This window comes from Rhodococcus sp. 15-2388-1-1a, from assembly GCF_002259145.1.
In the GTDB taxonomy this organism is placed as follows: Bacteria; Actinomycetota; Actinomycetes; order Mycobacteriales; family Mycobacteriaceae; genus Rhodococcoides.
Window position 1 is genome coordinate 282447 of sequence record NZ_NPFP01000046.1, and the last position, 47578, is coordinate 330024.

The 47578-nt window shown below is 65.9% G+C and carries 50 protein-coding genes; 35 read left to right on the top strand and 15 right to left on the bottom strand.

The features are described from left to right. The first annotated feature begins 170 nt into the window (after nt 1-170). The 17 genes from CH302_RS26235 (at nt 171) to CH302_RS26310 (ending at nt 12705) form a co-directional block, all read left to right on the top strand. A complete protein-coding gene (locus tag CH302_RS26235; protein ID WP_037186951.1) occupies nt 171-452 on the top strand; it encodes a glutaredoxin family protein in 282 nt (93 codons plus the stop codon). 156 nt (nt 453-608) lie between these two features. Continuing rightward, nucleotides 609-1469, top strand: a complete 861-nt coding sequence (locus CH302_RS26240) for a redox-sensing transcriptional repressor Rex (RefSeq protein WP_037186954.1) — start codon at nt 609-611, stop codon at nt 1467-1469. Beyond that, nucleotides 1466-2878: a glutamyl-tRNA reductase gene (locus CH302_RS26245; RefSeq protein WP_037186957.1), complete on the top strand. Its 1413-nt coding sequence runs from the start codon at nt 1466-1468 to the stop codon at nt 2876-2878. Before CH302_RS26240 ends, CH302_RS26245 begins: the two co-directional genes overlap by 4 nt. Nucleotides 2879-2883: 5 nt before the next feature. Further along, nucleotides 2884-3852 (top strand): hydroxymethylbilane synthase, encoded by a 969-nt coding sequence (hemC, locus tag CH302_RS26250; RefSeq protein ID WP_094632778.1) that lies wholly within the window; start codon nt 2884-2886, stop codon nt 3850-3852. Continuing rightward, nucleotides 3845-4015 carry a hypothetical protein gene (locus tag CH302_RS30315; RefSeq protein ID WP_155289207.1) on the top strand — a complete coding sequence of 57 codons (171 nt, stop codon included), beginning with the start codon at nt 3845-3847 and terminating at the stop codon, nt 4013-4015. The genes hemC and CH302_RS30315 overlap by 8 nt, the downstream gene beginning before the upstream one ends. Beyond that, complete coding sequence (locus tag CH302_RS26255) at nt 4012-5574, top strand: uroporphyrinogen-III synthase (protein ID WP_037186964.1); 1563 nt, start codon at nt 4012-4014, stop codon at nt 5572-5574. The genes CH302_RS30315 and CH302_RS26255 overlap by 4 nt, the downstream gene beginning before the upstream one ends. Nucleotides 5575-5623: 49 nt before the next feature. Next, nucleotides 5624-6598 (top strand): porphobilinogen synthase, encoded by a 975-nt coding sequence (hemB, locus tag CH302_RS26260; RefSeq protein ID WP_037186967.1) that lies wholly within the window; start codon nt 5624-5626, stop codon nt 6596-6598. Continuing rightward, entirely contained in the window at nt 6595-7221 is a 627-nt protein-coding gene (locus CH302_RS26265) for a hypothetical protein (protein ID WP_052047279.1), read from the top strand. Before hemB ends, CH302_RS26265 begins: the two co-directional genes overlap by 4 nt. A gap of 80 nt (nt 7222-7301) precedes the next feature. Further along, nucleotides 7302-7475 (top strand): hypothetical protein, encoded by a 174-nt coding sequence (locus CH302_RS30320; RefSeq protein WP_155292870.1) that lies wholly within the window; start codon nt 7302-7304, stop codon nt 7473-7475. Between the two features lie 73 nt (nt 7476-7548). Continuing rightward, nucleotides 7549-7989 carry a hypothetical protein gene (locus tag CH302_RS26275; protein WP_082323454.1) on the top strand — a complete coding sequence of 147 codons (441 nt, stop codon included), beginning with the start codon at nt 7549-7551 and terminating at the stop codon, nt 7987-7989. Nucleotides 7990-8002: 13 nt separating this feature from the next. Continuing rightward, nucleotides 8003-8491: a hypothetical protein gene (locus CH302_RS26280; RefSeq protein ID WP_037188665.1), complete on the top strand. Its 489-nt coding sequence runs from the start codon at nt 8003-8005 to the stop codon at nt 8489-8491. After that, a complete protein-coding gene (locus tag CH302_RS26285) occupies nt 8488-8721 on the top strand; it encodes a hypothetical protein (protein ID WP_037186977.1) in 234 nt (77 codons plus the stop codon). Before CH302_RS26280 ends, CH302_RS26285 begins: the two co-directional genes overlap by 4 nt. A gap of 35 nt (nt 8722-8756) precedes the next feature. Beyond that, on the top strand, nt 8757-9038 hold the full coding sequence (locus tag CH302_RS26290) for a metal-sensitive transcriptional regulator (protein WP_037188667.1): 282 nt from the start codon (nt 8757-8759) through the stop codon (nt 9036-9038). 21 nt (nt 9039-9059) lie between these two features. Next, a complete protein-coding gene (locus CH302_RS26295) occupies nt 9060-9263 on the top strand; it encodes a heavy-metal-associated domain-containing protein (protein WP_037186980.1) in 204 nt (67 codons plus the stop codon). A gap of 88 nt (nt 9264-9351) precedes the next feature. After that, nucleotides 9352-10569 carry a PQQ-dependent sugar dehydrogenase gene (locus CH302_RS26300; protein WP_037186983.1) on the top strand — a complete coding sequence of 406 codons (1218 nt, stop codon included), beginning with the start codon at nt 9352-9354 and terminating at the stop codon, nt 10567-10569. Between the two features lie 163 nt (nt 10570-10732). Further along, nucleotides 10733-11908 (top strand): PQQ-dependent sugar dehydrogenase, encoded by a 1176-nt coding sequence (locus CH302_RS26305; protein ID WP_037186986.1) that lies wholly within the window; start codon nt 10733-10735, stop codon nt 11906-11908. After that, the gene (locus CH302_RS26310; protein ID WP_037186988.1) at nt 11908-12705 is read left to right on the top strand and encodes a cyclase family protein; all 798 of its coding nucleotides are present in this window, start codon (nt 11908-11910) and stop codon (nt 12703-12705) included. The genes CH302_RS26305 and CH302_RS26310 overlap by 1 nt, the downstream gene beginning before the upstream one ends. A 13-nt stretch (nt 12706-12718) precedes the next feature. Here CH302_RS26310 and CH302_RS26315 read toward each other — a convergent pair whose 3' ends face one another. From CH302_RS26315 to CH302_RS26325, 3 genes are read right to left on the bottom strand one after another with little or no spacing between them, the layout of a single operon-like run. Then, nucleotides 12719-14686: an acyl-CoA dehydrogenase family protein gene (locus tag CH302_RS26315; RefSeq protein ID WP_037186992.1), complete on the bottom strand. Its 1968-nt coding sequence runs from the start codon at nt 14684-14686 to the stop codon at nt 12719-12721. Between the two features lie 43 nt (nt 14687-14729). Next, nucleotides 14730-14936 (bottom strand): hypothetical protein, encoded by a 207-nt coding sequence (locus CH302_RS26320; protein WP_037186995.1) that lies wholly within the window; start codon nt 14934-14936, stop codon nt 14730-14732. A gap of 46 nt (nt 14937-14982) precedes the next feature. Continuing rightward, on the bottom strand, nt 14983-16326 hold the full coding sequence (locus tag CH302_RS26325) for a serine hydrolase (protein ID WP_052047281.1): 1344 nt from the start codon (nt 16324-16326) through the stop codon (nt 14983-14985). Nucleotides 16327-16410: 84 nt separating this feature from the next. Here CH302_RS26325 and CH302_RS26330 point away from each other — a divergent pair, with 84 nt between their 5' ends. From CH302_RS26330 to CH302_RS26345, 4 genes are read left to right on the top strand one after another with little or no spacing between them, the layout of a single operon-like run. Then, nucleotides 16411-17685, top strand: a complete 1275-nt coding sequence (locus CH302_RS26330; RefSeq protein WP_371828410.1) for an adenosylmethionine--8-amino-7-oxononanoate transaminase — start codon at nt 16411-16413, stop codon at nt 17683-17685. Nucleotides 17686-17709: 24 nt separating this feature from the next. Then, entirely contained in the window at nt 17710-18843 is a 1134-nt protein-coding gene (locus CH302_RS26335; RefSeq protein ID WP_037186997.1) for an 8-amino-7-oxononanoate synthase, read from the top strand. Beyond that, a complete protein-coding gene (bioD, locus tag CH302_RS26340) occupies nt 18840-19529 on the top strand; it encodes a dethiobiotin synthase (RefSeq protein ID WP_037187000.1) in 690 nt (229 codons plus the stop codon). The genes CH302_RS26335 and bioD overlap by 4 nt, the downstream gene beginning before the upstream one ends. A 54-nt stretch (nt 19530-19583) precedes the next feature. Continuing rightward, the gene (locus CH302_RS26345) at nt 19584-20171 is read left to right on the top strand and encodes a hypothetical protein (RefSeq protein WP_052047282.1); all 588 of its coding nucleotides are present in this window, start codon (nt 19584-19586) and stop codon (nt 20169-20171) included. Here CH302_RS26345 and CH302_RS26350 read toward each other — a convergent pair. Continuing rightward, entirely contained in the window at nt 20168-20674 is a 507-nt protein-coding gene (locus tag CH302_RS26350) for a pyridoxamine 5'-phosphate oxidase family protein (RefSeq protein ID WP_037187003.1), read from the bottom strand. The genes CH302_RS26345 and CH302_RS26350 overlap by 4 nt on opposite strands. A gap of 117 nt (nt 20675-20791) precedes the next feature. Between CH302_RS26350 and hemL the strand changes: the two genes are divergently transcribed. From hemL to CH302_RS30750, 7 genes are all read left to right on the top strand, one after another. Further along, nucleotides 20792-22111: a glutamate-1-semialdehyde 2,1-aminomutase gene (hemL, locus tag CH302_RS26355; RefSeq protein WP_037187006.1), complete on the top strand. Its 1320-nt coding sequence runs from the start codon at nt 20792-20794 to the stop codon at nt 22109-22111. Nucleotides 22112-22164: 53 nt separating this feature from the next. Further along, complete coding sequence (locus CH302_RS26360) at nt 22165-22827, top strand: histidine phosphatase family protein (protein WP_037187009.1); 663 nt, start codon at nt 22165-22167, stop codon at nt 22825-22827. Continuing rightward, nucleotides 22820-23416, top strand: a complete 597-nt coding sequence (locus CH302_RS26365) for a TlpA disulfide reductase family protein (protein WP_037187012.1) — start codon at nt 22820-22822, stop codon at nt 23414-23416. The genes CH302_RS26360 and CH302_RS26365 overlap by 8 nt, the downstream gene beginning before the upstream one ends. 8 nt (nt 23417-23424) lie before the next feature. After that, entirely contained in the window at nt 23425-24234 is an 810-nt protein-coding gene (locus tag CH302_RS26370; RefSeq protein WP_037188672.1) for a cytochrome c biogenesis CcdA family protein, read from the top strand. Then, nucleotides 24231-25850, top strand: coding sequence for a cytochrome c biogenesis protein ResB (gene resB / locus CH302_RS26375; protein WP_037187015.1), 1620 nt, complete (start codon nt 24231-24233; stop codon nt 25848-25850). The genes CH302_RS26370 and resB overlap by 4 nt, the downstream gene beginning before the upstream one ends. Before the next feature lie 3 nt (nt 25851-25853). Continuing rightward, nucleotides 25854-26819 (top strand): c-type cytochrome biogenesis protein CcsB, encoded by a 966-nt coding sequence (gene ccsB, locus CH302_RS26380; RefSeq protein ID WP_037187018.1) that lies wholly within the window; start codon nt 25854-25856, stop codon nt 26817-26819. Nucleotides 26820-27423: 604 nt separating this feature from the next. After that, complete coding sequence (locus CH302_RS30750) at nt 27424-28800, top strand: MinD/ParA family ATP-binding protein (RefSeq protein WP_441347080.1); 1377 nt, start codon at nt 27424-27426, stop codon at nt 28798-28800. 13 nt (nt 28801-28813) lie between these two features. Here CH302_RS30750 and CH302_RS26390 read toward each other — a convergent pair whose 3' ends face one another. Together CH302_RS26390 and CH302_RS26395 are read right to left on the bottom strand one after the other, a co-directional pair. Further along, nucleotides 28814-29011 carry a hypothetical protein gene (locus tag CH302_RS26390; protein WP_032393904.1) on the bottom strand — a complete coding sequence of 66 codons (198 nt, stop codon included), beginning with the start codon at nt 29009-29011 and terminating at the stop codon, nt 28814-28816. A 136-nt stretch (nt 29012-29147) separates the two neighbouring features. Next, nucleotides 29148-29363 (bottom strand): BldC family transcriptional regulator, encoded by a 216-nt coding sequence (locus tag CH302_RS26395; protein ID WP_037187021.1) that lies wholly within the window; start codon nt 29361-29363, stop codon nt 29148-29150. Nucleotides 29364-29561: 198 nt separating this feature from the next. Here CH302_RS26395 and CH302_RS26400 point away from each other — a divergent pair, with 198 nt between their 5' ends. After that, on the top strand, nt 29562-29915 hold the full coding sequence (locus tag CH302_RS26400) for a DUF4229 domain-containing protein (protein WP_082323524.1): 354 nt from the start codon (nt 29562-29564) through the stop codon (nt 29913-29915). Then, the gene (locus tag CH302_RS26405; RefSeq protein ID WP_037187023.1) at nt 29912-30994 is read left to right on the top strand and encodes a PLP-dependent cysteine synthase family protein; all 1083 of its coding nucleotides are present in this window, start codon (nt 29912-29914) and stop codon (nt 30992-30994) included. Before CH302_RS26400 ends, CH302_RS26405 begins: the two co-directional genes overlap by 4 nt. 6 nt (nt 30995-31000) lie before the next feature. Here the strand turns inward: CH302_RS26405 and CH302_RS26410 are convergent, their stop codons facing one another. From CH302_RS26410 to CH302_RS26425, 4 genes are all read right to left on the bottom strand, one after another. Next, the gene (locus CH302_RS26410) at nt 31001-31312 is read right to left on the bottom strand and encodes a hypothetical protein (protein ID WP_037188675.1); all 312 of its coding nucleotides are present in this window, start codon (nt 31310-31312) and stop codon (nt 31001-31003) included. 5 nt (nt 31313-31317) lie between these two features. Further along, a complete protein-coding gene (gene pepN, locus CH302_RS26415) occupies nt 31318-33777 on the bottom strand; it encodes an aminopeptidase N (RefSeq protein ID WP_037187025.1) in 2460 nt (819 codons plus the stop codon). A 25-nt stretch (nt 33778-33802) separates the two neighbouring features. Continuing rightward, a complete protein-coding gene (locus tag CH302_RS26420) occupies nt 33803-35179 on the bottom strand; it encodes an HNH endonuclease signature motif containing protein (RefSeq protein WP_037187027.1) in 1377 nt (458 codons plus the stop codon). A 92-nt stretch (nt 35180-35271) separates the two neighbouring features. Then, entirely contained in the window at nt 35272-36180 is a 909-nt protein-coding gene (locus CH302_RS26425) for an NAD(P)/FAD-dependent oxidoreductase (protein WP_037187029.1), read from the bottom strand. Between the two features lie 87 nt (nt 36181-36267). Here CH302_RS26425 and CH302_RS26430 point away from each other — a divergent pair, with 87 nt between their 5' ends. From CH302_RS26430 to CH302_RS26440, 3 genes are read left to right on the top strand one after another with little or no spacing between them, the layout of a single operon-like run. Further along, the gene (locus CH302_RS26430) at nt 36268-36768 is read left to right on the top strand and encodes a MarR family winged helix-turn-helix transcriptional regulator (RefSeq protein WP_052047401.1); all 501 of its coding nucleotides are present in this window, start codon (nt 36268-36270) and stop codon (nt 36766-36768) included. After that, nucleotides 36752-37177 carry a nitroreductase/quinone reductase family protein gene (locus CH302_RS26435; RefSeq protein WP_230596132.1) on the top strand — a complete coding sequence of 142 codons (426 nt, stop codon included), beginning with the start codon at nt 36752-36754 and terminating at the stop codon, nt 37175-37177. The genes CH302_RS26430 and CH302_RS26435 overlap by 17 nt, the downstream gene beginning before the upstream one ends. A 44-nt stretch (nt 37178-37221) precedes the next feature. Beyond that, nucleotides 37222-37602, top strand: coding sequence for a phage holin family protein (locus CH302_RS26440; RefSeq protein ID WP_037187032.1), 381 nt, complete (start codon nt 37222-37224; stop codon nt 37600-37602). On the opposite strand, the gene CH302_RS26445 is transcribed toward CH302_RS26440, so the two are convergent. Further along, nucleotides 37599-38468 (bottom strand): 1,4-dihydroxy-2-naphthoate polyprenyltransferase, encoded by an 870-nt coding sequence (locus tag CH302_RS26445; protein WP_037187034.1) that lies wholly within the window; start codon nt 38466-38468, stop codon nt 37599-37601. The two genes, CH302_RS26440 and CH302_RS26445, sit on opposite strands and share 4 nt — an antisense overlap. A gap of 47 nt (nt 38469-38515) precedes the next feature. Further along, the gene (locus CH302_RS26450; RefSeq protein ID WP_141216734.1) at nt 38516-39772 is read right to left on the bottom strand and encodes an Hsp70 family protein; all 1257 of its coding nucleotides are present in this window, start codon (nt 39770-39772) and stop codon (nt 38516-38518) included. 159 nt (nt 39773-39931) lie between these two features. Between CH302_RS26450 and CH302_RS26455 the strand changes: the two genes are divergently transcribed. Beyond that, a complete protein-coding gene (locus CH302_RS26455) occupies nt 39932-43177 on the top strand; it encodes a BTAD domain-containing putative transcriptional regulator (RefSeq protein WP_176460777.1) in 3246 nt (1081 codons plus the stop codon). Here CH302_RS26455 and CH302_RS26460 read toward each other — a convergent pair. The 3 genes from CH302_RS26460 to CH302_RS26470 form a co-directional block, all read right to left on the bottom strand. Next, on the bottom strand, nt 43174-44007 hold the full coding sequence (locus CH302_RS26460) for an ABC transporter permease (RefSeq protein ID WP_037187037.1): 834 nt from the start codon (nt 44005-44007) through the stop codon (nt 43174-43176). The two genes, CH302_RS26455 and CH302_RS26460, sit on opposite strands and share 4 nt — an antisense overlap. Further along, nucleotides 44004-44957, bottom strand: coding sequence for a daunorubicin resistance protein DrrA family ABC transporter ATP-binding protein (locus CH302_RS26465; RefSeq protein ID WP_037187039.1), 954 nt, complete (start codon nt 44955-44957; stop codon nt 44004-44006). Before CH302_RS26465 ends, CH302_RS26460 begins: the two co-directional genes overlap by 4 nt. Before the next feature lie 68 nt (nt 44958-45025). Then, nucleotides 45026-45805 carry a PIG-L family deacetylase gene (locus CH302_RS26470; protein ID WP_037187041.1) on the bottom strand — a complete coding sequence of 260 codons (780 nt, stop codon included), beginning with the start codon at nt 45803-45805 and terminating at the stop codon, nt 45026-45028. A gap of 62 nt (nt 45806-45867) precedes the next feature. Between CH302_RS26470 and CH302_RS26475 the strand changes: the two genes are divergently transcribed. Beyond that, nucleotides 45868-47544, top strand: a complete 1677-nt coding sequence (locus CH302_RS26475; RefSeq protein WP_176460778.1) for an alpha/beta hydrolase — start codon at nt 45868-45870, stop codon at nt 47542-47544. The last annotated feature ends 34 nt before the right edge of the window (nt 47545-47578 follow it).

Genomic DNA, 47578 nt, shown 5'->3' on the forward strand with positions numbered 1-47578 from the left:
TCGGCAGGTCTGTTCCCCCGTCGCTCACTTCCGTCCTCCTCCCAGTCGAGTCGCTCGCCGCAAGCCTAGTCGGGGTCGCCCGGACGCAGGCGAAGGGCAGCACTCGACGCCCTCGTCCGGACCGGGGACTGTGACCTTCGTCTCCGTTGCCGTCGTGTCACAGTGGACGGATGCAGACGACACCCACCGGCGTGGCTCTTCTCACCCGCGCAGGCTGCCATTCCTGCACTCACGCGTTCGAGGTGTTGAGCGAGGTGTGCCGTGAATTCGACGTGGCAGTCACCGTCGTCGACGTCGACGAGGCGGCAGCGGAATCGCCTGACCTGCGTGCGGAGTACGGGGATCGAGTGCCCGTGGTGCTGCTCGACGGCATCGAACACAGTTACTGGGAGGTAGACGTGCCGCGGTTGCGGGCCGATCTCGCCCGTGCAGGGCACCCTAAGAACGTGTGATTGCTCTCGCGTGTGCAGGTGAGGGCCGGTGTGCGCAACTTTGTTCATTCGTTCACAAGCAGTTACCGTGGTGTGAACAGCGTCCGTGAAATAGACACGAACGCAGGATCAGCGTGAAGACCGGCATCGACGCCGTTCGGACGAGGAGCCCCAGACGTGACCGAAGAGCGCCCGTCGCCCAGCGGCGTAGAGCGGGTCATTCCTCAGGCTACGGTCACCCGTCTGGCGACGTACCTGCGGGTCCTCTCGATCCTCGCAGACGAGGGCGTTCTCATCGTCTCCAGTGAAGAACTGGCCACCGCGGCAGGCGTCGGATCGGCGAAACTGCGCAAGGATCTTTCTTTTCTCGGCCCCAACGGCGTTCGCGGAGTCGGCTACGACGTGGCCCGCCTGCGCGCCAAGATCGACAGCGCACTCGGACTCGATCGCGGCCACCGCGTCGTGTTGGCCGGAGTCGGCAATCTCGGGCAGGCGCTGGCCGGCTACGGCGGATTCGCTCGACGCGGCTTCACGATGGTCGGGCTCTTCGACAGCGACTCCGCGCGGGTGGGCACCGACATCGACGGCCTCACCGTCCGGCACGTCGACGAACTCGCGGTCGCCTGCCGCGAACTCGAAGCCACCATCGGCGTCATCGCCACCCCCGACGAGGCCGTGCACAGCGTCGCCGAGAAGCTCGTCTCGGGCGGCGTCGAGTGCATTCTCAGCTTCTCGCCGATGGTTCTCGACGTCCCCGAACACGTCGAGGTGCGCCGCGTGGACCTGGCGGTGGAGATGCAGGTGCTCTCCTTCAACAGCTCTCGCAACGTCTCCGTGCCTGCCGATATCGCCGCTCCGGCCATCGTCAGCGCGCCCCGACCGCAGCCGGTCTCGCCGCCGCCTCTCTCGTCGTCACCGCTCGCATCGTCACCGCTCACGTCCACGGCACGCCTCGGTCGCAGTCACGGCCCGCGTATCGCCGGCAATCCAAGCCCAGTCAACAGTTCGACAAGAAACGGATCGGTGATTGCACCGTGAGTGTCCTTCTCGTCGGGATTTCGCACCGTAGCGCTCCCGTCGCAGTCCTCGAGCGTGTCGCCATCACGGACACCGACCGCCCGAAACTGACCGACAAGCTGATGGCCAGCGGAAGCATTTCCGAGGTCATGGTGGTGTCCACCTGCAACCGCGTGGAGATCTACGCCGTCGTCGACGCCTTCCACGGCGCGCTGACCGCCGTCGGCGAAGTTCTCAGTGAGCACTCCGGGCTCGAGATCGCAGACCTGACCAAGCACGCCTACGTCCGCTACAGCGAGGCTGCCGTCGAGCATCTCTTCGCCGTGGCCAGTGGCCTCGACTCGATGGTCATCGGCGAGCAGCAGATCCTCGGCCAGATCCGATCGGCCTACGCCGCCTCCGACGGGCAGCAGGCATCGGGCCGAGTGATGCACGAACTGGCTCAGCAGGCCCTGCGCGTGGGCAAGCGGGTACACAGCGAAACCGGAATCGACGCCGCCGGAGCCTCGGTGGTCTCGGTCGCCCTCGACCGCGCCGCCGATCTGTTCGACGGTTCCCTCGCCGGCCGCAAGGCCGTCGTCCTCGGAGCCGGAGCGATGGGCGGCCTCGCCGTCGCCCACCTCGGGCGCGCAGGCATCGGCGAGCTGACCGTCGTCAACCGCACTCGCGAGCGTGCCGACCACCTGGCCGAGAACGCCGTCTCCAACGGCATCGCGGCAACCTCGGTCGCCCTCGAGAGCCTGGCCGACGCAGTCGCCGAGGCCGACGTCCTCGTCACCTGTACCGGAGCGGTGGGGGCCGTGGTCTCCATCGCCGACGCTCACCTCGCGCTCGCCCGCCGCGGCTCGGATCGACCGTTGGTCATCTGCGACCTCGGTCTGCCGCGCGACGTCGACGCCGCGGTGTCGGGTCTGCCGGGCATCACCGTCTTCGACATGGAGTCCCTGCAGCGCGATCCCGCTGCCGGCGCCGCGGCGAACGACGCGTCGGCCGCCCGCGAGATCGTCTCCAGTGAACTCTCGGGTTACCTTGCCGGACAACGACTTGCCGAGGTCACCCCCACCGTCACGGCATTGCGCCAGCGCGCTGCCGAGGTGGTCGAGGGTGAGCTGCTGCGGCTCGAATCGCGGCTGCCCGGTCTCGACTCGCCGCAGCGCGACGAGGTGGCGCGCACCGTGCGCCGCGTCGTGGACAAGCTGCTGCATTCGCCCACCGTGCGGGTCAAGCAGCTCGCCAGCACGCCGGGCGGGGATTCCTACGCCGCTGCGCTGCGCGAGTTGTTCGAGCTGAGCCCCGGATCGGTCGACGCCGTTGCCACGCCGATGGAGATCGGCTCGCTGGAACTGGTGGACGATTTCACCGCAAGTCGCACCGACCTACGCTCGGACTCGTTCCCCGGCGGCACCACCGGTCAGGAGCGTGCCGAATGACCGGCATCGTCAAGATCGGTACTCGCGGAAGCCTTCTCGCGACCACCCAGGCCGACACCGTTCGAGTGGCCCTCGCGGCAGCCGGAGTCGAAGCGGAACTGGTGATCGTCAAGACTGCGGGCGACCTGTCTGCTGCTCCCGTGCAGACGATCGGCGTCGGTGTCTTCACCGCGGCGCTGCGTGAGGCCCTGGCCGACGGCACCGTCGACATCGCCGTGCACTCGTACAAGGATCTGCCGACTGCGGCCGACGACCGGTTCGTCATCGCCGCCATCCCGGCTCGCGAGGATCCTCGTGACGCCCTGGTCGCCCGTGACGGTCTGGTACTCGGTGAGTTGCCCGCCGACGCGAAGGTCGGCACGTCTGCTCCGCGCCGTATCGCTCAATTGCGCGCTCTCGGACAGGGATTGGACGTTCGGCCGTTGCGCGGCAACCTCGACACGCGGATCGGAAAGGTGGCGTCGGGTGAGCTCGACGCCGTCATCGTCGCCCGCGCCGGACTGTCCCGCATCGGCCGACTCGACGTCGTCACCGAAGCACTCGACCCGGTTCAGTTGCTCCCGGCTCCCGCCCAGGGAGCGCTGGCAGTCGAATGTCGCGTCGAGGACACCGATCTCGTGACCGCGATCGCCACCCTCGACGACGCACACTCACGCGCCGCGGTGGCAGCCGAACGCGGACTGCTCGCCGAACTCGAAGCCGGCTGCACCGCACCGGTGGGCGCGATCGCAGAGGTCGTCGAATCCATCGACGAGGACGGCCGCATCTTCGACGAACTGTCCCTGCGGGGCTGCGTCGCCGCCATCGACGGCAGCGACACCATCCGTGCATCGATCGTCGGATCACCCGATCGAGCCGAGGAGCTGGGCCGAGAATTGGCCCGCGAACTGCTCGATCTCGGTGCGCGCGAACTCGTTTCGGTCACCGAACCAGCGCAGGCCGGTTCTCGGGTGCAGGGTGGATCTCATGTCTAGGGCCATAACGGCACCCGTCCGCGGACGCGCCAAACGCACGGCGACCCGTCCCGTCGTACGACGTGAGTCGATCGCCACCGCTCGACTGATTCCGAAACGGGGCACCGCAACCCCGATAGAACTGCAGTACCCACACAAGACAGCACTGGAGAACAACCGATGAGCCCAGTCCGCAAGAACACCAACGGACGGATCCTGTTCGTGGGATCCGGGCCGGGTGACCCGGCTCTGCTCACGGTCCGGGCACGGGAAGTGCTCGGAGCGGCCGAGCTCGCATTCACCGATCCCGACGTCGACAAGGGCGTCACCGCCCTGGTCGGTGCCGACGTTCCGCGTGACCCGGAGACGGGCGAGAACGGTGTCGAGGTTCGTCCGGCACTCGGCGAACCGGCCGAGGTCGCCAAGACTCTTCTCGCCGAAGCCAAGAACGGCCACGACGTGGTTCGCCTGGTCTCCGGTGATCCGCTCACGACCGACTCGGTGATCGCCGAGGTCAGCGCCGTCGCTCGCACGCACGTGCCGTTCGAGGTGCTCCCCGGTCTGCCCGCAGGATCGGCCGTCCCCAGCTACGCCGGAATGGCACTCGGCTCGGGTCACACCGAGGCCGACGTCCGCGGCGAGGTCGACTGGGCAGCGCTCGCTGCTGCTCCGGGCCCGCTGGTGCTGCACGCGACATCGGGTCACCTGGCCGAAACCGCCAGTGCCCTCGTCGAACACGGTCTGGCACCGCAGACGCCCGCGGCCATCACCGTCCGCGGCACCACCCGCCAGCAGCGCACCGTCGAGGCCACCCTCGCCACCCTCAACGACGCCGGATCCGAGCTCGTCGGATCGCTCGTCGTCACCGTAGGCAAGGTCGTCTCGGGCCGAAACAAGATGTCCTGGTGGGAATCTCGCGCACTGTACGGCTGGACCGTGCTGGTGCCCCGCACCAAGGATCAGGCAGGGGAGATGAGCGATCGCCTCGTCACCCACGGAGCGATCCCCATCGAGGTCCCGACCATCGCCGTCGAGCCCCCGCGTAGTCCGGCCCAGATGGAACGCTCCGTCAAGGGCCTGGTCGACGGCCGCTACCAGTGGGTCGTCTTCACCTCCACCAACGCCGTGCGCGCCGTGTGGGAGAAGTTCGAGGAGTTCGGCCTGGACGCTCGTGCGTTCTCGGGCGTCAAGATCGCCTGTGTCGGCGAAGCGACCGCGGCGAAGGTGCGCTCGTTCGGCATCAACCCCGAACTAGTGCCCTCGGGTGAGCAGAGCTCGCTCGGACTGCTCGAGGACTTCCCGCCGTACGACGAGGTCTTCGACCCGGTCAACCGAGTGCTGCTCCCTCGCGCCGACATCGCCACCGAAACTCTCGCCGAGGGCCTGCGTGAGCGGGGCTGGGAGATCGACGACGTCACCGCCTACCGCACCGTCCGGGCGGCACCGCCCCCCGCCGAGACCCGCGAGATGATCAAGACCGGCGGCTTCGACGCAGTGTGCTTCACGTCGAGCTCCACCGTCCGGAACCTGGTCGGCATCGCCGGAAAGCCGCACGCTCGCACACTGGTGGCGTGCATCGGCCCCAAGACCGCCGAGACGGCCGTCGAATTCGGTCTGCGCGTGGACGTGCAGCCCGAGTCGGCACAGGTCGGACCGCTGGTCGAGGCTCTCGCCGAGCACGCGGCTCGCCTGCGGGCCGAGGGTGCACTGCCCCCGCCGCGAAAGAAGTCGCGCCGCCGGTAACTCGGCCGCGGATCTGACGATCGGCACACCCGGTCCGTAAGGAGTTCGCTTGTTCCCCACCGACCGTCCCCGACGCCTGCGCCGCACCCCGGCACTGCGTCGACTCGTGGCCGAGACCTCGCTCGAGGCACGGCATCTGGTGCTGCCGATGTTCGTGGCCGACGGCATCACCGAGCCTCGGGCAATCAGCTCGATGCCCGGGGTGTACCAGCACACGCTGGATTCGCTGAGCGCTGCGGCCGAGGAGGCCGTCGCGGCCGGCGTCGGCGGCGTGATGCTGTTCGGTGTACCGAGGGCCGAGGACAAGGACGAGACCGGCTCGGGCGCAACCGACCCGGACGGAATTCTCAATCGGGGTCTGGCGCGGCTGAAGGCCGACCTCGGGGATTCGACCGTCATCATGGCCGACACCTGCTTGGACGAGTTCACCTCCCACGGGCACTGCGGAGTCCTGGGGGAGAACGGTTCCATCGACAACGACGCCACCCTGCTGCTCTACGTCGACATGGCCGTCGCGCAGGCGGAGTCCGGTGCGCACCTGCTCGGACCCAGCGGAATGATGGACGGGCAGGTCGGTGCCATCCGCGCCGGACTCGACGCTGCCGGCCACGTCGAGGTCGGTCAGCTGGCGTACTCGGCGAAGTACGCCTCGGCGTTCTACGGACCGTTCCGCGAAGCAGTGGGGTCCTCGTTGCAGGGCGATCGCCGGACGTATCAACAGGATGCGGCCAACCGCCGCGAGGCCACCCACGAGGTGGAGCTCGATCTCGCCGAGGGCGCCGACATGGTGATGGTCAAGCCGGCGATGTCGTATCTCGATATTCTTCGCGACGTCGCCGAGATGTCACCGGTTCCGGTTGCGGCGTACCAGATCTCCGGGGAATATGCCATGATCACCGCCGCCGCGCAGAACGGGTGGATCGACCGCGACGCAGCGGTACTGGAATCGCTCGTCGGCATTCGGCGCGCCGGTGCCGACGTCGTACTGACCTATTGGGCTACCGAAGTGGCGGGCTGGTTGTGAACGAATATCCTCCGAACAACAACCCCGACAGCAACACACCGGGCAACCCGCCGCCGCAGCCGGATTGGCAGCGCTGGGAAATGGAACACGGGTTTCCGCAGACCGGACCGGAGCTCGAGCCGACCCCGCGTCCGGCCCCCGTCGACGTCGAGACCGCACGCCACCTGTGGTGGGGAGTGGCGCTGATCGGCGCGATCTCGGCGCTGTTCTCGGTGTGGACGCTGTTCGGGGCGCGCGAGGAATTCGCACAGTCGCTGCTCGACGATCTCGCAGCGCAGGACGCGGCCGCCGACATGACGGTGGAGTCCACGCAGTCGATGGTGACGGTGATGCTCGTCGTCACGGTGTTCGTCGTGCTCGGTTTCGGGGCGTTGTTCCTGTTCTGGGTCAAGCGAATGCGTGCGGGCAAGATGTGGGCGCGCATGCTGCTCACCATCATCGGATCGTTCACCGTGTTCACCACGATCCTCGAGCTGTTCTCCATTGCGTCGAGCTCGGGTGCGATGAACGTCGTGATGAGTGTGCTCGGCATCGGCCAGGGTGTGCTGGCAGCCGGGGCGATCTACCTGATGCATCGTCGGGAATCCAACGAATACTTCGTCGCCGCTTCGGGAAAACGATAATTTCGGGCGTGTTCTCGGTGTCGGTACCGACTGTGTGACTAGCATCACTGTCGATATCTTCTCGAGTGATCGGACCCGACATGGCAGAGAACACCCCTGCAGCAGCGAGCATCACGCAGCCGACCGCAGCACCGGCTGTCGATCGTGAGCCCTGTCCCGCCGAGAGCGGTCGCCCCGGCTGGGCACTGCTCGGACTGTTGCTCGCCGTATCGGCCGCCATCGCGATCATGGCTCTGGGAATCTCTGCAGGCTGAGCGCGTCGCGTCGGCGGGAAAGAATCTCTGCCGGCCGAACGTACCTCTCGCCCACGGTGGCAGGATGTCTGGCGTGAGCGCAGACACCGACGCACCGATCGCCCGTCCCCGAGTGGTTTCCGCCGCCTACTGGCTGTGGTTGGCCTCGGCGGTGCTGCTGATCGTCGTGTGCATGATCGCCCTGACGCTCCCCGCCGACCAGATCCGCGCGTCGTTCACCACCGGCGGTGCGACGGACGAACAGATCGATTCCTTCCTGACGGTGTTTCGTGGACTCGGCGTGATCTTCGGAGTGGTCGGCCTGGCCGTCGGTTTGATGTCGGGCCCGGTTCGCGGTGGAGATCGCAGGTTCCGACGCGCCCTCGTGGCCCTGTCCGGAGCCGTCGCGCTGCTGCTGACGTTCGCCGCGTTGGTGTTTCCGTTCGTGCTGCTGGTGATCACCGTCGCGCTGGTCGTCGCAGCCGTTCTGGTCTATCGGCCGTCGGCGCGGGAGTGGTTCGTCCGTGAGCAGTGAGATGAACCGTGACATGAACAGCGAGACTCCCATCGACGATCCCGTGCTCTTCCACGAGCCCGGTGGTCGGTGGCGCATGTTGGCGTGGGGGCCGGTGTTCTGCCTCGTGGTCCTCGCGGTCGAACTCGCATCCGGCCCGGTGATCCACTGGTTCGCCCTCGCACTGTTCTCGCTGATCCTCGTCGGTCTCACATACGTCCAGCTGCGTGCCGCGCGGATGCACGTGAGCGTCGAACTCACCACGCGTCGGCTCAGGCAGGGAACCGAGACCGTCGATCTGGACGAGATAGACGACATCCTGCCGCCTGCGGAGTACGCCGACGGTGACTACGAGCCGAAGAAGTGGGAGACCGCGCGGGTACTCGGGGAGCTGTCGGGTGTACCGCGCAAGCGTCACGGCATCGGGCTGCGTCTGGTGGGCGGCGGACTGGTGCAGGCGTGGGCGAAGGACGACGACGGGTTGCGTGCGGCCCTCGAAACGGCGAAGCGGGAGTACCTGTGAGGAAGTCCCTCGGGTGGGCGGAGCTGGTATGTGCTCTGCTCGCGGTGATCGGAGCTGTGGCGTGCTGGAACGCGGGCGTGCGCACCACCGAGTTTCCCGCGGTTCCCGATGTGTCCCCGGCGTATTCGGGGACGTTCTACTCGGGCTCCTGGATCGCGCTGGCCGCGCTGGCCGTCATCGTGGCCGGACTGCTGATGGTCGACGGCGTTCGTCGAGTCGCGTCGAAGTAGCGCACCCCCTACCGGGTAGGGGTATGCTGGGCGTTATGAGCAGCTACAGCGCCGAGCAGGACGACCTGCTGAAGCGATTGCGTCGTATCGAGGGCCAAGTGGCCGGGATTTCGAGAATGGTCGCAGACGACCGCTATTGCATCGACGTCCTGACCCAGGTGTCCGCGGCGACCAAGGCTCTGCAATCGGTCTCGTTGAAGCTCCTCGACGCCCACCTCGCCGGATGCGTCGTCGAGGCCGCGAGGCAGGGCGGACCCGAGGCGGACGCGAAAGTGAAAGAGGCGTCCGAGGCCATCGCGCGCCTGGTTCGTTCCTGACGGAAGAGGGGAAGATTTCGGATGCAGACGACATATTCGGTCGAGGGCATGACGTGCGGGCATTGCGCGGCGTCGGTGAAAGAAGAAGTATCGGAGATCTCGGGAGTCACCGGCGTCGACGTCGATGTGGATTCCGGTGCGGTTGTGGTGAGCAGTGATTCGAAGCTCGATACCGCGACGGTGGACGCTGCGGTCGTCGAAGCCGGGTATCGACTGGTGTCCTGAGCACGACTGCGCTCCGTCGGTGGTTCGGAAGTCGTGAAAACGGTGATACCGGAAGAATGGGACTTACCGAACATCGTCAGGAGCGCTCGTGAAGAAACCGGTCACCGGCGCAGCGGTCATCGCCATCAGCGTCGCCCTGGTAGCGGCCTGTTCGACGGACACCACCGGACAGGGAGGTAGTGCAGAGTCGACCGAGTCGATCGCGGCCTCGTCGTCGCCGGGCTCTTCTTCCGAAGCTGCTCCCTCCCCGGGCGCGCCCGACGGGCCGCTGCCGAACCTGTCGGTCACCACCGTGCTCGATGGCCTCGACAAACCCTGGGACGTGGTGGTTGCTCCCGATGGCACGGTGCTGACCGGAGAGCGCTCCGGCCGGTTCGTCATCCGCGACTCCGCAGGAGTCCAGCGTGAACTGAGCGCGGACCTCGGCGATCTCTACGCCGCCGGTGAGACCGGGCTCATGGGTATCGCACTGGCTACCGATTTCGAGTCCTCTCGAACCGTGTTCACCTGCCAGGGGCGCCAAGGCAGCGGCGAGAACAGCATTGCCGTCGTGTCGTGGACCGTCGATCCGGGGTGGACGGCCCTGACGAGAACCGGCACTCTCGTCGACGACATTCCCGTCGCCGACGGCGGGCGTCACGGTGGCTGCCGCATCCTGGCTCATCCCGACGGCACGCTGTACATCGGCACCGGGGACACTGCGAGCCCCGGTGTTCCTCAGGATCGGAACTCACTGGGCGGCAAGGTGTTACACGTCAACGCCGACGGCACCGCCGCAGCCGACGCACCGGATCGCATCTTCACTCTCGGTCATCGCAATGTGCAGGGACTGGCGATTCGTCCCGGAACCGATCAGATCTTCGAGGTCGAGCAGGGGACGAGCCGAGACGACGAGCTGAACCTGCTGGTGCCGGGTGGCAACTACGGTTATCGCCCCGATCGACGCCCGTCGGTCTACGACGAATCGGTACCCATGACCGACCCCGATCGGGTTCCCGGTGCCCTGCCTGCGGTGTGGAGTTCGGGTGATCCGACCATCGCCACCCCCGACGTCACGTTCACCGACGGTGAGCAGTGGGGCTCGTGGAACGGTGCCGCGGTGATCTCGAGCCAGCAGGGCGAGAAGCTCGTCTTCCTGGCATTGTCGGAGGACGGAACCGAGTACGTCGCCGAGGCGGAGGCACTGGACGGCACCTACGGCAGGCTGCGCTCGCTGACCCCCTTCGGAAGCGACGGCGGCTTCCTGCTCACCACCGACAACGGATCCGACGATCAGGTATTGCTCGTCACGCCCGAGGTCGGCTGACCCGAGGTTGCCGTCACTGTGGGTGAGCTGGGATCACGGTGGACTCGTTCTGCTGCCCGGCACCGAATTGCGTCGTGAGTCGGCAAGCATCCTCGCGAGTGTGTTTAAGATCATGTGATATCGGTCATATCGGACCGGTCGTCGATCGTCGTCAGGAGTGTGGATGAACAAGCTGGTGTCCAGTTCCGGAGTAATCGCCGCCAGCGTCTTCCTGACGCTCGCCGGTACCACTACCGCGACGGCGCAGGCCGATCCTCTCCCCGATCTGACGGTCACCACAGTGCTCGACGGACTCGCGAAGCCGTGGGATGCGGTGGTCGCGCCCGACGGAACGGTGCTGACGGGCGAGCGTTCCGGGCGGTTCGTGATCCGCGACGTCGACGGTGCCACCCGCGAGCTCGCCGCCGACCTCGATGACCTCTACGCGTCCGGTGAAACGGGCCTCATGGGCATCGCGCTGGCGACGGATTTCGCCGCGTCTCGAACCATCTACACATGCCAGGGCGTGCAGGGCTCCGGAGGCGGCACCGGTAGTGCGGGAACCGGCAGTGCCGGCGGTGGCAGCGACAACCACATCGCCGTCCTGTCGTGGACCGTCAACCCGGAGTGGACCGCTCTCACGCGCACCGGCACCCTCGTCGACGACATTCCTGTCGCCGACGGCGGGCGTCACGGTGGCTGCCGAATTCTCGCTCATCCCGACGGCACCCTGTACGTCGGGACCGGAGACACGGCGTCGCCGACGGTTCCGCAGGATCGGAACTCGTTGGGCGGCAAGGTTCTGCACATCGATGCCGACGGTTCGGCGGCTGCGGGATCACCGGATCGCATCTTCACCCTGGGACATCGAAACGTGCAGGGCTTGGCGATTCGTCCCGGCACCGATCAGATCTACGAGGTGGAGCAGGGGACGAGCCGAGACGACGAGCTGAACCTGCTGGTGCCCGGCGGCAACTACGGTTACCGCCCCGATCGACTCCCGGTGATCTACGACGAGTCGGTGCCGATGACCGATCCCACTCGTGTGCCCGGTGCGCTCGCAGCAGTATGGAGCTCGGGCAGTCCCGCCATCGCCACGCCCGGTCTGACCTTCGCGAACGGCGCGGGATGGGGCTCCTGGAACGGAGCCGCGGTGATATCGAGTCAGCAGGACGAGAAGCTCGTGTTTCTCAAGCTCTCCGAGGACGGGACGGAGTACGTCGACGAGGCCGACGCCCTGGTGGGTTCCTACGGTCGACTGCGCTCGCTCACCAGCTTCGGCGACGACGGGGCTTTCCTGCTGACCACCGACAACGGATCGAACGACAAGGTTCTGCTCGTCACCCCCGCTGCCGACTGATGTGCGGCCCCGAGGTCGTCGAGACCGTTCACCGCAGAATCGGCCGTAGGGCACTGTTCGGGTCGTTGGGGGCCGCCGCGTTGACCGTTGCGACGGCCGGAGCCGTGCGCGCCGAACCGGTTGTCGCGTCGGCCATTCCGGCGGGCCGACTGATCGACCTGACGCACACTCTGAGCCCGACGTTTCCGGTGTGGCCGGGCAGCGAACCGTTCTCGATGCGGCCGGTCGCCGCCTACGAGTTGGGAGGCTTCCTGGTGAACAAGCTCTCGTACTGGGAGCACACGGGCACGCACATCGATGCCCCGGCGCACCGTGTCCGTGGCGGCGCGACGGCCGATGTCCTGCCGCTGGAGGATCTGATCGCCCCGCTGGTCGTGGTGGACATCTCGGCCAGGGCCGCGTCGGATCCGGACGCCGTGGTGACAATCGAGGACATCGCGCAATGGGAGCGTGAGCACGGCCGAATTCCGGATCGCGCGTTGGTGGTGATGCACAGTCGCTGGCAGAACAGGCTCGCCGAGCCTGCTGCTCCAGGCTTCGGCGGCGAGGCGGCGCAGATGTTGGTGCAGGAGCGCAACATCGTCGGAATCGGGGTCGACACGCTCAGCCTCGACCGGATGAACGACCGCGAATACCCCGCTCACACAGCGGTTCTCGGGGCAGGCCGCTACGGAGTCGAAGCGCTCGCGAAACTGGAGGCGGTGCCCCCGGCAGGGGCGACGGTCGTCGTCGGCGCACCGAAGCACGCGGGCGCGACCGGCGGTCCCTGCCGGGTTTTCGCGGTAGTTCCCGGCTGAACCCAGCTACGCGTCAGTGCGCGTGGCTGGGGTTCGAGGCCGGCTCTTCCTCGCTACCCGCACCGGGCTCGCCGAGCATCGCGGCACCGACCAAAGCGTCGGGAATTCCGAAGCCGTCGACGAGCAGTTCGGCGTGCGGACGCAGGGTGCGGCACCGTTCGTTGATGGCGCGCGTGACGGCCTTGGATCGCTCGGTGGACAGGTAGCGGTGCTCGATGAACCAGGCCTTGTCCGCCTCGATCACCGACAGCGCGTACAGGTCGCAGACCTCGTCGAGCAGATCCTTGGTGGCGGGATCCTCACACGATTCGATACCGGCGATGAACGCCTCGAAGATGATGCGGTCGATATGCGCGCTCGCGGCATGGAGCACGTGATCCTGCACCGCGTTGAACGCCTCGAACGGGCTGGTCTCCTTGGACTTGGACTGCAGCCGGCGTGCGACGGTGGAGAGCAGGTACTCCTCGCGATCCTCGAACATCTTGACCTGGGTGCCGCGGTTGAACAGCGACCCCTCCTCCTCGTTGTCCTGACGTCGATCGAGGATGGTCTGCATGATCGCTTGGGCCGCAGTGCGTTTGACGACGCGGTCGCCCACCATGTCGGCGGCGAACTTGACCCATTCGACCGGGCTCATGGACTTGACGTCGTCCGCGTACGCGGTGAGCAGCTCCTTGGCGACCAGCTGCGTGAGCACGTGATTGTCGCCCTCGAACGTGGTGAACACATCGGTGTCGGCCTTGAGGGAGATCAATCGGTTCTCGGCGAGATAGCCTGCGCCGCCGCATGCTTCGCGGGCTTCCTGGATCGCGGCGGTCGCATGCCAGGTGTTCGCGGCCTTGAGGCCTGCCGCCCTGGACTCGAGTTCGCGCTGCTCCTCGGCGTCGGGGTTGTCCGCGGTCTGCAGCTCGTGCATCTTCGACACGAGCTCGTTCTGTGCGAACTGCAGGGCGTAGGACTTGGCGATGAGCGGGAACAATCGACGCTGATGCACCAGGTAGTCCATGATCAGGACCTCCTGATCGGAATCGGGTGCGGCGAACTGCCTGCGCTGCAACGCATATCGCGTCGCGATGTCGAGGGCGACGCGGGCGGCTGCGGCGGCACTGCCGCCGACCGTGACGCGGCCGCGGATCAACGTGCCGAGCATCGTGAAGAACCGTCGAGACTTGTTCTCGATGGGGGAGGAGTACGTACCGTCGTCGGACACGTCGGCGTATTTGTTGAGCAGGTTGTCGCGCGGGATGCGGACGTGATCGAACATGAGGCGGCCGTTGTCGACGCCGGGTAGACCACCCTTGTACTGGCAGTCCGAGGTGGTGACACCGGGCAGATCGTCACCGTTCTCGTCGCGGAGCGGAACGAAGAAGCAGTGCACGCCGTGACCCTCGGGCTCCTCGCCCGGGCCTGCGGTGATGAGCTGTGCGAACACGGCGGCGACGGTCGCGGTTTCGGCGGCACCGCCGATGTAGTCCTTGCGCGAGGACGGCGTCGGAGAATTGATGACGAACTCGTCCGTCTTCGGGTCGTACGTGGCCGTGGTCTCGAGCGACTGCACGTCGCTGCCGTGTCCGGTCTCGGTCATGGCGAAGCAGCCGAGCAGATCGAGGCTGATGATCTTGGGGACGTAGGCCTCGTGGTGGCGTTCGGTGCCGAGGTTCTCGATGGCACCGCCGAACAGACCCCATTGGACGCCGGCCTTGACCATCAGCGACAGGTCGCTCATCGCGAGCATCTCGATCATCGTCACCGCTGCGCCGACGTCGCCGGTGCCGCCGTGTTCCTTCTTGAAGCCGTTGTCGGCCGCACCGGCAGCGGCGAGCAACTTGAGCTGCTCCATTGCCTTCGTGCGGGCGATGACGGTGTTCGGCGTGTAGTGCGGACGGAACTCGTCGCGTGCAAGTTGCTGACGCGCCTGGTTCTTCACATCTCGCCAGCGGCCGTCCAGAGTGTTCCGAAGGTGATCCGTTGTGGTTGCCATACTCGACGGTAACCTTTAGCCGCCGCGCGTGAGGGCCGGAAAGTCAGACCGGCCAGACGAATTCTCTGAACACCGCTCTGCAGTTGCGCCAGAAGCCCGTTTTCGCGTACGGACCGTCGTGGAACAGCGACGCACAGTTGTCCTCCAGAGCCCTGTTCACCAGGGGGCTGAAGTCGGTGAATTCGCTGACCAGGAACTCCTTGAAGCCCGACGGCCAGGCGTGCTGGGCTGGTTCGTGTTGTGCCTCCACGACCGCGAGTGTAATGCAGCAGTAACATCGATGTTACAAATCACACCTATTTCAGGAGCGCGAACGCCTCCTGAGCAACGAGGAACGCGTAGCTGGACGGGATCAGATCGATCGCTCCGTCGGCCTGGAATTGTTCGGTGACGATCCAGTCCTGACCGGACGCATCGGTGGCCAGGAACGCGCCCGCCAGATCGCCGGGCGCGCTGCCACCCTTGAACCCCGAATACGGCCACAGCGCCGCGTCGAGCTGGATGCCCGGGGTGATCGCCAGGATGCGACGGTTCTCCTCGGCCGCATCACTCGTCGCCAGGTAACCCATCGCGGCACAGACGTCCTGCGCGTTGGCGAACCACTCGACCCCGTCGGCCGACGCCGGGTTGTCGAGGAAGTTCTCGAAGTCGATCTCGAGCGGCCTCGCGTCCGCCTGCTCGAGCAGTTCGGCCCGGGAGTCGGGGTCTGCGCCCGACCACTCGGCTCGCATGTTCGGATCGCCGAATCCGATGACGAAGAACTGCCGAGTGTCCATCATCGGTGTCATCACCGACGGATCGTGATGCCCCATGACCCCGAGCTGGCGTTCGACCCGCTCGCGGCCGAGGCGATCCATCAGCAGATCCGTCGCGGTGTTGTCGGACAACGAGATCATCTTCTCGGCCACGTCGCGGACCGACACCTTCGTGCCGTCGGGCAGATTCTGCAGTTCGCCGGACGGCGCGCTCTTGGTCTCGTCACGAATGGTGAGCTGTTCGTCCCACCGGACGGTGCCTGCCTCGATCTCGTCGGTGAGTGCGCCGAGGACGTACAGCTTGAACACCGACCCGAGTGGAAGCACCGAGTCCGCGTTGGTGGAGTAGATCGACTCGCAGTCACCGCCGTTGAGCCGTGACGCGCTGTAGGAGTAGTTCGGAGCCACCTTCGACAGTGCCGCGTCCAGATCGTCGAACGACGAGACCGTGGGAGTGTCCGGCCGGGCCAGGAAGCCGTCGAGCTTGCCGTCGGCATCGATCGACGTCGTGATCGTGGCCGGGATGCCCGCGGTGGTGAAGTGCAGAATGCCGGAGTTCGGACCGGCCTCGAAGCTCGTCGCCACGTTCGGCGCGCCGCCGCGCAACTGTTCGAGTGGGGTGGCGAGCCCGCCCAGCGGTGCGACGGCCTCGGCCAGCTCGGGGCCGGTGACTGCCTCGACCTCGGCAGGGTCGGGTGCGTTCTCGGCGTTGATCCACCGCAGGATGCGTTCGTTGAGTGCGCCCACGGGAGTGGAGGTGTCGACGGCGAAGTCAGGAGCGGTCGTGGTGGGTACGGGCGCTGCGGACGTGCCCCCGCAGGCGGTCAGCGTCAGAGTTGCGGCCACGACCACCCCTACGAGTCTCGTCACGGTGCGCGTCGTCATGCTGCGATGCTAGTGGATTCGGACATTTCGCCACCCGTCCAGTCTCGGTACGGCCGGTCGGGTGCTGTGGCAGTGTGCTCTGGCGTGCTGACTTCCGAAGACGTCCGTCGAATCGACTCCGATCATCTCTGGCACCCCTACAGTCGGTTTCCGGCGGGTGCGACGCCGCTGGTGGTCGACAGTGCGTCGGGAGTGCGGCTGACGTTGGCCGACGGCAGGCAACTCATCGACGGGATGAGCTCGTGGTGGGCGGCGGTGCACGGCTACCGGCATCCGGTGCTCGACGCCGCCGCGCACGATCAGCTGGGCCGGATGAGCCACGTCATGTTCGGCGGACTGACACACGCTCCGGCGGCCCGGTTGGCCGAGTTGTTGGTCGACATCACCCCCGCGGGGCTCGACAAGGTGTTCCTCGCCGATTCCGGATCGGTCTCGGTGGAGGTCGCGGTGAAGATGGCGTTGCAGTACTGGCGCGGACGCGGCGAGAACGGTCGCACTCGTCTGCTGACCTGGCGCGGCGGGTACCACGGAGACACGTTCGCTCCGATGAGCGTGTGCGATCCGGACGGCGGGATGCACACGCTGTGGACCGATGTGCTCGCGAAGCAGGTGTTCGCTGCGGCTCCGCCCACGGAGTTCGACGCCGGCTACGTCGCCGAATTCGAGCGGGTACTCCGCGAGCACGCGAGCGAACTGGCGGCGATCATCGTCGAGCCGATCGTCCAGGGGGCGGGCGGGATGCGGTTCCACGACGCGCGCTATCTCGCGGAACTGCGCCGCCTGGCCGACGAATACGGCGTGCTGCTGATCTTCGACGAGATCGCAACCGGGTTCGGTCGGACCGGAGAGTTGTTCGCCGCCGACCACGCCGGAGTCGCGCCCGACATCATGTGCATCGGCAAGGCGTTGACCGGCGGATATCTGACCTTGGCGGCGACGCTGTGCACCACCGAGGTGGCCGAGACGGTCTCGGGCGGTGAGGCCGGGGGCCTGATGCACGGACCGACGTTCATGGGTAATCCGCTGGCGTGCGCGATCGCGGTGGCGTCGGTGGAATTGCTGCTCTCGCGCGACTGGCGCGCCGAGGTCGCAGCTCTGGCATCGGGGCTGGCCGACGGCCTCGCACCGGCCCGGTCTCTGCCGGGAGTCGCCGACGTTCGCGTTCTCGGCGGCATCGGCGTGGTCGAGATGCGCAGTCCGGTGGACATGGCACGGGCCACGGCAGCCGCCGTCGACGCAGGGGTGTGGCTGCGGCCGTTCGGCCGTCTGGTGTACGCGATGCCGCCGTTCATCTGCACCGGCGCGGAGGTGGCTGCCATCGCAGAAGCGCTGGTGGCGGTGGCGCGCGACGATACTTGAACAGCGTTCAAGTATGGTGCTGCCATGACCGCTCTGGATTGGCTCGACGCCACCGCGCACGCCCGACGTGAAGCCGGCCTCGAGCGCATCGTGATCCCCCGCACGGCCGAGGACACGATCCTCGATCTGGCGTCGAACGATTACCTCGGCCTGTCCAGGCACCCGGCCGTGATCGACGGAGCCTGCGCTGCTGCGCGCCGATGGGGTGCCGGATCCACGGGATCGCGGCTGGTCACCGGTACCACGACGGCACACGAGCGCCTCGAGGACGATCTCGCCGAGTTCGTCGGAGCCGAGGCCGGACTGGTGTTCTCGTCCGGCTACACCGCCAACCTCGGGATCGTGACGGCACTGGCGGGCCGAGACGCGCTGGTGATCTCCGACGCTGCGTCGCACGCCTCGCTCATCGACGCCTGTCGCCTGTCTCGGGCGCGAGTGGCCGTCGCTCGGCACTGCGACACCGACCACGTGGACGAGCTGTTGCGCGAGCGTCCCGAACAGCGGGCCCTCGTGGTGACCGACTCGGTCTTCAGCGCCGACGGCGATCTCGCGCCACTGGCCGAGCTGTACGCGGTGTGTCGGAGACGGAACGCGGTGCTCGTCGTCGACGAGGCACACGGATTGGGCGTACGCGGGGACGGTGGACGGGGAGCCGTCCACGAAGCAGGCCTCGCCGGGGCACCCGACCTGGTGATCACCGCAACGTTGTCCAAGGCACTCGGGTCGCAGGGTGGAGTGGTTCTCGGGCCGGCCGCGGTTCGCACTCAGGTGCTGCACGGTGCGCGCACGTTCGTGTTCGACACCGGCCTCGCGCCTGCATCCGTCGGCGCGGCATCGGCCGCGCTGACAGTGCTGCGAGACGAACCCGATCGTGTGGCTGCAATCGGTGCTCGGGCAACACAACTGGCCACTGCAGCAGGAGTGGAACCGACCGCATCGGCAGTGGTTCCGGTGGTCCTGGGCGACGCGCAGCGTGCGGTGCGCGCGGCGGGGGACTGCCTCGAGCTCGGCGTCCGCGTCGGATGCTTCCGGCCACCGTCGGTTCCCCCGAACGCATCTCGGCTGCGATTGACAGCGCGCGCCGATCTCACCGACTCCGATGTCGACCGTGCCGCGTCGGTCCTCGCGGCGGTGTTGAATGCGGCGGTTCTGCGGTGACGGTTCTGCTCGTGACCGGAACGTCGACCGGCGTCGGCAAGACCGTGATCACCGCAGCACTCGCGGCGGCAGCACGGGCAGGCGGACGGACCGTCGCGGTGTGCAAGCCGGCGCAGACCGGCGTCGGAGGTGACTACTCCGATGAGGCCGATATCGATGTGGTGCAACGCCTTTCGGGCGTTCGAGGAGTGGAGCTGGCGCGGTACCCCGAGCCGCTGGCTCCGGATGTCGCTGCCCGCCGATCGGGTCGGCCGATGCTCGAACTCGACGCTGTGGTCGACACTGTGCGCGCGCTCGACGCGGCCCACGACCTCGTGCTGGTCGAAGGCGCGGGCGGAGTGGCGGTGCGCCTGGGTGTCGAAGGGTTCACCGTGCTCGACATCGCCGGTGCCGTCGGCGCATCGATGCTGGTCGTGGCAGGGGCGGAGCTGGGAACGCTCAATCACAGCGCGCTGACCGTCGCAGCTGTGCGTGCAGCGGGCGTGACGTGTGCCGGCCTGGTCATCGGGTCGTGGCCGACCGAACCGAGTTTGGCGGCGCGGGTCAACCTGGAGGAGTTGCCACTCGTGACGGGCGTCGAGTTGATCGCATCGGTGCCCGGCGGTGCAGGCGCGTTGGACGAGAAGGAATTCGGTGCGCTCGCCCGCACGATCTTCGGCGAGTTTACTGATTCGTTACTCGGGTAACCGACGAGGAACGTCTGCCGCTTCGGCATTCGAAACAGATCGGGAGTTCCAATTATGAGTACCGCAGTGTGGATCATCGTTGCAGTAGTCGCCGTAGTGTTGATTGTTGCCGTCGCCTTGATCGTGGCGCGCAAAGGCAAGGAACGAAAGAGGCTGGAAGCGAACGACATTCGCGAGAAGGCAGCCGATCAAGCGGCCATCGTAGAGGAGCGTGAGCTGCTGGCTCGCGAAAGTGAGGCCAAGGCGCGTCGTGCGCAGGCCGAGGCCGACGTCAAAGCCGCCGAGGCGGAGAAGCTTGCGCAGCAGGCACAGTCTCATCAGGGTGTTGCCGCGTCGTCCCGCGACGAGGTCGACTCGCAGTTCGAGCGCGCGAATCGGATCGACCCGGACGTCAAGAACGGCCGGAACATGTCGAACGACCGCAACGTGCGAGATGACCGGCACGTCGCAGATGACCGGGACATCGTCGGCGACCGCAATGTGACAGGCGATCGGAACGTCGTGGGCGACCGCAATGCAACAGATGGCCGGGACATCGCCGGCGACCGCAATGTGACGGACGACCGCCACGTCACAGGCCACCGGAACGTCGTGGGCGATCCGGACGTGCCCCCGACAGCACCCCGGCACGAGCGGAACTAGTCGGTCGAATTGTGCGGTAGCTCGAGCTCGACGACCGCGTGTTCGCCGATATTCGGCCGCTCGTTGGTGATCTTGGCCTTGGCGTAGGCCATCAGGTTGGAGACCTTCGATCCGGGGGTCGACCAGTACTCCGCACCTTCGGCAGCCACGTGTATCAGTGCCACCTCACGAGAATCGGGGTTCTTCTCGAACCACGTGGCCGCCCGGGTGTTCCACAGTTCCTCGGCCTTCGTCCGGTTCTCGACGACGGCCGCGGTGCCGGACAGGGACACCCAGCCTTCGCCGGACTGAAACGAGACGTTGACCGTCGGATTCGCCGCGATGTCGGCCACCTTGCGGGAGTCGTGTGCGGCGAAGAACCACAGGTCGCCGTCGAACTCGGCTTCCTGCAGCGCCATCGGACGAGAGATGAGGTGGCCGTCTCGGCCGACGGTGGTGAACATGCAGAGTCCGGCTTCGGACATCAGTTCGGCGACTGTGGTGACGCCATCGGTGTTTGTCATCGAAAGTAAATACCCGAGGCGGGGGCGTTCAATCGCCGAAACCAGGTCCCCTCCCTGTTTCGTCGATTATTACGCCCTGTAGTTGGTGATTTCGCCGAACCTGGGACACTGGAAGACGTGACTGTTTCCCCCGGCGACGACGCCCCCGTATCGGCCCAGCTGTTCGCCCGCGCAAGTGCTGTGATCCCCGGCGGCGTCAACTCGCCGGTACGCGCATTCGCGTCGGTCGGCGGAACGCCTCGCTTCATCACGCAGGCCAGCGGATACACCATGACCGACGCCGACGGAAAGTCGTACGTCGACCTCATCTCGTCCTGGGGTCCGATGATCCATGGGCACGCCCATCCGGCCATCGTCGAGGCCGTCCAGAAAGCAGCGGCAACGGGTCTGTCGTTCGGTGCACCCACCGAGCGAGAAATCGAGCTCGCCGAGGAAATCGTGCGCCGCGTCGGCCCCGTCGACCAGGTTCGTCTTGTGAATTCGGGCACAGAGGCCACCATGAGCGCAGTGCGCCTGGCCCGCGGCTTCACCGGCCGCACCAAGATCCTCAAGTTCTCCGGCTGCTACCACGGCCACGTCGACGCCCTACTGGCCGACGCAGGCTCGGGACTGGCCACCTTCGGGCTGCCGACCTCGCCCGGCGTCACCGGCGCACAGGCGTCGGACACCATCGTCGTTCCCTACAACGACCTCGCCGCCGTCTCCGCAGCCTTCGAGGCCAATCCCGGCCAGATCGCGTGCATCATCACCGAAGCAGCCGCAGGCAACATGGGAGCGATTGCGCCGGTCGCCGGCTTCAACGAGGGGCTGCGCCGCCTCGCGACCGAGCAGGGCGCGCTGCTGATCATGGACGAGGTGATGACCGGATTCCGCGTCAGCGCAGCCGGTTGGTACGGCATCGACGGTGTCGCGGGCGACCTCTACACCTTCGGCAAGGTGATGTCCGGCGGTCTGCCTGCCGCCGCATTCGGCGGTCGAGCGGACGTGATGGCCTACCTGGCGCCGGCCGGGCCGGTGTACCAGGCAGGCACGCTCAGCGGTAACCCCGTCGCCGTCGCCGCCGGATTGACAAGCCTGCAACTGGCCGACGCAGCCGTCTACGAGAAGCTGCAGACCAACTCGCAGCGACTCGGAACACTGCTCGGCGACGCCCTCACGGCCGAAGGCGTCACCCATCAGGTGCAGTTCGCGGGCACTATGGTGAGTGTGTTCTTCTCCGATGGTCCCGTCACCGATTACGCGCAGGCCAAGGCCGCGCAGACGTGGCGATACCCGGCGTTCTTCCACGCTTTCCTCTCGCGCGGCGTGTACCCGCCGCCGAGCGCATTCGAGGCCTGGTTCGTCTCCGCTGCCCTCGACGACCGAGCCTTCGAGATCATCGCCGACGCAGCCCCCGCCGCCGCGAAAGCAGCGGCCGCCGCCACGGCTCCGCTGTGACGTCTACACAGAACTGATTTCCCCACCCGACCAACGAGAAACAGGACCCCGACGTGACCGAGGCCCCCGCAGCACATCCGCACTCGACGACGCGCACCATCGTGCACGTCCTCCGACACGGCGAGGTGCACAACCCCAAGGGCATCCTGTACGGGCGGTTGCCGGGCTTCAAGCTGTCGGTGACCGGCCAGGCTCAGGCCAAGTCGGTGGCGAACGCGCTCGCCGGCCACGACATCACCCACGTCGTGGCATCGCCGCTCCTGCGCGCGCAGGAGACCGCCGGACCCATCGCCGCGGCTCACGGCCTGACGATCGCCGAGGACGAGAACCTCATCGAGGCAGGCAACGAATTCGAGGGGCTGCGCGTGGCCGTCGGCGACGGAGCACTGCGCCGACCACGGCACTGGTGGAAGCTACGCGACCCGTTCACCCCGTCCTGGGGCGAGCCGTACCTGCAGATCGCACACCGCATGCTCGCCGCCGTCAACGCGGCCCGCGTCGAAGCCGTCGGGCACGAGGCCGTCTGCGTCAGCCACCAGCTGCCGGTGTGGACACTGCGCCGATTCCTGCAGGGTGACCGGCTCTGGCACGACCCGCGCAATCGTCAGTGCGGGCTCGCGTCACTGACCTCGTTGGTCTACGAGGGGGACCAGCTCGTCGACCTCGTCTACTCCGAGCCCGCGGGAGCATCCGATCCGAGGATCTCCGGTGCGTAGATTTTTCCTCGCCGTCTGTGCAGCGTCTGCGATCGCTCTTGTCGCAGGCTGCTCGACCGGCACCGACGCAGTGGCGCAGGGTGGCACCTTCCAGTTCGTCTCACCCGGCGGCAAGACCGACATCTTCTACGAGCCCGACGAGCGCGGCACCATCGGCGAACTGTCCGGGCCGGATCTGATGACCGAGGGCAAGACGACCTCGTTGTCCGACTACGACGGTGACGTCGTCGTCCTCAACGTCTGGGGCCAGTGGTGCGGTCCGTGCCGCGGTGAGGCCGACGACCTCGAAGATGTCTACGAGGCCACCAAGTCCCTGGGCGTCGAATTCCTCGGCATCAACGTGCGCGACGAGTCGCAGACCGCCGCGCAGGACTTCGTCGTCAGCAACAACGTGAGCTACTCGTCGATCTACGACCCGCCGATGCGCACCCTGAACGCGCTCGGCGGCGTCCCGACCTCGGTCATCCCGACCACCGTTGTACTCGACCGGCAGCATCGCGTCGCGGCAGTGTTCCTGCGTGAGCTGCTCGCCGAGGACCTGCAACCCGTCGTCGAGCGCGTGGCAGCCGAGGAGCCAGTGCAGCCGTGACCGAGACGATGTATCTCGCCGGGATAGGCGCGAGTTTCCAGGAAGCCGCGGCCTCCGGGCCGCTGATCCTGGCCCTCGGTGCCTGCGTCCTGGCCGGGCTCGTCTCCTTCGCATCACCGTGCGTCGTTCCACTGGTGCCGGGTTACCTGTCTTACCTCGCCGGAGTCGTCGGAGCCGACGCCCCGGCCGTCAGCGCCGACGAGGCAGCGGTGAAGACGAAAGTGCGCAGCGGCCGGTTGCGCGTGGCCGGAGCGGCAGGACTGTTCGTACTCGGATTCACCGTCGTGTTCGTCCTCGCCACCGCGTCGGTGTTCGGAGCGATCTCCGTCCTGGCGATCAACCGCGAACTGCTCATGCGGATCGGTGGCGTCGTCACCATCGCCATGGGTCTGGTGTTCGTCGGACTGATCCCGGCCCTGCAGCGCGACGTGCGCTTCGAGCCGAAGCAGATCGGCTCGTTGGCCGGAGCGCCGCTGCTCGGCGGCGTGTTCGCACTCGGATGGACTCCGTGCCTGGGGCCGACGCTCGCGGGCGTCATCTCACTCGCCGCAGGGACCGACGGCACGACGGCAGCGCGAGGTGTCGTCCTCATCGTGGCCTACTGCCTCGGCCTCGGCTTACCGTTCGTGATCCTCGCGTTCGGTTCGGTCAGCGCGCTGCGAGGCGTCGGCTGGCTACGTACACACGCACGACAGATACAGGTGTTCGGCGGAATCATGTTGATAGCGGTAGGAATTGCACTGGTCACCGGTGCCTGGGATCAATTCGTCGGCTGGGTGCGCGACGCCTTCGTCTCCGATGTGGTGTTGCCGATATGACCGCCGACACCGAAGAGCGCACCGAAGCGTCGCCGCCCCACAAGCAATCGATGCTGGGCAGGGGAGTGGCCCTGGTCCGCAACACCTGGCGTGGCCTGACCAGCATGCGCACCGCGCTGGTGCTGCTGTTCCTGCTGGCCTTCGCCGCGGTGCCCGGTGCCCTGGTGCCGCAGCGCAGCCTCAACGCGGGCAAGGTCGACGAATACATCGCCAACCGCCCGACCCTCGGCCCGATCATGGACAAGCTGGAACTGTTCGACGTCTTCGGTAGCTTCTGGTTCACCGCGATCTACGCGCTGTTGTTCATCTCGCTGATCGGCTGCATCCTGCCGCGCTGCATCGAGCACGCGAAGCAACTGCGCACCAAGCCCGTTCGCGCGCCCCGCAACCTCTCGCGCCTGCCGCACCACACCCGCTACGACGTCGACGGAACGCCGGAGGAGATCGCCGCACAGGTGCGCACTCAGTTGCGCGGCTGGCGCGTCGCCCAGCGAACCGAAGACGGCGGAGCAGTGACGCTGTCGGCGGAGAAGGGCTATGTCCGTGAACTCGGCAACCTCGTCTTCCACCTCTCGCTCGTCGGACTGCTCGCCGCCATCGCCATGGGCAAGCTGCTCGGCTACGAGGGCAACCGCATCGTCATCGCCGACGACGGCCCAGGCTTCTGCACCTCGACCCCGGCGAACTACGACTCGTTCCGCGCAGGCAACCTCGTCGACGGCACCGACCTCGAACCACTGTGCGTGCGCGTCAAGGACTTCACGGCCGACTACCTCGACAACGGCCAGGCCGAGATGTTCACCTCCAACATCGAGTACCAGGCAGGTCAGGACCTGACCGACAACGTCTGGCGCGACGACCAACTTCAGGTCAACCACCCACTGCGTGTAGCAGGGGACCGCGTCTACCTGCAGGGCCACGGCTACGCACCGACCTTCACCGTGACGTTCCCCAACGGCGAAACCCGCACCGACACCATCCAATGGCAGCCGACGGACGCCACGACGTTCCTCTCCAGCGGAGTGCTGCGCGTCGACCCGCCCGGCGGCCTCTACACCGACCCCCTGGACCGCCGGAAGAACCAGATCGCCATCGAAGGGCTGTTCGCGCCGACGGCGTCGTTCCACGGCAGTCTGCTGTCGTCGAGCTTCCCCGCCATGAACGACCCAGCCGTCGCCATCGACATCTACAAGGGTGACACCGGACTCGACACCGGACTGCCGCAGTCCATCTTCTCGCTCGACCAGGAAATGATCGCCCAGGGACGCCTCGTCAAACAGGACCGCGTCAACCTGATGCCGGGAGAATCCGCGACGCTGAGCGACGGCACCGTCGTCACGTTCGACGGAGCGAAGGAATTCGTCAACCTTCAGGTCTCGCACGACCCCGCGCAGACCTGGGTGCTCGTCTTCGCACTCACGATGATGGGCGGACTGCTCGTCTCACTGGTGATCAAGCGTCGCAGAATCTGGGTCCGACTCACGGCCGACGCCCAGGCACGACGTACTGTAGTAGACCTCGGCGGACTTGCACGCACCGATCAGGCGGGGTGGGGCGAAGAGTTCGACCGCCTGTGCACCCGCCTGCTCGGCGACACCTCGAAACAGGAGAACTGACCGATGCCGATCAACGAGACCCTCTCGCAGTACAGCGACTGGTCCTTCGAATCAGCGTTCACCATCTACGTGCTCGCATTCGTCCTGCTCATCGCCCAGTACGCCTCCGCCAAGGCGACGGCCGTCCAGGCCAAGGAACTCGTCGGCGCCGGTGCCCCCGTTGCCGACAGCCGACCGGGACGCGTCGTGGAAACGCCGAAGCGACCGCTCTCCGATCGACTCGCAGGCATGGGCTTCGCACTGCTCGCCCCGGCCCTCGCACTGCACATCGCCTCGGTGGTGCTCCGCGGCTTCGCCACCCACCGCTTCCCGCTCGGCAACATGTACGAGTTCGTCACCATGGCCACCGCAGCCGCGGCCCTCACCTCGGTGGTCGCGCTGCGCAAGAAGACGATGCGCCCGATGCTCGTATTCGTCCTCGCACCGATCATCGTGCTGATGTTCTTCGCCGCCACCAAGCTCTATGCCGACGCCGCTCCGGTCGTCCCCGCGCTGCGCTCCTACTGGCTGCCCATCCACGTCACCATCGTCAGCGTCGGCAGCGGCATTCTGCTGGTCTCCGGCGTCGCCTCCCTGCTGTTCCTGCTGCGCATCAAGCAGCCCCTCGGTGAGGAAAGCCTGGGATTCTGGGGCAAGTTCGCCTCCAAGCTGCCCGACGCCCAAGCCCTCGACCGACTCGCCTACAAGACGACCATCGTCGCCTTCCCGCTCTTCGGAGCCGGCGTCATCCTCGGCGCAATCTGGGCCGAAGCCGCATGGGGACGTTTCTGGGGCTGGGATCCCAAAGAGACGATGTCGTTCATCACCTGGATCATCTACGCCGCCTACCTGCACGCCCGCGCCACCTCCGGATGGCGCAACACCCGCGCCGCCTGGATCAACATCGCAGGATTCACCGCCATGCTCTTCAACCTCTTCATCATCAACATGGTGGTCTCGGGACTGCACAGCTACGCGGGACTGAACTGACCTTCTCCTCGTTCACAGGCTCCACTCCTGAATCTTCGGGTCGTTCCGCAGGCTCCACTCTGGCCTGCCAGCTGGTAGCGTCCGATCCGGCTCGATGGGGGACACATCCGAGCACGGATCTTCGATGTGGGACGCGAACTGGGGGGAATCGGTCATGGCCGATCGGCACGAGAACAACTGGCAACCCGTCCGGCCACTGGACGACGACGCCCCCGAAGAACACGTGCCCCTGCCGGCGACACCTCCCGTTCGATCCGATCTGGCGGCCGGCGCAACCGCCGCCGTAGCCGAGCCGGAGGCCAAGGCCGCGGCGCAGCGAGAGCCATTTCGATCGACCCCCATCACCATGCCGCCCGAAAGCATCGACAACCCGCCCGTATCGCAGCCCGAGCCCGCGCCGACACCGCCGCCGGTTCCTGCACCGAGGGCCGCCGAATCCGCTGCCCAACCGAAGGACGGGTCTGCACCGGCGAAGGATGCCGCGGTCGCCGCGACCCCGGCCGAGGTGGACAAGACCGCAACGGCAACACCGTCGACGCCCGTGGCACCGCCGAAGACCCCCGTGAAACCAATTCCTGCACCCTCACCGCCCGAAGCCGGGCAGATCCCGAGCCCGCCCGTCGTATCGGGACCGCCCCCGCCCCAGGTCCCGGTGTCTCAGAACCCGGTGTCTCAGAACCATTGGGCTCCACAGAATTTCGGTGGGTCGCAGAATTTCGGTGGGTCGCAGATTTCGGGTGGGGCGCAGAATTTGGGTGGGGCGCAGAACAATTGGGTACCGCAGAACCCGCATGGGCAGTTCGCGCCGGAGGGGCAATGGAATCCCCAGAATCAGTGGAACGCCCAGAATCAGTGGAACGCCCAGAATCAGTGGGGGCCTCAGCCCGGTCAGTGGCCGCAACCGCAGAATCAGCATCAGACACATCCGAGCCAGCCTCAGCCGCTTGGGCGTGGCCCGGGCGACGCGTTGATGGTCGCGCCAGGAGCGATGCCGGCCGTTGACCCGAGTCGGACGGGTGAGCACCTGGTCCCGCAGCAGGTGTCCTCGCTCGATCTCGGCAGTTCGTTGCTCGTCCGATCAGGGAATGCGCCGCCGGTGTCGGGGTGGCGTCGGGCGCTGTATTCGATGTCCCGCGGTCGTCTGGATGTGGGTAACAGTGCCACCCAGCAGCGACGGCTGGCTTTGACCGCGCAGGTGGATCGGCCCCTTGCCGGGTGTTATCGCGTCGCGGTGCTGTCGCTGAAGGGGGGTGTCGGTAAGACCACGACGACGGCCACACTCGGCTCGACGTTCGCCGAGATTCGAGGTGATCGGGTGATCGCTATCGATGCCAACCCCGATCGTGGAACGCTGGGGCAGAAGGTACCGCCCGAGACGACCGCCACCGTTCGTAACCTGTTGCGCGACATACAGTCTCTGGACCGCTACAGCGACGTCCGGGCCTACACGTCGCAGAATGTGCATCGGCTGGAAGTACTGGCATCCGATTCGGATCCGGCGGCTTCGGAGGCGTTCAGCGGTGAGGATTACGATCGCGCCGCGTCGCTGTTGGAGAAGTTCTACAGCATCGTCATCACGGACTGCGGCACCGGTCTGATGCACTCTGCCATGGAGAGCATTCTCCAGGGAACCGACACTCTGGTGGTGGTCAGCTCGGCCTCGGTGGACGGCGTACGGAGTGCATCGGCAACGTTGGATTGGCTGGATGCGCACGGCTACCGCGAACTGGTCGCCAAATCGGTTGCGGTGGTCAACGGGGTTCGGCCGAGAGCCGGAAAAGTGGATCTGCACAAAGTTGTCGAACACTTTGAGCAGCGGTGCGCTCGAGTGCGGACGATCCCATTCGACCCGCATCTCGAGGAGGGGGCGGAAATCGAACTCGATCGTCTTCGTGGTCGCACACGAAAGGCACTGTTGGAAGTCGCGGCGGCGGTAGCGGCAGGATTCCCCGACGCGCCCACCGCTTCCCACCGCAACTGAGAACTACCGGACCTTACTCACTGGGTTCGGTACCGGCCTCGGTCCCGTCTTTCCCTCCGCGGCGAGCTTCACGGTTGATTCGCCACAGAAAATCGGGATCGTCATCGGGTCCGACAGTGCGGGTCGGTGGAGCCTGGGTGCTGGGTCCGAATGCCTTCCAGAACAGCACGATCACTGCCACCAAGCCGATCAACGCCAATAGATAGATCACGACGCACCTCCTACTACGAGGGTAGCCGTGATGCAACGGCCCCCGCACCCGTCGAGCGTCGAAGATTCCTGAGAATGTTCGATGAGTTCGTCAGGGTGCGGCTACCGCGGGCGGTGTGCTCTCCGTGTCTTGCGAATCAGTGGTGTGCGCCGGCTTCCGTAGTCAGAGAGGTCAGCAGTTGCATGACCTCGGTCTCACGGAATCGACGGTGCCCGCCCGGAGTGCGGAGCGATCCGAGGCGGCCGGCGTGTGCCCAGCGTGTCACCGTCTTGGGATCGACGTGAAAAAGCGCGGCTACCTGACCCGGCGTGAGAAGTGAGTCCTGAGCCTTGTGGAATGTGGGTGCGCTCATCTGTCGTGTCCTCCTACGATTCGGTTCGGCGCATATGCGTCGAACCGGAGATATCGGTCTGCTGCGTTCGATCCCCATGGTTGCACTCGAACCCCTAGGTACTCGACTGATACAAGGTTGGTAAAGGGGAGGTAATGGACAAATCGGTCATGCCGGGGGTGGGTCGGAGTGCCGGCCGAGCCCGGTAGATTGGGACCCGTGAGTGACGCGACGAATGCCGACAGCAACGATCCGACCAGCGAAAATGTCGCGCCAGGTAGGTCGGCGAAGAAGTCTCTCGCCGTCAACCTCGGTGTCTACACCTTCGCGCGACTGGCGCTCGTCATCGTGATCGCCGCCGTCATCGTCGGCGTCGGTTTACTCTTCGGCGTCGAAGTTCCGGTACTCGTGGCCGCGATTTTCTCGGTGCTGATCTCGCTGCCACTGTCGCTGCTCTTGTTCAAGAACATGCGCATCCGCGTGAACGAATCCATCGCAGCCGTCGACGAGGACAGGCGCGCCGCCCGCGCGGACCTGCAGTCGAAGCTGCGCGGTGAAGACGGCAAGAAATGACCAGGTCGGTCGATCACTCCGGATCACGGGCATGGGTCGACAACGCGGTCCGGTTGATCGAGGCCGATTCCCAGCGCAGCGCCGACACGCACCTGCTGCGATACCCCCTCCCCGCAGCCTGGGGAATCTCGCTGTACCTCAAGGACGAGTCGACGCACATCACCGGCAGCCTGAAGCATCGGCTGGCTCGGTCGCTCTTTCTGTACGCAATCTGCAACGGCTGGGTCACCGAACGCACCACGGTGATCGAGGCATCGTCGGGCTCCACTGCCGTCAGTGAAGCGTATTTCGCCGGACTGCTCGGACTGAAGTTCGTCGCCGTGATGCCACGGAGCACCAGCCCGGCCAAGGTCGCACTCATCGAGTCCCATGGCGGAAGGTGTCACTTCGTCGATCGGCCCGGCGAGATGTACACCGAGGCGCATCGACTCGCGGCCGAGCCCGACAGCCATTACATGGACCAGTTCACGCACGCCGAACGGGCCACCGACTGGCGCGGAAACAACAACATCGCGGAGTCCATCTTCGACCAACTTCGGCTCGAGGAATGCCCCATTCCCGACTGGGTGGTCGTCGGTGCGGGGACCGGAGGAACCAGCGCCACCATCGGCCGCTACATCCGATATCGCAGGCATGCAACGCAGTTGGCAGTGGTGGACCCCGAGAATTCGGCGTTCATCGGCGGCTACGAGTCCGGGGACGCGGGCTACGAGACAGGACTGTCCTCCCGGATCGAGGGCATCGGCCGACCGCGCGTGGAACCCTCGTTCGTCGGCCAGGTGATCGATCGCATGATCGCAGTGCCCGACGCCGCCTCCGTGGCCGCCGCACGATTCACCTCGGACGCACTCGGCAAACGAGTGGGCGGATCGACGGGCACCAACATCTGGGGTGCCTTCGGATTGATCGCGGAGATGATCGCCGCAGGCCGCAGTGGCAGTGTGGTGACGCTGCTGTGCGACGGCGGAGATCGGTATTCGCAGACCTACTTCGACGACACCTGGGTCTCGAACCAGGGGATGGATCTCGACGAACCGACCGCAGCCCTCGAACAGTTCATTCGTACCGGGGTGCTCTGAGGCGAGCTACTTGCTCACCGCCATCGATGCCGCCGCAGTTGCAGCGGACACCGCCCCGACCGCCGGCCAGGCACCGATCTTCTTGGCCAGCGGGTGCGAAGCACCGAACGCAACGAGGTAGGTCCCGAGCAGCACACCGGCGCGGGTCGAACCGGAAGACTTCTGCCACCGAGTCGTACAGGCCACGCCGACGGCTGCCAGAACCGCTCCGCCGAGCTGACGATTCTGCGACTTCCGGGCAACGGCGAAGCCGCCGAGCAGACCTCCGGCAGCGAGTGCGGACGTGGCAAGTGAGCGACGAGAGTCGGTGGTGAGCATGGTCATCACCATAGCCGCGCCTGCACCCGCAGGCTCCTCGCCAAGTGGTCTCGTTGCTCGATCACCAAGCGCCGCAGGGCCGCCGGTGCCCATTCGTGCTCGGCGATCCAGCTGTCCGCGGCCTCCGTCGACGACTGCTGCGGGAACAGGCGGACGACGATTCGCCTGGCGATCTCGATGCTGCGCGAGGTCCACAACGAGGAGATGGACTCGAAGTACCGGTTGTCGTAAGGCTGGGTCAGGTCCGGTCGGTGCCCCGCTCCGAAGCCGGTGATGAAGGCGTCGAGAACATCGTTGGACGCATCGTCGCGCTCGGTGATCGCAGTCCACGCCCTCGCTTTGACCTCGGCATCGGGTATCGCCGTCGCCGCTGCGGTGTGCGCGGTACGTCCCGACGAGGTGTCGTCGGAGGCCAGCTCTGCGTCGAGCTCGGCCGAGGTCGCGTTCCCTGTTGCGGCCAGGGCCAACCAGAACGACCAGCGCTGGTCGGGATCGAGACGTAGGCCCGACACCGTAGCCGTGCCGTCGAGAAGTGCGCGCAAGTCGGCTGCGCGGGAGCCGTCGAGTTGGGCTGCGGCCGCAGTGGCTCGCGCCCACACCAACTGGGTATCGCTCCCAGGCTCGCTCGCGTGCAGTTGCGTCCACGACGCCTCGAGCCACTGCCGGATCGGTTCGGCCCGTCGGTCCTTCGGGAGGTAGTGCTTGAGGGTGTACGCCACGTTCGCCGTGACCGCTGACAGCAGGCCGATCTTGGGTTCGTTCGGTGCGAATTGGGTTGCAATGTCGATGTATTCGAGTGCAGACAGCTCGGCGTCACGGGTGGAGTTCCACAGCGCCGACCACACCAGGCCTCGGGCGAGAGGATCGACGATGCGATCGAGGTGGTTCCGCACGGTGGTAGTCGAGCGCTCGTCGAATCGGATCTTGGCGTACGTCAGGTCGTCGTCGTTGAGTAGAACCAGCGCGGCATCGGGAAAGTCGACCGGCGTTCGTGCCTCGGTGATGTCGAGCTCTCGACGGTCGGTTCTCGTCAGATTCCCGGCCTCGTCGAGGTCGTAGAGCCCGACGGCAATTCGGTGAGGCCGCGGATCTGTCTGCTCGACGGCATCGCCGGTGTAACTGAGCGTGGAGACACCGGTGGTCTGCAGCCATGCTGCAGCCCAGGTGTCGAGGTCGCGTCCGCTCGCGGTGGACATGTCGCTCAGCAGATCGGTCAGTGTGGTGTTCCCGAAAGCATGGGTGCGGAAGTAGGTGCGGGACGCTGCGAAGAAGGCGTCTGCACCCACGAACGCCCCGAGTTGTTTGAGGACACTCGCCCCCTTGGCGTAGGTGATGCCGTCGAAGTTGAGCTTCGCGGCCTCGAGGTCGGTGATGTCCGCGACGATCGGGTGGGTGGTCGGGAGCTGATCCTGCAGGTACGCCCACGCTTTCCGCCGATTGGCGAAGCTGACCCAGGCATCGGTGAATCGGGTGGCCTCGGCCGACGCGTACGCACCCATGAAGTCCGCGAAGGATTCCTTGAGCCACAGGTCATCCCACCACTGCATCGTGACGAGGTCGCCGAACCACATGTGCGCCATCTCGTGGAGAATCGTGTTTGCGCGGGCTTCGTACTGAGCTTCGGTTGCCGCAGAACGGAATACGTACGATTCGGTGAACGTGACGAGGCCGGGATTCTCCATCGCGCCGAGGTTGTACTCGGGAACGAAGATCTGGTCGTACTTTCCGAACGGGTACGGGTAGTCGAACTTGTCGTGGAAGAAGTCGAGGCCCCGCTTCGTGGTGTCGAAGATGTCCTCGGCGTCGAAGTACTCGGAGAGAGACGCGCGGCAATAGGCTCCGAGGGGGACGGTGAGTTCGCCTCGCGTCCAGGACGATTGGATGCGGTGATACGGACCGGCCGCAACTGCGGTGATGTAGGTCGATATCGGCAGGGTCGGCGCGAATGTGGTGACCGTGTCGGCGGTGGTTCCCTCGCGGTTCGACAGCACGGTCCACGTCGGTGGAGCCGTGACCGTCAGAGTGAATGGGGCTTTGAGGTCCGGTTGCTCGAAGTTCGCGAACACCCGGCGTGCATCGGCCGGTTCGTACTGCGTGTAGAGGTAGACGTTGTCGTCGACGGGATCGACGAACCGATGTAGTCCTTCACCCGACCGGCTGTACCGTCCCTGCGCACGAATCCGGACGATGTTGTGCTCGGCGAGCCCGACCAGTTGAATCCGTGAGCCGTCGTAATCGACCGCCGTGTCGATGCCGTTCACGGTGACTTCGTCGACTGCTGCACCGATGAAATCCACCCATGTCGCAGCCGTGGTCGCGTCGAATTCGATGGTTGTCACGGTCTCGAAGGTGTCGAGGTCCGCATCCTCTGCGCGTAGAAGATCCAGGTGAACGCGGTAATTCACCCCGCTGATGTGGCGCGATCGCCTACGAGTTTCGGTCCGGGTCAGATTCGCGGTGCTCACCGAACCAACCCTATGCGATCGGTTTTCACAGGGTCGGCGCGGTGAAGTAGTGATTTCCGAGAGGGTCGACGATATGAAGGACACCTTCCGGCAGTAGTTCGGTGCGCCAGAGCTTGCGCGTTTTGAGGTTGTGGTGGAGCCGGCAGCGTGGGCCGATGTTCGTCTGGATCGTCCAACCCCCTCGCTCCGGATTCTGCCGATCGAATTCGACGATGTGGTCGAGGTCGCACCGCTCCGAAGGCACGTTGCAGCCAGGATGCAGGCAGTACGGATGTTCGGCCCGAACCTGCGCGGCAAGGGCCCTGCTCGGCGCGTAGGTCAGTGCCCCCGGCGGCGGGGTCGTCATGCCTCCGTGTCCGTCGGGGTGTAGGGCGTGGACGGCGCGAGGATTGTTCTCGACGATGGCACGCCAGCGTTCGATCAAGGTCCCTCCGCCCGGTCTCGATCGAGTCGCTGAAACAGGCGGCGGTGCGTCGGGTGGCCGTGCATCGGGTGGGAGCGGGTCCGTCGGTGACTTGTCCAGTTGCTCCCTCGTCGGGCGCTCGGGTCCCGGCGGTGCGGAACTCGTTCCCTCGGTGGCTGTTTCACCGGTGGCGTCGGCATTTGCGTCCGAACGTTCGGGCTTCACTGCCACCGGCTCACCGTGTTCGGGAGCCTCGGGATCCGCGACGTCACCTCGAGAGGTCAGGCACGTCGAGCACTCGCACAGCAGTGTCTCGCCGCGCATCAGTGCAGTCTGTGCGTCGCCCCGTCGTTGATCGTCCGAACGCGGATCCTCGGGGTGCAAGCGGGAGACTTCGGCACCGATTCGCGAAAGCTGTTCGTCGGCTTCGCCGTCGGTCATCACGGCGGTGAGGCTCGACAGTCCTCGTGCCCGTCGACGAACCCGGATGCGCTTCTCTGTGCGCGCGGCACGCTTGCGTACTTCGCGGTCCCAATCCGGATCGGCTTCGGTGAGCAGTCGGTCGATCTCGCGACCCAGGGTGCCCGGTGCCATTTCTGCGGCAGCTTTGAGAACCTCGGCTTCGATGGCGACGACTGTTTCCGGACGCGCATGAAGCAGATGGTCGTGGATCGTCTTGACCCGCTCCATGTCGAGCGAGCCGTCGATGAAACTGTTCCGTACGAGGGGACGCAGTTGACGCCACATTTGAAGCTTGTTGTGAACGGCGGCGAAGGTGGACGACAGTGCCGCAGCAAGTTCGCAGATCGCCGAGCTGTAGAGATCCTTTTCGGTCACTCCTGTGTCCCACGGCGAGGCGCATAGTGTTCGGCCATGAACGTAGTCGTCCATGAGCGCCAGTTCCGATGCGGCAGCGGCGTTTATCGTCCGGCGCGCACCGAGAACGTCGGCGAGTGCACAGTGATCGTGCGCCATCCACGTCGACTCGCGTAGCCCCATGTCACCCCCCAGCGACGAAGAGTCGAACTCGTATTCGACCCGTTGCCGAGAAGTGTAGAACCGACCACCGACAAGTTCTGATCACGAGACGATCATCGCGAGCGAACGGCCAAGGCGACATCGAGAGCCAGCAGGTAGTGATTGATGTCGATCGCTGCCCGAGAGCCAGCTGCTGCCGAATTGATCAATTGTGCCGGCGAGTCCGAGACGTTGCCCGCTGCCCACAGTCCGTCCACGCTGGTGCGGCCGGTCGGGTCGGTTGCCACCCATCTGTTCTCCAGCTGCGCGCATCCGATTCGGGTGAGCAGACTGTCGTTGGGGACGAACGTCGGGCCGACGAAGACGACCGCTCTGGGAACGACGGTGCCGTCGACGAGTTCCACGCCTTCGACTACGCCGTCTTCCGCGACGAGCCGAGACACCGGTACGTCCACGATTCCGACGGACCGGGCGTCGAGTCCGATCCGTTCGTCTTCGGTCAGTTCGATCCCGTTGGTGAAGAAGATGACGTCCGACGACCATTGGCGAATCAGCGAGGCCTGATGGACGGTGAACGGTCGATTGGATCCGCCGATCACGGCAATGGGTTGATCTCGCACCTCGTAGCCGTGGCAGTACGGGCAATGCAAGACCCCCGAGCCCCAGTGCTCGCGTACGCCCGGAATGTCGGGCAGTTCGTCCCGCAGCCCCGTGGACATCAATACCGATCTGGAATCGAGGACCGAGCCGCTCTCGAGGTGCACCGCGAAACTGTCGTCGATGCGAGTGACGTTGCCCTGCAGAATCTCTCCGCCGTATCGGATGACCTCGTCGCGGCCGGCCTCGCGTAGCTCGTTGGGGGATGCGCCATCACGCGACAGAAAACCGTGAACGTGATCTGCAGGCGCATTGCGTGGATGCCCGGCGTCGACGAGGACCACCCGTCGTCGTGCGCGAGCCAGCAGTGTCGCGGCACTGAGTCCGGCGGGGCCGCCGCCGATCACCACGGTGTCGTACGTCAAGACGCCTCCTCGTGAATGAGTCGATGAGATGAATTAGGCTGTGAACGTAGCAGAACTGTCAACCGGTTAACAATATTGGTGGTGACGATGACCGACGCATCGCTTCGTGAGCTGACCTGCGCACGGTGGGCGGAGTTCAACCCCGACCTCGACGCCTCGCCGATGCAGGTGGTTGCCCAGATCAAGCGCATCGTCGCGCTCCTCGAGATGGCCGTCGAACCGATTTACGCCGAGGCCGGCGTCACGGTGGCCGAAGTCGAATTGATGGTGCCGTTGCGCTACGGCACCGAACCCGTGACGGCAGTTCGGTTGGCCGAATTGCTCGGCATGACGCGCGCCGGAGTCAGCAAGGCGTTGGGAAAGCTCGAACGTCGCGGCTTCCTCGAGCGCGTGCAGAATGCAGAGGATCGGAGGTCTGCGTCGATCACGTTGACCGACGCGGGCAAAGATGTTGTGGACGAGGTCTTTCCGCGCGAGCTCGCGGCTCACGGCCGATTGTTCGACGCGTTGGGTGCGCGACGGGAGCGGGTCCTCGAAGCCCTCGATGTATTGGCCGAGTCGATGGAGGACGGTGTGTCCTCGCAGTGACGACTCCATCGGCCTGCGACGCCGCTACGCTCGGCAGCACGTGCAGGGCAATCCCGGAGGCGGCACAGTGAACACCTTTCAGAAGTCGGCAGCAGCGTTCAACAAGGTTTTTGTGGTCGTCATGAAGGCACCGGTACTCGACAGAGTGCTGGGGCGGTCGATGGGAATCCTGACCTACACCGGCCGAAAATCCGGCAAGGAGTTCTCACTGCCTGTGGCCTACAAGCGAACGGGCAATCACGTCAAAGTTGCGGTGGCCGTGCCGGACAAGAAGAACTGGTGGCGAAATTTCGAGAACGACGGCGGTCGAGTCGATATCGACCTCGGCGGCGTCCATCATTCCGGCCTTGCCGTGGCGACTCGTGACGATCGTGGGCGAGTAACTGTCGACATCGACTTGGAGCGCTGAATACGTCGTAGCCGTGGGGCGCTGACGAACCCTACGATGGCGCCATGAACTTTTTGATTCGGCTCGTGATCAACGCCGTTGCCATCTGGGTTGCCAAGGAATTCGTGGACGGCATCACTGTCACCAGCTCGGGGCGCGGCGATGGGTGGGACATCGTGGTGCTGCTCGGTATCGCGGCCGTGTTGACGGTCGTCAATGCGTTCATCAAGCCGCTGGTGCAGCTCATGTCGCTGCCACTGCTGATTCTGACTCTCGGGCTGTTCACTCTCGTGATCAACGCGTTGATGCTGTTGTTGACGGGTTGGCTGTCGTCGCAGACCGGCTACGGCCTCGAGATCGTCGGGTTTGCCGCGGCGTTCTGGGGCGCGATCATCATCTCGATCGTGAATTTTCTGCTGGGCGCGTTCGTTCCCGACAAGCGTTAGGCGAAGGCCAACGCCACGCCGGTGCTCGCGCCCCAGACGAGCATCGCCAGGCCCGAATCGCGCAGTGCAGGAATCAGCTCGAATCCGTGAGCTCCCTTGCGCACCGGGGAATTCGCGCGAGCGGCGAAGGGGAGCGCGAGCAGGCCGACCAGTGCCCATGGGGTGCGAGCGATCAGAACGACGGTCATCGCGAACGGCACCACCAGTAGCGCGAGATGCAGGTAGCGGGTGCGGGCGTCGCCCAATCGAACTGCGAGAGTGAGCTTCCCGGATTCGGTGTCGGTGGGGATGTCGCGAAGGTTGTTGGCAACCAGGACTGCACTCGAGAACGATCCGACGGCCACCGCTGCCAGTACTCCCGCCCAGTCGATCGTCTCGGCCTGCACGAACTGGGTGCCGAGAACCGCAACGAGACCGAAGAACACGAACACGGCGATCTCACCGAAACCGCTGTAGCCGTACGGCTTCGAGCCGCCGGTGTAGTACCAGGCACCGGCGATGCAGACGAGTCCGACGATGACCAACCACCACGCGCTCGTCGCAGCCAGGACCAGTCCGGCCACTGCACCGACTGCGAAGCAACCGATGGCGGCTTTCTTGACGGCTCCGGCGGACGCGGCCTTCGAACCGACCAGCCTGAGGGGCCCGACTCGATCGTCGTCGGTGCCGCGGATTCCGTCGGAGTAGTCGTTGGCGAAGTTGACGCCGACGATCAGAGCCAACGAGACGATCAGCGCCAGCAGCGCCTTCCACCACACTCCTCCGTCCAGCGACACGGCCGCACCGGTGCCGACGAGGACAGGGGCGATCGCGTTCGGGAGTGTGCGCGGTCGCGCACCTTCGATCCATTGCGCAGTGGTGGCCATGAGCGAGGATCTTTCCGTATCTGTCCGACGGGTGAGAACGCGGCCGGTCAGAACGGCAGGCGCGGCAATACCGGTAACGGGATGACGGGCATCTGAACGCCCGGAATCTGTGGCAGGGGCACGGTCGGGGCAGGCGGAGGTGCAGGCGGGTAGTAGTGCGGCTGCTGGTACTGCACGTAGGGCGAGGAATCGGCGGCAGCAGCCGGAGGCGCGGTGGTGGTCGGTGGGGGAGGTGGGATGTCGGGGATCGGTGACGGTGTGGCCGTCGTGGTGCTGGAGGCCGCAGGCGTGGTGGTTCGCGGAACCGAATCACCGACGCTGGCGGGGGTGCTCAGCGGTTGACTCTCGTCGCTGGATCCGAGTGCGGTGAACAGTCCGATCGCGGCGATGACGCCTGCGATCGGTAGTGCGATCATGCCGAGTCGCGCGAGTGCTGGACGGTGCGAGACGAGGGGTGGCACGTGGGTCGCATCGACATGGGTGGCATGCACTGCGGCACCACCGGCGACGACCAGCTCGGGCCTGTCCGGGACGATGACCGGCAGCTGCAGGAAGCGTTCGAGGGTGGCCCGGACCAACGGAACGTTGGACGTCCCGCCGATGGCGATGACCGCGTCGGGATAGAACTCGGCCTCGCGGCCGAGTCGGCGCACCGTCTCGGCGGCCTCCTCGGTGGAGCGTGCAATGGACAGCTCGAAGATGTGGCGCTCGAGGAGGATGTGCTCGCCATCGGGTGTGCTGGTGGTCAGGTGCGAGGACAGTGCTTCCTTGATTCCGCGGCAGAAGGCCGTCAGCGCACTGTCCTCGTCCGGAGATTGGGGCGGACGCACTATGCCGAGACCGAGTATGTGTTCCCGGACCACTGCATCGAAGGAGGCACCGCTGATGGCCGTGGATCGCGCCGAACCGTAGGAGCGGCCGGACTCGACGTCCACGATGTCGACGTCGACTCCGGTTTCGCCTGCGTCGAACAACGCGATCGTTCGGTGGTGGGAGGGGAGCCCTGGGCGTAGGTACTCCATTGCCGCGCCGGTTTTGTCGATGAGGTGGACGTCGGAGACGTACTCCTCGGCCAGCGCGTCGGCGATCTCGGTGCGTTCCTCGGGGGTGCGATAGGCGACGCCGAGTGATTGGGGCGCGTCCGGACTGTCGACGACGCCGCGGACGACGCGCGCGACGTCGGATGCCGTAGGGGAGAGCTGCCAGTCGTCGAATGGGGTGCCGTCGGTCCATGCGCCGTCTTCGGTGGTCCGCGCCGTGCGAATGCCGCACGTGCCCAGGGACACACCCACTGACGAACGCATCGCTTCTCCGGCCTCTCCATTTCGGTGACGGTGTTCAGGTATGAAGAACTCGCCCTCATGGCAGGCGACGTGAACACTGTACCGTCTCGCGGTTTGGTTAGAGGCTCGAAACAATCCGAACGTCAGGTCGAGGGGGTCCCATCATCGGCCTACGATCTGGTGGCAGTGCCCAACGACATCGCGCCTCCTCGAACGAAGCACCTCACCAGCGACTTCCCGGTGGTGGGGATCCTCGGCGACGTCGCGACCCGAATCGACAGCGATCTCGTTCCGGTACCGGGTGCGCGGGCGCAGGCCCTGCTGGTGGCCTTGGCGCTGGTGCCGGGGCGCATGCGGTCGGCACAGGTCCTCATCGACGAGGTGTGGCAGGACGAGCCTCCCCGTTCGCCGAAGAACGCTCTGCAGACGCAGATCTCTCGGCTCCGTTCGGTGTTGCCCGCGGGCGTTCTCGAAAGCGATCGCGGCGGCTATCGGTTGGCTCTCGACACCGAGGAGACCGACCTCGGCCGCGCGCGTGTCCTCACCCGTGCGGCCGAGGCTCGACTCGCTTCTGCGCAGTGGCAGGACGCCCTCGACGGCGCGCTCGACGCCCTGAGCCTGTGGCGAGGGGAGCCGCCGGAATCGGTCCGAGTACAGGCCGAACTGCTCGAGGCGGCGCTGAGGTCCGTACAGATCTCGGCGTTACTGGGGTTGCGCCGTTTCGATGACGCCATCCCGCTCGCACGGGCGAGAGTCGCCGCAGATTCAAGCGACGAACTCGCCACCGCCGACCTCATGCGTGCAATGCACGGCGCAGGCAGATCCAACGATGCCCTGACGGTGTTCGTGGCGTTGCGAACCGAACTCGCCGAACGTCTGGGAACCGACCCGTCGCCGGCCGTGACCGCGGTGAACACCGAAATTCTGGGACAGACCGCACCGAAGATGCTGCAGATCATCGGTCTGCGCGCCGCACCGAACGCACTCATCGGACGAGGCGACGACGTCGACGCGATCGAGGAACTGCTCGGCAGTTCTCGTGTCGTCACTGTCCTCGGCCCCGGCGGTGCGGGTAAGACGCGGATCGCACACGAGCTCGGTCGCCGCGCTGCGGCCCACATGTCGGTGGCGTTCGTCGAACTGGCTTCGCTGCGCAGCGAGGAGGATGTCGCCTCGGCGATCGGAGCGACCCTCGGGCTCACCGAGGCCGACGTCAAGGTCGGTGGGCTTCAGGTCACCCGGATCCATTCGATTCGGGAACGACTGGTTGATGTCTTCTCGACGCGGCGGGGATTGCTGATTCTCGACAATTGCGAGCATGTGATCGACGAGGTCGCGGTGGTGGTCGACGCCCTGGTGGCGTCGACCGACGCGGTGACGGTGCTGGCGACGTCGCGTTCCCCGATGGGGATCACGGCCGAGTCGGTCTTCCCCCTGCCGTCGTTGGGTGTCACCGGCTCGAATTCGCCTGCGACGGAACTGTTCTGCATCAGGGCGCGGGCGGTCCGGCCGTCGGCGCGCCTCGAACCCGACGCCGTGGCCCGACTGTGCCGTACGTTGGACGGCTTGCCGTTGGCGATCGAACTGGCTGCGGCGCGGGTCAAGTCGATGAGCGTCGAGGAGATCGACGCGAGGCTCGACCGTCGCTTCACGCTGCTGCGATCGGCGGATCGAACCAGGCCGGAACGGCATCGGACGTTGCATGCCGTCATCGACTGGAGCTGGAATCTGCTCGACGCCACCGAGCAGGCGGCGCTGCGTCGACTGTGTCGATTTCCGGCGGGATTCGATCTCGACGCCGCGAGGCAGGTGGCGCAATGGGCTGCAGTGGAGGATGTTTCGGTTGCGCTCGACGGTCTGGTGAATCAGTCCATGCTCAGCGTGGTCGAGACGCCGATCGGTATTCGGTACCACATGCTCGAGACAGTGCGCGAGTACGGCGAGGAGCAACTCGACGCCAGTGGCGAGGCCGGAGCCGTCGCAGTTCGGCTGCGCGAGTGGTCGACATCGGTCGCGGTTCGAGTATCCGCCGGCTACTCCGGTGGGCACCCGGCCGAGATGGTCGCGCTCATGGAAGCCGAACACGACAACCTGCTGTCGGTGATGAGACATTCGTTCGGGCAACAGTTCTCGGACAACGTGTGCACGTTGTTCTCGGTACTGGGCTATTTCTGGGCCATGCGTGGGGCGCATTCGGAGGTGCTCAACTGGGCAGACAGAGTGCAGGCCAGCATGCGTGACGGGATGCTCGGAACGCCCGACGACAATGCCGCGATGGCCCTGCTGGTGCTGGCGGCGCACTACGCCTACGGCGGAAATCTGCGTCGGATAGCTCGCATCAGGGTGGACCTCCGGCACCTGCTGCACAGTCGGGTGGGGATGTCGCCGGGGCTGCGCTTCAACTCGGAGGTTCTGGTTCACCACGCCGGGGGTCGGGGTGTGGCCCGCAAGCTGGCCCTTGCCATTCGATCCGAACACGACGACGTTCGCTGCAACGCGTACGTCGTTCGCTCGATGCTGGCTCAGAACTCGGGTCGCCTGTACGAGTCGATCCGAGACGGCGAGCAGGCGCTCGTCATCGCACGGCGTAGGGGCGACCTGTGGGCCGTCGGCTCGACAGCGCAGACGCTGGCCAGCTCGTACGGGCTGTCGGGCGACTACGCACGGGCCGTGGAGTACTACCGAATCTCGGCCGACGTCATGTGGGAGATGCACGCTTTCGAGGAGAGCGTGCAGACGCGCACTTTTCTTGCGATGGCGTTGATCGGGGCCGGTCGTGTCGACGAGGGACGCGGATTGATCGACGAGTTGGAAGCCGTGGCGCACGGGCAGGAGATCACCCTCGATCCACCCTCGGACAACGACATCGGTGCCCGCTGGGATCGCGCTCAGCAGCGGTCGAGTTCCGCGTCGCTGACGGCGGCGCGGGCTGCGGCGGATCTCGAGGACGGTGCCGTCGAGCAGGGTCTCGAGGGTTTTCGCGGAGCCTTGGCGTTGGGTGGTTGGCCGTCGGAGGATCCGAGTGATCCGTTCATGACCATTCTGGTGTGTGCAGCCGTCGGCGCGCACGTTCTGCACGGTCGTGCCGAGGACGTGGCCGATGCAGTGGCGGCGTTGACGCGCAAGCCGTGGAATGTGTTGGTGCCGGGCGGTTTCTACGACATTCCGATGCTCGGCGCGGTGGCGTGTGCGGTGGGTTCGTTCGAGATTCACAGGGGAGATCGGGCATTGGGGGTGCAGTTGTCGGCGGTGTCGAAGAAGGCGGTGGGTCGGCAGGACTTCCCGACGATGCAGATCGATCGGCATCTGAGAGCGGCCCGAGCGATTGCCGGTGACCGCGAGGTCGATGCCGGGCTCGCTCGGGCCGCTGAATTCACCAGAAATGGTGCGCTGCAGGAAATTCTGCGGTTGCTCGCGCTGGTCTAGGCCTTGCGCATGTACATTCTGACGGTCAGTGGGGCGAAGATCGCGACGATGACTGCGGCTCCGACGAGTGAGTACACGACGTGAATACCGAAGTGCCCGTTGTTCGCCAGCTCTCGGACCGCCGTCACCAGGTGTGAGACGGGATTGACATCGGCGAAGGCGCGGAGCCAGCTCGGCATCGTGCTGGTGTCGACGAAGGCGTTGGACAGGAACGTCAGTGGGAACAACACCAGCATCGAGATGCCCTGGACCGAGGAGGCTTTGCTCATCAGGGTGCCCAGGAGCGCGAAGATCCAGCTGATCGCCCAGGCGCAGAACATCACCAGCAGCACCGCCCCGAGGAGACCGAGTGCTCCGCCCGCCGGGTGATAGCCCATCGCGAATCCGGTGAGAAAGCAGACGACCGCGGCGATGAAATAGCGGATGACGTCGGCCATCAATGCGCCTGCAAGCGGGGAGATTCGAGCGATCGGGAGTGATCGGAAGCGGTCGAAGACACCCTTGTCCATGTCTTCTCGCAGCTGGGTGCCGGTGACGACGGAACCGGTGATGACTGTCTGGACAAGAATTCCCGGCACGATCATCGGTAGGTAGGAGCTCACGTCTCCGGCGATCGCGCCGCCGAAGATGTAGCTGAACATCAACGTGAAGATGATCGGCAGCAGCACCACATCGGTGAGTTGTTCCGGATTGTGGCGGAGCTTGAGCAGTCCGCGATATCCCATCGTGGCGGACTGTGCGGCGGTGCGGGCCAGGCCGATGTGTCGCACGACAGGTCGGTCGGCGGGGTCGATGTACGTCGACGCTCGTGGGGTGAGGGTGGTTGTCATGCTGCGTCCTCGTCTGCGTTCTTGCCGGTGAGAGTCAGGAAGACCTCGTCCAGGCTGGGTTTGGTGACGGTGATTTCAGTGACGTCGATTCCGAAGTCGCGCAGTCGAATCAAGATGTCGGGGGTCATCGACGTGTCGGTCATCGGTGCGGTGAGTCGAGCAGACTCGGGGCTGACGGACACCTCGACGCCCAGCTGCTCGGCAACCAACACTCGGGCGTCGTCGATCCGGTGTCGGTCGGTCAGAGTCAGTGCGAGAGCGGATGTACCCACCGACGACTTGAGCCCGTCGGCGGTGTCGTCGGCGATGACGCGGCCGTGGTCGATGACGGCGATTCGATCGCACAGTTGGTCGGCCTCGTCCAGATACTGGGTGGTGAGAAGGACGGTCGAGCCCTCGGCGACGAGGCGTCGGATGGTGTCCCACATCTGCGCTCGGGTGCGGGGGTCGAGCCCGGTGGTCGGCTCGTCGAGAAACAGCAGCGGTGGTGCCGAGATGAGGCTCGCTGCCAGATCGAGGCGTCGACGCATGCCGCCGGAGAACATCTTCAACGGTCTCGACGCCGCCTCGGTCAGCCCGAATTCCTCGAGGAGTTCGACGGCCTTGGCTTTGCTCTCGCGGCGACCGAGCCCGAGTAGTCGGGAGAAGACGACGAGATTCTCGGTCGCGGTGAGGTCCTCGTCGACCGATGCGTACTGGCCGGTGACGCCGACGAGCGACCGGACGGCGGTGGCGTCGGCGACGACATCGTGGCCGAAGACGCGGGCCGAGCCTCCGTCGGGTCTCAGGAGAGTGGCGAGCATGCTCACCGTCGTGGTCTTGCCCGCGCCGTTCGGTCCGAGGACGCCGTACACCGCCCCGGTGGGAACGGTCAGGCTGACGCCGTCGACTGCGCGGTGCTTACCGAATGTCTTGACGAGGTTCTGAGCCTCGATTGCTGGTGTGGTCATGGGGCCAACGATCGCCCCGGGCGCTTGCACGACGCGTACGTCGCGCTTGCGTCCGCTGTCCGGCCAGGTCAGAGTGGGAGTGAGGTCTCCGTGAGGCCGACGCCACCGGTGCCGCGTAGCTTTCTGAACCATTCGGTGCCGAACGCGGTGGCGAGGTCCTCCAGAGGCATCTGCAGAAACGGTCCGAAGTCGCCGACCTGTGTTTCGTGGGCTTCCATTGCTGCCCGTTTGGCGTCCATCACGCTGGACACGTCGACCACCGTCGTGATCTCGGTTTCCGGCAGACCGAACGTCTCCATGTCCGGCGGTGACGCTTCCTCGCCCCAGTGCGGATTGGCCTCCATCAACTTGCGCATGTGATCGCGGTTGGTGGTGGTCTCGTAGACGAATGGGGTCTCGGCGATCTCGGTCGCGCGCTTGCCGACGACGTGAACCTGGATGTGGTCCGGATGACCGTAGCCACCGTTCGGGTCGTAGATGGTCACGACATCGGCGTGCTCCTCGCGGAGTACGTCGGCCAGGCGTTGGGCTGCGGCGTCGACGTCGACGTTGCAGAACGCGTCCGGGTTCGCGTTCTCCGGAGTACCGGCCATTCCGGAATCGGCGTAGTGCAGCCGCACGATGCGGGAGACTCCGAGAACGGCGGCCGAACGATCCAGCTCGACGCGTCTGCGCTCGGCCAGTGTCTCGCCGTCGGTGAGGATTCCGTCGGGGTACTCGCCGAGGGCACCGTCGGTGGCGGTGACCAGGACGACGCGGTGGCCTGCGTCGGCTGCGAGACGCATCACGCCACCGGTGCCGAATACTTCGTCGTCGGGATGTGCGTGGAAGCAGACCAGAACACTCATGTGGTGAATGCTTGCATGTCGAAGAGGGTGCGGCCCAGTCGGCGGGCAAATACGATCTGCGGATGACCACACAGCGGTCGGCCGCGATTCGTTCTCATTGGCAGGATTCACGGGCGGATCGGTACTGCCGCGCACTGCATCCAGTCGGGATTTTCTTTGCTCTGGTGTTCTTCGCGCTGTCGATGACTCCGTCACTGCTGCCCAGAGCCTGGTATCTGCAGGCGGTGGCCACGGGAATGAGCGTCGCGATCGGATACGGCGTCGGATGCCTCATCGCGTGGGTGGTTCGGATCTGTGGGGTGTCACCGAACTGGTCCGAGCAGTGGCGTCGCCGCGGGTGGTGGGCGTTGGCCGTTGCCGCGGCGGTGGCGATTCCGCTGTTCCTGATCTTGGGGTCGTGGTGGCAGCAGATCGTCCGCAAGCTCGTCGGTGTCGAGGATCCAGGCAGGCCGCTGTACGTCGCGGTGCTGGTGGTTTCCGTGGTGGTTGCCGTGGCCGTGCTGGCGTTGGGTCGTCTGCTGCGGCGGGCATCTCAGGCGTTGACGCGGTGGGGCAAGCAGTACGTGCCGAAGCCGGTCGCGAGGATCGCCAGCGTGGTCGTCGTAGCCCTGTTGGTGGTGTTCGCCGTCAACGGCGCGTTGATTCGCGGCATCGTGGCGGTCGCGGAGAGTTCGGCCTCGACTGCAGACCGCGGCAACCACGAGGGCGTCGAGAAGCCCACCGCGGCCGAGCTGTCGGGTTCGGACGCGTCCAACGAGGAGTGGGATTCCCTGGGGCAGGAGGGTCGACGCTTCGTCGTGTCCGGGGTATCGCCGGACGAGATCAGTGAGTTCACCGGAAGGCCTGCGGTGCAACCGATCCGTGCCTACGCGGGCGTGGAGTCCGCGGACACCGTCGAGGGCGTGGCCGAGCGAGTGGTGGCAGAACTCGAACGCACGGGTGCGTTCTCCCGCGCTGTCCTGGGCGTCGCGACCACCACCGGACGGGGGTGGGTGAACGAGAACGTCGCTCGCCCTTTGGAATACCTGTACGACGGCAATTCGGCGATCGCGTCGATGCAGTACTCGTTCCTGCCGAGCCCGATGGCGTTTCTGGCCGACCGCCAGACTCCACAGGATGCCGGACGGGCTCTCTTCGAGGCGGTGTACGAGGTGTGGAGCGAGCTCCCCGAGGATTCGCGACCGAAGCTGGTGCTGTTCGGCGAGAGCCTCGGTGCCTACGGCGGACAGGATGCGTTCAGCGGCGCGCAGGACATGATCGCGCGCATCGACGGTGCCCTGTGGGTCGGTAATCCCAACTTCACGCCGCAGTGGGCGCGCATCACCGGTGGGCGCGACGCCGGATCCCGCGAGATCCTGCCTGTCATCGACGGCGGCGAGCACGTTCGTTTCGCCAGCTCGTCCGGTGACCTCGACATCGGCGGGCAATGGGACGAGCCCCGAATCGTGTACTGGCAGCACGCATCCGATCCCATCGTGTGGTGGTCTCCGGATCTGATACTGAACCGGCCAGACTGGCTACGAGAAACCCGTGGTGCCGACGTCGATCCAGGCGTGCAGTGGTTCCCGTTCGTGACCTTCTGGCAGTTGACGTTCGATCAGGTGTTCTCCACCGACGTCGACGACGGCCACGGCCACAGCTACGGAGCCGACGCGGTGAACATGTGGGCAGACATCCTCCAGCCGCCGGGCTGGACGGATGCGGACGTCGAACGGTTGTACGAGGAAATGGCGGGCTGAGGCGTCGGCCGATCGGTTGTCCGCCCACCCACCC

Coding starts and splice junctions, on each gene's coding strand:
- ccsB (WP_037187018.1), top strand. CDS start 25,854: ATGCCGATCAACGAGACCCTCTCGCAGTACAGCGACTGGTCCTTCGAA.
- CH302_RS26465 (WP_037187039.1), bottom strand. CDS start 44,957: ATGACCACACCAGCAATCGAGGCTCAGAACCTCGTCAAGACATTCGGT.
- CH302_RS26290 (WP_037188667.1), top strand. CDS start 8,757: ATGAGCAGCTACAGCGCCGAGCAGGACGACCTGCTGAAGCGATTGCGT.
- CH302_RS26445 (WP_037187034.1), bottom strand. CDS start 38,468: ATGGCCACCACTGCGCAATGGATCGAAGGTGCGCGACCGCGCACACTC.
- CH302_RS26470 (WP_037187041.1), bottom strand. CDS start 45,805: ATGAGTGTTCTGGTCTGCTTCCACGCACATCCCGACGACGAAGTATTC.
- CH302_RS26305 (WP_037186986.1), top strand. CDS start 10,733: ATGAACAAGCTGGTGTCCAGTTCCGGAGTAATCGCCGCCAGCGTCTTC.
- CH302_RS26395 (WP_037187021.1), bottom strand. CDS start 29,363: ATGAGCGCACCCACATTCCACAAGGCTCAGGACTCACTTCTCACGCCG.
- CH302_RS26440 (WP_037187032.1), top strand. CDS start 37,222: ATGAACTTTTTGATTCGGCTCGTGATCAACGCCGTTGCCATCTGGGTT.
- CH302_RS26235 (WP_037186951.1), top strand. CDS start 171: ATGCAGACGACACCCACCGGCGTGGCTCTTCTCACCCGCGCAGGCTGC.
- CH302_RS26350 (WP_037187003.1), bottom strand. CDS start 20,674: ATGACAAACACCGATGGCGTCACCACAGTCGCCGAACTGATGTCCGAA.
- CH302_RS26345 (WP_052047282.1), top strand. CDS start 19,584: ATGAGTACCGCAGTGTGGATCATCGTTGCAGTAGTCGCCGTAGTGTTG.
- CH302_RS26325 (WP_052047281.1), bottom strand. CDS start 16,326: ATGACGACGCGCACCGTGACGAGACTCGTAGGGGTGGTCGTGGCCGCA.
- CH302_RS26410 (WP_037188675.1), bottom strand. CDS start 31,312: ATGCTCACCACCGACTCTCGTCGCTCACTTGCCACGTCCGCACTCGCT.
- CH302_RS26405 (WP_037187023.1), top strand. CDS start 29,912: ATGACCAGGTCGGTCGATCACTCCGGATCACGGGCATGGGTCGACAAC.
- CH302_RS26450 (WP_141216734.1), bottom strand. CDS start 39,772: ATGCGTTCGTCAGTGGGTGTGTCCCTGGGCACGTGCGGCATTCGCACG.
- CH302_RS26475 (WP_176460778.1), top strand. CDS start 45,868: ATGACCACACAGCGGTCGGCCGCGATTCGTTCTCATTGGCAGGATTCA.
- CH302_RS26430 (WP_052047401.1), top strand. CDS start 36,268: ATGACCGACGCATCGCTTCGTGAGCTGACCTGCGCACGGTGGGCGGAG.
- CH302_RS30315 (WP_155289207.1), top strand. CDS start 3,845: ATGTCTAGGGCCATAACGGCACCCGTCCGCGGACGCGCCAAACGCACG.
- CH302_RS26280 (WP_037188665.1), top strand. CDS start 8,003: ATGAACAGCGAGACTCCCATCGACGATCCCGTGCTCTTCCACGAGCCC.
- CH302_RS30320 (WP_155292870.1), top strand. CDS start 7,302: ATGGCAGAGAACACCCCTGCAGCAGCGAGCATCACGCAGCCGACCGCA.
- CH302_RS26335 (WP_037186997.1), top strand. CDS start 17,710: ATGACCGCTCTGGATTGGCTCGACGCCACCGCGCACGCCCGACGTGAA.
- CH302_RS26315 (WP_037186992.1), bottom strand. CDS start 14,686: ATGGCAACCACAACGGATCACCTTCGGAACACTCTGGACGGCCGCTGG.
- CH302_RS26370 (WP_037188672.1), top strand. CDS start 23,425: ATGTATCTCGCCGGGATAGGCGCGAGTTTCCAGGAAGCCGCGGCCTCC.
- resB (WP_037187015.1), top strand. CDS start 24,231: ATGACCGCCGACACCGAAGAGCGCACCGAAGCGTCGCCGCCCCACAAG.
- CH302_RS26420 (WP_037187027.1), bottom strand. CDS start 35,179: ATGGGGCTACGCGAGTCGACGTGGATGGCGCACGATCACTGTGCACTC.
- CH302_RS26255 (WP_037186964.1), top strand. CDS start 4,012: ATGAGCCCAGTCCGCAAGAACACCAACGGACGGATCCTGTTCGTGGGA.
- CH302_RS26310 (WP_037186988.1), top strand. CDS start 11,908: ATGTGCGGCCCCGAGGTCGTCGAGACCGTTCACCGCAGAATCGGCCGT.
- CH302_RS26295 (WP_037186980.1), top strand. CDS start 9,060: ATGCAGACGACATATTCGGTCGAGGGCATGACGTGCGGGCATTGCGCG.
- CH302_RS26460 (WP_037187037.1), bottom strand. CDS start 44,007: ATGACAACCACCCTCACCCCACGAGCGTCGACGTACATCGACCCCGCC.